Here is a 55,903-nt window from a genome sequence, read left to right on the forward strand (position 1 = left end):
CTCCCGCGCCCCTCCTCGGTTCTGCTGAACGTTCCACCCCGTGGCGCATGCACGTCGACGTGCACGCGCGTTCACGCCGTTCGTTTCACCCGACCTGATTCACGCGTTCACCCGCCAGCCCGCATCGCGCGGGCGACGCCGCCCTGCGCATCGTCCGCGCAACGTGCCGCGCCGCCTGCCGCGGTGCGGCCTGCACGCGGGTGCGACGCACGTTGACGGCCGCCGGCCCGCGCCGGTCCCGCCGCTCGACGCATACGAGGAGTTCATACCATGTCGACCACCGTCGATCGGGCCATCTCGCCCGCCCGTTCCGCCAGCGCCGGTTACCGGACGCTCTGGCGCTGGCACTTCTACGCCGGCCTGTTCGTGATGCCGTTCCTCGTGATTCTCGCGATCACGGGCACGCTGTACTGCTTCCAGCCGCAGATCGAGCCGCTGCTGTATCCGCACCGGCTGGTCGTCGAACCGCGCGCGACGCCGCGGCTCGATGCCGACACGCTGCTCGCCCGCGCCCGCACCGCAATGCCGGCCGATGCGACGCCGGTATCCGTGCAGGTCGCCACCGCGCCGGACCGCAGCGCCGAGTATGTTTTTCGGCTGCGCGACGGCAGTCGCGAGAGCGTGTACGTGAACCCGTACGACGGCCGCGTGCTCGGCACGCTGAGCGTCGAGAACCGCTTCATGCAGGTCGACCGGATGCTGCATCGCAAGCTGCTGCTCGGCAAGACCGGCGAGTGGCTGATGGAGCTCGCCGCTTGCTGGACCTTCGTGATGATCGGCACCGGCATCGCGCTGTGGTGGCCGCGCGGCGCGGCACGCGTCGGGCGCGCGCTGCGGCCCGACCTGTCGCTGCGCGGCCGGCCGCTGTGGAAGAGCCTTCATGCGACGGCCGGCATCTGGCTTGCGGCCGGCACGGTCGCGTTCATCCTGACCGGGCTGCCGTGGTCGGGCTCGTGGGGCAAGAACTTCAAGGCGCTCGCCGCGACCGTGAACCTCGGCGCGCCGGAAGGCGCATGGGGCGGCGCGTCGGTACGCTCGACGCGCCCCGGTGCCGCCGCGACGGCCGGGCAGGCGCCTGCGCAGGCCACCGCGCCGTCCGGCCATCACCACGATTCCGGCGAATCGATGCCGGGGATGGTGATGGACGACCTGCCGTTGCCGCAAACGCCGTGGGCGGTCGGCAACGTGCCCGTGCCGCATTCGCCGTCCGCGCCGACGCCCGCGCCGCTGCCGCTGGCCCGCGCGATCGCGATCGTCGCCGGGCTCGGCGTGACGAGCGGCTACACGCTCGCGCTGCCGTCCGGCGCGGACGGCGTGTTCACCGCGTCGTACTTCCCGGCCGACCCGAAGGCCGAACGGACGATCTACGTCGACCAGTACAGCGGCGCGGTCCTGAAGGACATCCGCTATGGCGACTACGGCGCGGTATCGAAAGCGGTGTCGTACGGCACGTCGCTGCACATGGGCCGCTATTTCGGCCTCGCGAACCAGATCATTTGCGCGGTGCTGTCGCTCGGGCTGGCCGCGATGGCCGTCACGGGCACCGTGATGTGGTGGAAGCGCCGCCCGGCCGGGACGCTGGGCGCACCGTCGCGCGAACGCGGCACGCCGCCGATGCGCGGCTGGATCGCCGGGCTCGTGCTGCTCGGCATCGTGTTCCCGTTGATGGGACTGACGATCGTCGCGGTCTGGTTGCTCGACCGGCTGCTGTTCGGCCGCGCCGCGCGCGCCGCGGCGTGATCGACGCAAGCGCTTCCCCCATTCGAAGGAAACCGAAACAATGAATTTCAAATCGATGCTGCCCGCCGCCGTGCTCGCGGCGCTCTCGCCGGCCGGGCAGGCCCACGCACAGGAACGCGGCGTCGACGGTGCCGGCGCCACGCTCGCGCCGATTCGCGTCGACGCGCAGAAGGCGCCCGCCCTGACGCAACCGCTCGACACCGGCAGCCATCTCGGGCTGTCGCCGCTCGAAACGCCCGCGAGCGTCGAGCAGATCAACCGCGCGACGCTGGACACGCGCGGCGACAACTCGATCATCGACGCCGTGAGCCGCGCCGCCGGCATCAGCGCGTCGCCGCATCCCGGCAACGGCAACTCGGAGCTCGCCGCGCGCGGCTTCGTCGGTGCATCGTCGGTCACGCAGCTCTACGACGGCGTGCGCCCGTACGGCGCGATCGGCGTCACGTTCCCGTTCGACACGTGGTCGGTCGACCACATCGACGTGTTGCGCGGCCCCGCTTCGGTGATCTACGGCGAAGGCGCGATCGGCGGCGTGGTCAACATCGTCCCGAAAAAGCCGACGCGCACGCCGATCCGCAACGAGCTGCAGGTCGGCGGCGGCACCGAAGGCACGGCGCGCGCCGCGTTCGGCAGCGGCGGCGCGATCAACGACAAGCTGTCGTACCGCTTCGACGTCAGCGGCAACCGCTCGTCGAACTGGGTCGATCGTGGCGACTCGCGCAACCTGTCGGTGTCCGGCGCGCTGCGCTACGACGTGACGCCCGACCTGTACGTGACGGCGTCGTATGCGCAGGGCTTCATGCATCCGATGCAGTATTTCGGTGTGCCGCTCGTCGACGGCGCGCGCGATCGCGCGCTCGACAAGAAGAGCTACAACGTCGGCGACGCCGACATCGCGTTCCGCGACAGCTGGGCCACCGTCTCGGCGAACTGGCAGCCGAGCGACGCGCTGAACGTGACGAGCACGCTGTACCGGATGAAGAGCAACCGTCACTGGAAGGACGCCGAGTACTACACGTACCTGCCGTCGAGCGCGCAGGTGCGGCGCAGCAGCTACACGGAGATCTTTCACGACCAGGAACAATACGGCAACGTGACGACGGCCACCGTCGGCAGCGCGCTGTTCGGGATGCGCAACACGTTTTCGGCGGGCGTCGAGTTCAACCACACGACGTTCCAGCACGACAACAATTCGCCGTATGCGGGCACGTCGACGGTCGATCCGTTCAACGTCGATCCGGGCAGTTTCATCAATACGGCCGGCACGTTTCCGAAGTACCGCAGCCAGTCGAACCAGTACGCACTGTTCGCGGAGAACCGGCTCGAGATCACGCCGCGCTGGTCGGTGATCGGCGGGCTGCGCTACGACCATGCGAGCGTGAACCGCGACGATCTCGTGAACGGCGGCGCATTCACGAAGGTATTCGCGAACACGGGCTGGCGCATCGGCACCGTGTACGACGTGCGGCCCGGCCTCGCCGTGTACGGCCAGTATTCGGTCGCGGCCGATCCGGTCAGCTCGCTGCTGTCGCTGAATGCGTCGAAGGCCAACTTCACGCTCGCGACCGGCCGGCAGATCGAGATCGGCGTGAAGCAGTCGTTCCTCGACGGCAAGGCCGAATGGACGCTCGCCGCGTACCGGATCGTGAAGCGTAACCTCCTGACGGCCGACCCGGTGAATCCGAACCAGTCGATCCAGGTCGGCCAGCAGTCGTCGCGCGGGCTGGAGGCGACGGTCGGCGCGGAGATCGCGAAGGACTGGCGCGTCGATGCGAACGTGTCGATCCTGCGCGCGAAATACGACGATTTCCAGCAGTCGTCCGGCGGCGCGACGGTGTCGCGCGCGGGTAACGTGCCGGTGTCGGTGCCGCAACGGCTCGCGAACCTGTGGGTGAGCTGGCGCTTCGCGCCGGACTGGACCGGCATCGCGGGCGTCAAGTACGTGGGCAAGCGGTTCGCCGACACCGCGAACCAGCTCGTGATGCCGTCGTACACGACCATCGACCTCGGCCTCGCGTGGAAGCCGCGCAAGGACACGACGATCACCGCCCGCGCGTACAACGTCTTCAATCGTCGCTACGTGCAGTCCGCGTATTACAACGAGACGCAGTATCTGCTCGGCAACGACCGGCGGTTCGAGCTGCTGGCGAACTACCGGTTCTGATGCGGCGCGCCGCCGCGCAACGCGTCCGCCGATGCGTGCGCGGCGGCGGGTCGGTCAGCTTCCGGTCTCGCCGCTGCCCGCCCGAAACGGCCCGTCACGCGCGCGGGCCCGCCATCCACTTCCGGTAGCGCCGCGTCTGGCACTGCGCGGCCAGTTGCTGGCGCACCAGCGCGCGCAGCGGCGACACCCGAGGATGCGTGCGACGCCCTTCGCTGAGCCGCGTGAGCTGGAACTTGACGACGGCCATGTTCGCCAGCGCGCCCAGCGCCTTGTTCTTCCAGCGGATCGGCTGCAGCACCGGCGCGCTGTCCTTGCCCGCGCGCCAGTCGCGCGGCAGGTTCGGGTCGATCGACAGCGCGGTCGCGATGCCGACCATCGCGACACCGCTGTTCACTACCTGCTCGGCCACCGCACGGCGCCGGATGCCGCCCGTGACCATCAGCGGCATCCGCGCGACGGCCGTGATGTCGCGCGCGAATTCGAGGAAGTACGCTTCGCGCGCGAGCGTGCGCCCGTCGCGCGCCTCGCCCTGCATCGCCGGCACTTCATAGCTGCCGCCCGACAGTTCGACGAGATCGACGCCGAGCGGATTCAGCAGTTCGACCACCCGCTTCGCGTCGTCCGCGCTGAAGCCGCCGCGCTGGAAATCGGCCGAGTTCAGCTTCACCGCGACGACGAAGGCCGGCGACACCGTCGCGCGCACCGCCTTCACGATATCGAGCAGCAGGCGCGCGCGATTCTCGATGCTGCCGCCCCACTGATCCTGGCGGCGATTGGTCAGCGGCGACAGGAACTGGCTCAGCAGATAGCCGTGCGCCGCGTGCACCTGCACGCCGGTGAAGCCGCTTTGCTCCGCGAGCTGCGCGGCGCGCACGAAGCGCTGCTGCACGTCGGCGATGTCGGCCGCCGTCATCTCCTTCGGCACCGGAAACTGCTTCGACAGCGCGCCGAGCGCGAGCGGCACGGCCGACGGCGCGAGCGTCGTCTGGCCCAGCGCCGCCTGCATCTGGCGCCCCGGGTGATTGATCTGCATCCATACGTGCGCGCCGCCCGAGCGCGCGATCTGCGCCCAGCGGCGGAACCGGTCGAGATGCGCGTCGCTTTCGAGCACGACGCCGTTCGGCCCCGTCATCGCGCGGCCGTCCACCATCACGTTGCCGGTCAGGATCAGGCCGACCTGACCGTCGGCCCACGCCTGGTACAGGCGCAGCAACGCGTCGGACGGCGCGTGGTCCGCATCGGCCATGTTTTCTTCCATCGCGGCCTTGGCCAGACGGTTCGGAATCACCGCCCCGTTGGGCAGTGTGAGCGGCGCAAACAGATTCATGGTGGACACCCTCGATTGACGATGCCCAACGATAACTTTAAAGTCAACTTTAAGGTCAAGCCCTTTTGGAGCCCATCATGAAAATCGGCGAACTGGCGAAGGCGAGCGGCCTCGCGGCGTCGCGCATCCGCTTCTACGAAGCGAGCGGCCTGCTCGAACCGGCCCGCCGCCAGGCGAACGGCTATCGGGAATACGGGCCGGAAGCGTTGACGCGGCTCGCGATCATCGATCGCGCGCAGCGCGCGGGCTTCTCGCTCGACGAGATCCGCGCGGTGCTGCCGCCCGATCTCGGCGCATGGCCGCACGACGAACTGCTGGTCGCGCTGCGGCACAAGGTCGACGAAATCGCGCTGCTCGAACGGCGTCTCGCGCAGAACCGGCAGCACCTCGAGACGCTGATCGACGAAATCGAGAACAAGCCCGAAGGCGAGGATTGCGCGGGCGCCGCGCAGCGGATGCTCGACCGGCTCTGCGAGCAGGCCAGCCAGCCGCTGGAGTCCGCCCCTGTGGTGCGGCCGGCGCGCAAGCGCGCGTGACCGGCTACACTGCGTCACCCATCGATCAACCGGCGCTGCGGCGACACGCGTCGCCGCATGCGCACCGTCTTCCGCCGAGCACCCTCACGACCGTATCCGCATGACGATCCCCCGTATCAAAGGATTTTTCATCGCCGTACTGCTGACGTTCGGCATCGGCAGTGCCTTCGCGTCGACGTGCGACGACACGCATTCGTCGATCCGTTGCCCGGACACCTCCGATCTGCCGGCCGACATCGTCGCGCAACTGCCCGCCGGTTACGAAGCGCTGGATGCCGCATCGGGGCGCCTGACCGACGGCACGCGCAACGGTTACGTCGTCGTCGCGCATCAGCCCGGCGATTCGATGCAGACGCCGTCGCTGCGTCCGCTGCTGATCTTCCTGCAGGGTCCGAACGGACGCTACCGGCTGGCGGCCCGCAACGACACCGTGATCATGAAAGCCGACGAAGGCGGCATGGGCGACCCGTATCTCGATGGCGTCGCCGAGAACGCACTCACGATCGAGCCTCGCATGTTCACCGTCGAACAGGGCGTATTCGCAGGCCATAACCACTGGCGCGACCGCGTGACGTTTCGCTATGACGTCGCGCATCGCACGTGGCTGTTCCATCGCGAAGTGTTCCGGAACTGGCGATTCAACTACGAGCAGGACGGCGATGCGCTGAAGGCCGACCCGGTACGCGTCACGCGTGCGAATGCGGCAAAGGCCGTTTCGTTCGAAGCGTGGCGGCCGAGTTACTGGTGCGATTCCGCCGAGCGGCGCAACAACGATCCGGCTTGCCGCAAGCATTGACGGCGGCCGGCCGGCGGCGAGGCGGGCGCGGCTGCGAGGATTTGCTTACGTCGCAGGTAATCGACGCGCGCCGTCCGCGCCGCGATCATGGCTCCATCGACTCTCGAACCGCATCACGCCAAGGAGCCCGCCATGACCGCCTACGCCATCGCCCACCTGCATGACGTCGACATGTGCGACGACATCGTCGAATACCTCGAACGGATCGACGGCACCCTCGCGCCGTACGACGGCCATTTCGTGATTCACGGCGCACGCCCGGAAGTGCGCGAAGGCGAATGGCGCGGCGACCTGATCGCGATCGCGTTTCCCGATCTCGGCACGGCGCGCGCATGGTACGAATCGGATGCGTACCGGCAGATCCAGCCGCTGCGCGCGCGACACGCGAGCGGCCCGCTGATCCTGATCGACGGTGTCGACGAACGGCACAAGGCGACCGACATCCTGCGCTGAATCATGACGCCGGCGATGCCGACACCGCTTACGACGCCTTCCGCTCCATCGGCTCGCCGACGACGAATCCACCGCCCTGGAACCGCTGTGCGGGATCGTCGTACTCGGCGGTCGGCGCCGTCACCGGGAACAACCCGGCGAACTGTTCGGAGCTGTCGCGCGGACGGAAGCCGAGGAAACCGACCTTCGTGTTGTCCCACCACTTCACCGGGTTGTCCGACGCGCCATAGACGATCGCGTGCCCGACGCGGTTCGTCAGCAGCGAGCAGCGCACGAGCTCGATGAAATCGCGATAGCTGAGGAACGTGACGAGCATCCGCGGATTCTTCGGCACCTCGAACGACGAGCCGATCCGCAGACATACGGTTTCGATCCCGAAGCGGTCGAAGTAATACCGCGACAGCGATTCGCCGAAGCACTTCGTCACGCCGTACAGGCTGTCGGGGCGCAGCGGCGCATCGGCGTCGAGCACTTCCGTGACCGGATGGAAACCGATCGCATGGTTCGAGCTCGCGAACACGACGCGCTTCACGCCGTGCTTGCGCGCGGCTTCGTACAGGTTGTACGTGCCGGTGATGTTCGCGCCGACCAGATCGTCGAACGGCGCATCGACCGAAATGCCGCCGAGGTGGACGATCGCGTCCACGCCGTCGACGAGCTGCATCACGGCCGGCCGGTCGGCCAGGTCGACCACGCGGATTTCTTCATGCGCGGCCGCGTCGTCCAGCGCCGCGATGTCGCTGACGCGCACGACGTCGGCCCAGTCGGCGAGCGCGCCGCGCAACTGGCGGCCGAGGTTGCCGGCCGCGCCCGTCAGCAGCAGGCGGCCGAACGGTTTGCGCGCGGCGGTGGATGAGGCGTTCATCGAATCTCCTTGGATCTGGCCTGAAGCGGAAAACGTTTTCCAACTATACGCGGACGCGCCGTCGAACGTCAATGGTCGAACCCGTTCGCAGCCATCCGCACTTTCCCGATATCGACGGCTGGCCGCGCGCCGGCTTTTTCTGCCACAATCCGGCGTTATCGAACGAAAACGTTACCCTTCCGATGAAAAAAGTTTCCCCGACGATCCGCGACGTGGCCGCGGAAGCCGGCGTGTCGGTCGCGACGGTATCGAAGTACGTGAACGGCACGCAGCGCTTCTCGCCGACCGTCGAGGCCCGGCTCAAGGAAGCCATCGAGCGGCTCGGCTACCGTTCGAACCCGCTCGCGCGTTCGATGATCACCGGCCGCACGCGCACGATCGGCCTCGTGATCCTCGACATCAGCAACCCGCACTTCACGAACGTGGTGAAAGGCGCGAACCGCGTCGCGCTGCAGCACGACTACACGCTGCTGCTCGTCGATACCGAGGAGAGCCAGGCGCGCGAACGCTCGCTGATCGAGGCGCTCGCGCAGCGCGTCGACGGGCTGATCGTCAGCACGCGGATGCCCGACGAGGAAGCCGGCTGGATGCTCGACCTCAACAAGCCGCTCGTGCTGCTGCGTCGCAGCCCGGGCCTGCCGATTCCGAGCGTCGGCATCGACAACCGGCTGTCGACGTACATGCTCGCGCGCCATCTGCTCAACCTCGGCCACACGCGCATCGCGTATCTCGGCTTCGGCACCGCACGCGTGAACGACGAACGGATCCAGGGCGCGCGCGACTGCCTCGCCGAAGCGGGGCTCACGCTGGACGTGCACGACGCGCATGCGCCGACCGCCGAAGCCGGCGAGCGCGCGTGCTCGCGCGTGATGCTCGGGCCGCAGCGCCCGCAGGCCGTGATCTGCTACAACGACCTGATCGCGCTCGGCTTCATGAAGGAAGCCGCGTCGCTCGGCTTCCGGCTGCCGCAGGACGTGTCCGTCGCCGGCGTCGACAACGTGCCGTATGGCGAATACGCGGCGCCCGCGCTGACGACCGTCGACATCCAGAGCGAGAACATGGGCGAGCTCGCGATGCAGAAGCTGATCGACGCGCTCGCGGGGCGCACCGACGCGAGCTATTCGACGTTCGAGCCGCGGCTGATCATGCGCGCGTCGACGGCCCCGGCCGGCTGACGCGTTCGCGGCACCCGGCTTCCCCGCCCACAAAAAACGCCGCCCGAGGGCGGCGTTTTCGCTTGCCGATACGCGATCACGCGTCGAGCTTCGCGGGCTTCATCTTCGGCGTGAGCCCGTGCATCACGGCCAGCGCGATCAGGTAGGCCGATGCGCCGATCGCGAACAGCACCCAGTAGTGGCCGGTGCGCTGCAGCACCTGGCCGATCACTTCCGAGAACAGCACGCCGCCGATCGAGCCGGCCATCCCGCCGATGCCGACCACCGACGCGACCGCGCGGCGCGGGAACAGGTCGGACGCCGTCGTGAACAGGTTCGCCGACCAGCCCTGGTGCGCGGCGGCGGCAAGGCCGACGATCAGCACCGCGACCCACAGGCTCTGCACCTGCGACACGAACGCGATCGGCAGCACGCAGCATGCGCAGATCAGCATCGCCGTCTTGCGCGCACGGTTCACGCTCCAGCCGGCGCGCAGCAGCGTCGACGACAGCCAGCCGCCGCCGATGCTGCCGACCGTCGTCAGCGCATAGATGCAGACGAGCGGCAAGCCGATGTGCTGCATGTCCATCCCGCGCGACTCGTTGAGCCATTTCGGCAGCCAGAACAGGTAGAACCACCACACCGGATCGGTCAGGAACTTGCCGATCAGGAAGGCCCACGTCTCGCGCTTGCGGATCAGTTCGCCCCAGCGCGGCGCGCCGGCGTTCGCGTTCGCCGCGTCGAGCGCTTCGGCTTCGTCGCGCGGCTCGTCGTATTCCGCGGCGAGCGCACGCGTGTCGGCCGTGCGATACATCACCAGCCATACCGCGAGCCACACGATGCCGATCGCGCCGATGATCACGAACGCCGCGCGCCAGCCGTAGGCCACCGCGATCGCCGGGATGATCGCCGGCGCGAACACCGCGCCGATGTTCGCGCCCGAGTTGAAGATGCCCGTGGCGAGCGCGCGTTCGCGACGCGGAAACCATTCGGCCGTGGTCTTGATCGCGGCCGGGAAGTTGCCGCCCTCGCCGATGCCGAGCAGCGCGCGCACGAATGCGAAGCCCGTCACCGAGCCGACCGCCGCATGCAGCATCGCGGCGATGCTCCATACCAGCATCGCCACCGCGTACGACACGCGCGTGCCGAGCCAGTCGACGATGCGCCCGAAGCCGAGCAGGCCCAGCGCATAGAACGCCGAAAACGCCATCACGATGCGGCCGTACTGCACCTGGCTCCAGCCGATGTCGTGCTGGAGCATCGGCGCGAGCAGGCCGAGGATCTGCCGATCCATATAGTTGATCACGGTCGCGAAAAACAGCAGCGCACAGACGGTCCAGCGATAACGGCTGGCGGCCGCGCGCACGGCGCCGACGACGGCAGAGGGCATGAATGTCTCCGATGCACGGTCGCGCCCGTCGCGCCGCACGAAGTTCGTTGACCGGCGACCGGCGCCGGGGCGAACGGCGGTGCGCTGCGGCGCACGGCCCGTTTCGCCGCTCCATCTGGAAAACGTTTTTCAAAGGATAGGACGGGTGCCGGCGCCGTGTCAGTCGGGGATTTCGATGAGTCATCTCAAATTCGTCACGGCAAAAGAGACGACTGTTTCGCAGATTGGTATTAACCGTTTTTCCTCTGATTTTCCCGCTGCGGACCAACGGGCGCGCGGCCGCCAGGACACATGTCCGATTCCAGCCAGAATCGACCGCGAGGATGGTTTACAGTCGCCCCATGCGCCTCGATCCCGACACCTGCTACGACGCCCTGCTTTCGCGGAACCGCCGCTTCGACGGCTGGTTCTTCGTCGGCGTCGCGACGACCGGCGTGTACTGTCGCCCGGTCTGCCCGGTGAAGCCGCCGAAAGCGCAAAACTGCAGCTACTACCCGACCGCCGCGGCCGCCGAGAAAGCCGGCTTCCGGCCCTGCATGCGCTGCCGCCCCGAGCTCGCGCCCGGCCACGGGCTGCTCGACCTGTCCGGCAATCTCGCCGACGCGGCCGCGACGCTGATCGACGACGGTTTCCTGAACGCACAATCCGTCGCGGCGCTCGCACGGCGCGTCGGCGTGACCGAACGCCATCTGCGGCGGATCTTCGGCGCACAATTCGGCGTGTCGCCGGTCGAGTTCGCGCAGACGCAGCGGCTGCTGATGGCCAAGCGACTGCTGACCGATACCGCGCTGCCGGTGGCCGTCGTCGCGTCGACGGCCGGGTTCGGCAGCGTACGGCGCTTCAACGACCTGTTCCGTCAGCGCTACGGCCTCAATCCGCTGCGGCTGCGCAAAGGAGCCGGCGCGTCGGCCGACGGCGACATGACGTTCCCGCTGCCGTACCGGCCCCCGTTCGCGTGGGCCGACCTGATGCGCTTTCTCGCACAGCGGCAGATCGACGGCGTCGAGCGGATCGACGCGCACGGTTATGCACGCATCGTCGAACTGCCGAACCGGAACGACGGCGGGCTCGTGGCCGGCTGGCTGTCCATCGCGCACGTGCCGCAGCGCTTCGCGCTCGCCGTCACCGTGTCGCCCGCGCTGACGCCGGTCGTGCCGGCCGTGCTCGCGCGCGTACGCCGGCTGTTCGATCTCGACAGCCGCCCCGACGTGATCGATGCGCATCTCGGCGATCTCGCGAACGGTTCGCCGGGCCTGCGCGTGCCCGGCGCGTTCGATGGCCTCGAGATGGCGATCCGTGCCATCGCGGGCGAGCAGCTTGCGGCGGCGCAGGCCGATACGCCGCTGCTCGCACGGATCGCGGCACGCTTCGGCAATCCGGTCGATGGCGCGCCGCCGGGCCTCGCGCATGCGCTGCCGTGCGCCGCGACGCTGGCCGCGCTACCGCCTTCGGTCCTCGAAACGATCGGCATCGAGCGCGACACGGCGCACGCGATCGTGTCGCTCGCCCGCGCGGTCGACGACGGCACGCTCGCGCTCGAACCGATGGCGCCGCTCGACGCAACGCTCGCCGCGCTGCGCGCGCTGCCCGGCTTCGACGAACGCGCGGTGCAGTACGTCGCGATGCGCGCGATGGCGTGGCCGAATGCGTTCCCCGCCGACGACGCGTGGCTGCCCGGCCGCACCGAGCGCACGCGCGTATCATCATCGGCGCCGCATGCGGCACGCTGGGCGCCGTGGCGCGCGTATGCCGCGCTGCACGTGTGGCGCCTTCATGGAGAGAGGTTGCGATGACGCCCGCTCATCTGATTCCGAGCCCGCTGGGCGACATCGCCGTGCGCATCGAGGACGATGCGCTGACCGGCCTGTACTTCGTCGGCCAGAAATACTTCCCGTCGCTGGCGATCGTGCGCGAAGCGGATGCGCTCGCCACATCGCCCATCGCACGCCAGGTCGCGGAAGAAATCGCCGAATACTTCACCGGCGCGCGCGACACGTTCTCGGTGCCGATCCACCTGCGCGGCACCGCGTTTCAGCGACGCGTATGGCAGGAACTGCTGGCGATTCCGTTCGGCGAACTCGTGTCGTACGGCGACATCACCGAGCGCGTCGGGCTGCCGATGAGCGGCGCGCGCGCCGTGGGCGGTGCGGTCGGCCGCAATCCGGTGTCGATCATCGTGCCGTGTCACCGCGTGGTCGGCGCATCGGGCAGCCTGACCGGCTATGCAGGCGGCATCGACCGCAAACGCGCGCTGCTGTCGCTCGAACGCGCAGAACTTTCACGCGATGTGCATCATCCGATGCAGCACGCGCTCGCGTTCTGATCGGCGGAACGCATCACGCGCTCAACACCGGCCGGCGCGCTTCACGCTTCGCATACGCGCCGGGCGTCACACGGAATTTCGCGTGGAACAGCGCGATGAACGACGACGTCGAGTCGTAACCCAGTTGCGCGGCCACCGTGCCGATCGGCGCGCCCGCATCGAGCAGCGGCAGCGATGCGAGCAGCCGCACGGCCTGCCGCCATTCGGTAAACGACAGCCCCGTGTCCTGCCGGAACAGCCGCGACAACGTGCGCCGCGTCGCGCCGACCTGATGCCCCCATTCGTCGAGACTGCGCGTATCGCCCGGCGCCGCGTGCAACGCGCGCGCGATTTTCAGCAGGCGCGGATCGCGCGGCAGCGGCACCGTGAGCGGCGCCGGCTGCATGCGCGCGATCCGGTCCGCGATCAGGCACACGAGCGCACCGTCCGGCCCCGCCTCGTCGTAATTCACCGGCAACTCGCCGGTCGCGATCATCAGTTCGCGCAGCAGCGGCGTCATGCAGAGGATCGTGCAATCGTCGTTCACGTCGCGGCGCGCGATGGCTTCGTCGAGATACAGGCTGTGAAACGCGACGCAATCGCGCGTCGACACCGCGTGCGGCACGTGCGGCGGAATCCACATCGCGTAGTGCGGCGGCAGCAGTTGCCGGCCCGACGGCGTCGTCACCTCGAGCACGCCGCTCGTCGCATACATCAGCTGGGCCCACGGATGACTGTGCGCATCGACGCTCGCGTTGCCGGGAATGCCGAACGCCCGCACGTACAGCGGCCGCGGCAGGCGCGCCATCGGCGGCACCGCGTAAGGGTCGCCGGGTTGTCCCGCCAGCAACATAAGACGTCCTCCGAAGGTCATTGCACGAACGAGCGCGATGCTACCGTGGCGGCTCCTTTTTCACACGGCTTCCGCTCATGAGCGCTCATACCCGCATCACCCGCAAGACCGTCACCGCGATCCGCTCGACCAAAGGCATCGGCAGCCTCGTGTCGCTGACCGCGTATTCCGCGCCGATGGCGAAACTCGTCGACGACGTGGCCGACGTGATCATCGTCGGCGACTCCGTCGGCATGGTGCTGTACGGGATGCCCGATACGCTGCGCGTCACGCTCGACATGATGATTGCACACGGGGCCGCCGTCGTGCGCGGCGCCGCGCAGGCGTGCGTCGTCGTCGACCTGCCGTTCTCCACGTTCCAGGAATCGCCCGCGCAGGCGTATCGCTCCGCCGCGCGGCTGCTCGCCGAAACCGGCGCGCAGGCCGTAAAGCTCGAAGGCGGCTGCGAGATGACCGACACGATCCGCTTCCTGACCGATCGCGGCATTCCGGTGATGGCGCATGTCGGCCTCATGCCGCAGCAGGCCAACGCGACGGGCGGCTTCCGTGCGCAGGGCATGGACCCGCGTTCGGCCGCGCTGGTGTTCGACGCCGCGTGCGCGGCCGAGCGGGCCGGCGCGTTCGGCGTCGTCATCGAAGGCACCGCCGAAGCGCTCGCGCGCCACCTGACCGAAACGCTGACGATCCCGACGATCGGCATCGGCGCATCGCCCGCGTGCGACGGGCAGGTGCTCGTGACCGAGGACATGATCGGCGCGTTCGACGCGTACACGCCGCGCTTCGTGAAGCGTTACGCGGATGCGAACGCGGTGATGCGCGACGCGATCCGCCAGTACGCGCACGACGTGCGGCAGCGCGTGTTTCCCGAGCCCGCGCATTGCTTCGGATACGGCAAGCCGCTGCAACTGGCGGGCGCGGCCCCGGCCGCGTGAGGCGGGACGAACGACGCGGTTACCGCACGCTAGGTGCGCTGGCGCATCGCATGCGCGACCCGCGCGTTCGCTTCGAATTTCGCGCGATGCGTCGAGAAAAACGTCCGCACGTTGCGGACGTTCGATGCGCCGGTGAACAGCCGCCGCGCGAATTCGTCGTATTCGGCGACGTCGGCCAGATCGGCGATCACGACGAAATCGGGCCCCGGCGACACGCGGTAGCACTGCGTGACGGCCGGCTCCGCGCATACGTACGCTTCGAACGCGTCGTAGTCCTCGGCTGTCTGCCGGTCGAGGCTGATCTCGATCAACGCGGTGACGGCCGTGCCGATCGCGACCGGGTCGAGCACCGCGACCTGCCGGCGGATCACGCCGGCCTCCGTCAGCCGCCGCACGCGACGCATGCAGGTGGGCGGCGACGACAGCGCGCGCTCGGCGAGTTGCAGGTTCGATACCGATGCATCGTCCTGCAGGATCGCGAGGATGCGCAGGTCGAGATCGTCGAGGGTGATGCCGGCCATCGGCCACTCCTTCCCGGTTAGCGAGTGAAATTTAATTTCAACATGATAGGCGATCATCCGTCTGTTTCATATTTGTTTGTTTTTTGAAATTTAATTCCATCTCACCGGCTCTACCATCGCTCTCACTGATCCAGACAGGACATTTACGGAGCGCGATATGTGTGGAATTGTCGGGGCGGTTGCCCAGCGGGACATCCTGCCGAACCTCGTCGACGGCCTGAAGCGGCTCGAATACCGCGGCTACGATTCGTGCGGCGTCGTGGTCTACCGCGACCGGGCGCTGGCGCGCGCCCGCAGCGTCGATCGCGTCGCGAACCTGCAGCGCGAGATCGCCGAGCTGGCGTTGTCCGGTTACACGGGCATCGCGCATACGCGCTGGGCCACGCATGGCGCGCCCGTCACGCTCAACGCGCATCCGCACTTCTCGCCGAGCGACGCGAATGCGCGCATCGCGCTGTCGCACAACGGGATCATCGAAAACTGCGATCAACTGCGCGCGGAATTGCAGGCGCACGGCTATGTGTTCGCGAGCCAGACCGACAGCGAGGCGATCGCGCACCTGATCGACCACCTGTACGACGGCGACCTGTTCGACGCGGTACGGCGCGCGGTCGCGCGACTGCGCGGCAGCTATGCGATCGCGGTGATGTGCCGCGACGAGCCGCACCGGATCGTCGGCGCGCGCGACGGGATGCCGCTCGTCGTCGGGGTCGGCGAAGGCGAGAATTTTCTGGCGTCCGACGCGATTGCGCTGTCGGGCATCACCGATCGCATTGCCTACCTGGAGAACGGCGACGTCGCCGATATCCAACTGCATCGCTACTGGATCGTCGATGCGAACGGTCAGCGCGTCGAGCGCGCGGTGCAACGCGTCGCCGCGCATAGCGGCGCGGCCGATCTCGGATCGTATCGCTACTACATGCAGAAGGAGATCTTCGAGCAGCCGCAGGCCGTGGCCGATACGCTGCTCGACGTTTCGTCGATCATGCCCGAGCTGTTCGGCGACGGCGCGTGGCGTGTGTTCAATGACGTCGATTCGGTGCTGCTGCTCGCGTGCGGCGGCAGCTATCACGCGGCGCTGACCGCGAAGTACTGGATCGAAAGCATCGCGAAGCTGCCGGCGAGCGTCGAGATTGCCAGCGAGTTTCGTTATCGCGACAGCGTGCCGAATCCGCGCACGCTGGTGGTTGCGGTGTCGCAGAGCGGCGAGACGGCCGATGTGCTCGGCGCGGTGCATGTCGCGAAACGCAGCGGGATGATGCATACGCTCGCGATCTGCAACGTGGCGACGAGTGCGCTGATGCGCGAATGCGCGCTGCAGTTCGTGACGCGTGCGGGGGTGGAGATCGGTGTGGCTTCGACGAAGGCGTTTACGACGCAGCTCGTTGCGCTGTTCCTGCTGACGTTGTCACTGGCGCAGGTGCGCGGGCGGTTGAGCGACGATGCGGAAAAGGAGCATCTGCGGGCGCTGCGGCATCTGCCCGATGCGATGTCGAAGGTGCTCGCGCTGGAGCCGCAGATCATGGCGTGGTCGGAGTTGCTCGCGCGGCGCGACAACATGCTGTTTCTCGGGCGCGGGATGCATTACCCGATCGCGCTGGAAGGCGCGCTGAAGATGAAGGAGATTTCCTATATTCATGCGGAGGCTTATCCGGCGGGGGAGCTGAAGCATGGGCCGCTGGCGCTCGTGAGTAATGAAATGCCGGTGATCGCGGTTGCGCCGAATGACGTGCTGCTTGAAAAGCTCAGGTCGAACATGCATGAGGTCAGTGCGCGGAATGGGCGGCTTTTTGTGTTTGCGGATGTGGACTGTGGGTTGGTGCCGAGTGAAGGGATCGAGGTGATTCGGCTGAACGAGTATTACGGGCCGTTGTCGCCGATCTTGCATACGGTGCCGATGCAACTGCTCGCGTATCACGCTGCGCTGGCGCGGGGGACGGATATTGATAAGCCGAGGAATTTGGCGAAGTCGGTGACGGTGGAGTGAGGGGGCGAGTTCTCCCCCTCGTCGGCTGATACAGCGACGATGCGCATGCGTCGCCTAGTGGCTGCTCTCCGGCGTGCTTCCGGCCGCCGCCGCCCTCACGAAATGGTGCTCCACCCGAGTCCGGAGCACCCCCTCCAGCGCGGCAAGCCGCTCACGCAGCCGAACCGCTTGCCCTTCCGTCATTTCGCCGAGCACGATCTTCTGTTCGAGAACGTCACCACAGCGGGTGATGGCCCACCGATCGACCGTAGCCGTTTCCCCTTCGAGCACGGCCGCCGCGGTCGAGACGATGCCCGGGTTCCGTCTCGAAACGAGATGAACCGTATGCGTCAACGTGAAACCGGGAAGGAAGTGCGACCAGTCTTCACAGACGGTCGGGCGGGAAGCGGAGGAAACTTGGCTCATGGTAGCTCCGGATGAATGGTTATCGAACCGGTGCCAGCCATGCTGCTCCCGTTTCGTTGCCGTCAATCGGCCGCATCGCCTCGAGGGCGTCCACCTTGCCCGGGAGGGCAGGTTGGCGTCGGGAAACCCGACTCTGGATGCTTGAACTCTCACGTTCGACATTCCGAACGTTGATTCATTATATCGAAAATCCGGAAGCTGACAAGCTGTCCAGTAAAAGCCACATTCCGGCTGGAGTGCCTGCATCGATCCGGCCCTCATACGAGAGGGAGCGTACGTCGACGTTCAAGTTCGCGGACGATCAGCCGAGGCTGCCGGACCGGGAGAGCGACAGGGGAATACGCCGGATGGCTCGGCTCGGCTCGGCGCGACGCGACGCGACGCGAGGCGAGGCGAGGCGAAGCGACGCAGCGCGAACCCATCCTCCTCCCGTTCTCACGCGATGTCCTTGTTCTTGATCCGAATATCGCGCCCCTGAAACGGCCCGTATCGTGACCGTGCACATGCACGATCACCTGCGTCGGATCGAACAGTCTCGATACCTCACGAAAATCGTGATTCACGCGTTTCATACCCTCGAACATCTCGGCATGCAGTACTGCGTCCTCAAGCGGTATCGGCGCACTGGTCGACGCCCGTTCGAGATGAACGTGCAGGAAGCTCGTCAGGTACGCATCTTCGTTGGTGGCGACCTGGAAGGTGCTGATTGCGTCGTGCAGCATCGGGGAAGCGGACAGAACCTGCTCGATATCGGACAGGAAGACCTTCGCACCGTAAAACGGCACGCTCGAATCGTTGCGGCCGTAGACAAACGGGAACGGGAAATGGCTGGTCCGCGATGCGAAGTCCGTCAGGCGTATGCCATGTGCGGACATTCACCTGGAACGAGGCCCGACATTTGCAATGTCATCGAAGAGCTTCTCCAGCTTGTCGACATGGTGAAGTATTGCCGCGAGGTCACGATTCGGCTCAATTTTGTTGAGCACCTCAACATCGATTTCGAGAATTTTTGCAATTTCCTTTGCGAGCGCGGCGGAAATCGGCCGATGCCCTTTCTTCCCTTTGGGAGTCAGTATGTGACTTACGCGAGACATGGAACGCCACCCAAGCTGCAAAGCCAGATTCTTTTTAGTGCCGACCGGCATTTTTTCCAACTGCGCGATCAGATTTCTCCGCCTCCGCTCCTCGGGAGGCAGTTGAAAATCCTCGATAGGCCCGCCTGTGTCGAATGCGGAATTTTGTCGAACCCTCGCAGCTTCGTCCTTTGCCGCCTGTTCCTGTAACGACTCGCGCTTTCGCGCTTCAATTCTGGAGTTCAACCCGGCAAGGCCACGTTGACGATTTCGCCGGGCCGCTCGGACATCGGCACCGAGCTTGACGAGCGCGGAAATATCGCCGTTTTGTGCCGCCTTTACACACTCCAGTACATGCGCCTCGAGAAGTACCTGATATTTCTCGAGCCACACTGCTCGCTCGGCCCTTTGAGCACGACCGAATTCGTCGATCCCGCGCTGTAACGATGCCGACAACCCGGATTCAAAGCGCTCCCCGAGAAGACGGGCGAGTTCCTGGCCTACGCCCACTCCCCGCGCTTGCGCCGAGGCGACCAGATTCCGCTTCAGACTCGCCGGGATACGAGCAAACAGGGGCTCGGTGCGCGCTTTCAGTTTATCAACCATGCAATCACTTTAGCATGACTGCCCGAACACGACGCCATGGCCTAAAGTCGCTCCAGTCACACTTCGTGGCCAACCTTCTCTAGAAAAAGAGGCAAATATGAGCAAACTCGGCATCGCGGAAGGCATTAAATTGCGCGGAAATGTCAATCGCATTACCGAAATCATGACGCAAGGCACACTGGAGGACGCCGTCGCCTGTTTCGCCCTGGGCGGAATGACGCTGCAGGCGAGCGGCGGCGACGTCCCTCTCCTGCGCAATCTGTCGGAACTGACCCGCACGGCCTTGCCGAAACGGGTGGTCAAGGACTACTTCGGCGCAAGTAACGGCGTCGTCATGAGTCTCGCGTAAGCGAGTATGGCAATCGCAAACGCCGTAAAAGTGGAAAAGAAAACGGGCCGCCTGGCCCGTTTTCCGTTTGATCCGTCCAACGACAGGCGTCGCATACGCGACGCACCACGACGCATCTGAAGCGCGGCACCGCCGCCCCGTCAAAACACCGTATGCACCCCCACCCGCGCCACCGCCTGACTCGCGGAACTCGCCGCCCCGTTCGGATCCAGCACGCCGTTCACCTGCGCATTCGCGCCGCTATTCGCGCGCTGATAATCCGCCGACACATACACCATCGTCCGCTTCGACAACAGGTATTGAAGCGCGACGCTGACCTGATGCGCATGGTCGTCGTTCAACGCTTCATTGCCCTTCATGTACATGTATTTCGCGCCCAGCACGACGTCCGGCCTGATTCGCCACAAGCCGCCGGCCTCGGCCATCCACACACCCGCATCGTTGAACGAATTGCGCACGGTGGTCATCAGCGCCTTCGCGGTCACGACACCGAAGTCGTAGTGCATCCCGACACCCCAGTTGCGCACGCTGGTCGATGGCACACCCGGCGCCGGACCGTATTTCTCGTTCGTATAGGCCGCGCCCACGCCGAGGGCCCCGAGCTCGTAGTTCACGCCGGCGCTGACGGCGTTGTCCGCGCCGATCGAACCCGCGACGCCGCCGAACGCATACATCACGCCACCGGACAAACCCGCAACGGTCGGCGAGCTGTACTTGACCGAATTCGCGATCGGCTTGCTGCCTGCGGTGCGGTCCCAGTCGAATGCGCCGGTCGGATTGCCCGGCAGCGCGAGACGCTGGAACGGGCCGTTCCGAAAGCCGTACAGCCCGGAAATGTCCCGCGAAATCGCGTTGCCCTTTGAAAACAATGCATCGACCATGAAGTCGTACTGATTGCCCAGCGTGATGCTGCCGAAGCGGTCGCTCTCGATCCCCACGTAGGCATTGCGCCCGAAAATCCCGGTCCCGATGATGCTGCCGTTCGCCATCGAGAACTGGTTCACGAGCGCGAAGGTAGCGCGATACCCGCCGCCGAGATCCTCGATGCCGCGCAGGCCGAACAGGTTGGGCGCGAATATGCCGTCGTCGAACTTGACGTTCTTTCCGCCGCCCTCGTTGCTGACATACGTGATGCCGGAATCGATCAGCCCGAACATCGTCACGCTGCTTTGCGCCCATGCGCCCTGCGCCACGGCAAGCACCGCCAATACACCAAACCTGAGTTTCATGTCGTCTCCGTCTTTTTTATGAAAATGCGAGTCCGTCACCCGCTGCGAGGCGGGTGTTCGCTCATTGCTTCGTGGAAAATCGCGTTGATTCAGGCAGTCACATCAACACCGGAAATGCGTTTTACCGATCGATCAATTCAGAACAATTCCCGGTGAACCCGCATCGACGCGCACGCATTCAACATGCGCCAAGTCAAGCGCCCCGAAAGACGATCCATGCGGATGCGTCCACCTCGACGGCCACGGTTTCCAGCCCGGCCCCCGTGCAGGGTCCGTCGATACACACGCCATCATCGAACCGGAACAACGCACTGTGATGCGCGCACATCAACACCTGCGACCGGTAGCACGACACATTGCCCGGCACGAAATCGAGCGGCACCGAAAAGTGCGGGCAACGATTCACGTACGCCCACACCTGCTCGCCACGCCGCACGACGATGACGGGACGCCCGATGCAGGCTTCGTCGACGACCCGCGCGCCGCCGTCGGGCACATCGGCCACGCGACACAGCTGTTTCGCTTCCATCGCTCACACCCTGTGCTCGGGGTTGCCGAGGCTCCAGTCCCACGGGCGCACCTCGACGCGCGAGAACAGGCCCTCCTTCACATACGGATCGTTGCCGATGAACTGCATCACCGCATGGATGTCGTCCGCCTCGACAACGAGCAGCGTGCCGTTCATCGCATCGTCCTGCGGGTCCAGCGTCGGGCCGCCGAGCCGCACATACACGCCATGCTCGGCCGCCGAGCGCAGATATGTCCGGTGAATCGGCCGCATGCGGTCGCGCACGTCACGCATGCCCGGCTGGTCGGTGGCAAACACCGCAAAAAAACGCGCCATGGCGATCAGCTCCGATCGAGGACGAAGCCGAACATCGCTTCGCGGTGCAAGCCGTGCAGGCCGGTCTGGTCATTCATCACGTCGTTCTCCGTTCGCCTGTCCGGCGTTCAATGCGGCGCGCGTCCTTCCCATGCGTGCTGAAGCAACGCGCGAATCGCCGCGCGTTCGATCGGCCGCGGGTTCGCATACGGGTTCCTGCATGCGAGGTCGGCCGCTTCGTCGAGCCCCTGCTCCGGCATCCCGATATCGGTGAGCGCCGGCGCGATGCCGAGTTGCGCGTTCAGCCTGAACAGCAGCGGCCCGGCGTCAGCCGCGTCGCTCCCGCCCAGCGCCCGCGCGACGCGACGCAGCGCGTCGGGCGCGGCGGCGTGGTTGTAATGCGCGGTATGCGGCAACATCGCCGCGTGCGTCTGCGCGTGCGGCAGGTTGAACGTGCCGCCGAGCGTGTGACAAAGCTTGTGATGCAACGCCATGCCGACCGCGCCGAGGCAGGTGCCGGCGAGCCACGCGCCATACAGCGCGCGGCTGCGCATTGCGCGATCTTGCGGATCGCGCACCACGACGGGCAATGCTTCGCCGAGCGCACGAATCGATTCCTCGGCCATCAAGCTGATGACCGGGTTCGCGTCTTCCGCGTAGAGCGCCTCGACCGCATGCGCCATCGCATTGACACCGGACGCCGCCGAAATACCCGGCGGCAGCGACACCGTCAGCGACGGGTCGTAAATCACGGTCCGCGGCAGCACGCGTGCGTCGCGCCCGGTGCGCTTCAACCGGCCCTCGGTGAGCCCGTAGATCGGCGTCATCTCCGAGCCGGCGTAGGTCGTCGGCACGGCGAGGATCGGCAGCGACGATTCGAGCGCGATGGCCTTGCCGAGCCCGATCGTCGAACCGCCGCCGATCGCGATGCAGCAATCCGCGCCCAGTTCGGCGGCCGTCTCGCGTGCCGCGCGGGCGACCTCGACCGGCACGTGCATGACGGCCTCGGCGCACACGCCGGCCGCACGTTCGCCCAGCACGTCCTTCACGCGATCGGCGAGCGGCTGCTGTTCGGGCGTGGAAAGGATGAGCGCGCGGCGGGCGCCGAGCGCCGACAGCTCGTCCGGCAGCCTGTCGAGCGCGCCCCATTCGAAGACCACGCGCGACGGGGTGCCCTGATAGACGAAGCGCTCCATACGGGCCTCAGCGCTTGAAATGCGGCGGCACGTTGCCGTCGACGTTGACCCACACCGAGCGCGCTTCCGTGTAGTCGTGCATCGCCTCGAAGCCCATCTCGCGGCCGTAGCCCGACTTGCCGACGCCGCCGAACGGGCTGCCCGGATTCACGCGCTTGTAGCAGTTGATCCAGCACATGCCCGCGTCGATCCGCGCCGCCATCCGGTGGGCGCGCGACAGGTCGTTGGTCCACAGGCCGCTGCCGAGCCCGTATTCCGTCGCGTTGGCGATGGCCAGCGCTTCGTCGTCGCTGCCGAAGCGCAGCACGGTGACGAACGGGCCGAACACTTCTTCCTGCGCGACGCGGTCGGTCGCATGCTTCGCCTCGACGATCGTCGGGCGCACGTAATAGCCATTGGCGAGCGCCGGGTCCTGCGGCGCGCTGCCGCCCGTCAGCACGCGGCCGCCCTGCTCGCGCGCGACGTCGACATACGACAGCACGCGATCGAGGTGCTGCTTCGACGTGAGCGGCCCCATTTCGGTATTCGGGTCGAGCGGATTGCCGATCCGGATCGACGACGCGAGCGCGACGAAGCGTTCGAGAAACGCGTCCGCGATGCGTTCGTGCAGCACCAGACGCGACCCCGCGATACACGCCTGCCCCTGGTTGTGGAAGATTGCCCACGCGGCGCCGTTGATGGCCGCGTCGAGGTTGGCATCGTCGAACACGATGTTGGCGCCCTTGCCGCCCAGTTCCAGTTGCACGCGCTTCAGGTTGCCCTGCGATGCTTCGACGATTCGCCGGCCGGTCGCCGTCGAGCCGGTGAACGCGATCTTGCCGACGCCCGGATGTTCGGCGAGCCGCTGGCCGGCCGTATGGCCGTAGCCGGGCACGATGTTGACGACGCCGGCAGGAAACCCGACCTCGGCCATCAGCTCGACGATGCGCAACGTCGACAGCGGCGTGATTTCCGACGGCTTGAGCACCACCGTGTTGCCGGCCGCCAGCGCCGGGCCCATCTTCCAGCTCGTGAACATCAGCGGAAAATTCCACGGCACGATCTGGCCGACCACGCCGATCGGCGCGCGCTGCACGTAGTTCAGGAAGCCGGTGTCGACCGGTATCACCGAGCCTTGCAGCTTGTCGGCCATGCCGCCGAAATAGCGGAAGCAGGCCGCCGTGCGCGGCACGTCGAGCGCACGCGAATCGCGAATCGGGTGGCCGGTGTCCAGCGATTCGAGCTGCGCCAGCGCTTCCGTGTTCGCTTCGATCGCATCGGCCAGGCGCAGCAGCAGGCGGCCGCGCTCGGCGGCCGGCATCGCCGACCAGGCCGGGAAGGCGCGCGTCGCGGCGTCGACGGCCAGATCGACGTCCGCCGCGGTGGCAGCCGCGATCTTCGTGATGACGGAGCCGTCGTGCGGGTTCAGCACGTCGATCGTGCCGCGATCGACGGCGTCAACGAAGCGCCCGTCGATGAAGAGTTGGGTTTGCATGAATCGTCCTCGGTGTAATGCGGAAGCGGAAGCAGACACTGACGCGCGGCCTAGAACGCGATCGGGTACGGCGCGAGCTCGCCGCTCTCGTAGCGTTGCGGCAGATCCGGCGTCGCGTTTTCCCAGACCAGCAGCATCGAGCGCTTCGTCGAATATCCCTGGTGCCGGATATCGGCCGGCATCGCGCAGATGTCACCGGCCCGCATCGTGATGCGGGCGCGCGGCGCGCCGGTGTTCTTGTCGCCGATATCCCACACGATTTCGTCGGACAGTTGCAGGAACCATTCGACGCGGTCGTTGCCGTGGAAGACCGGCAGGATGAATTCCTCGGTGGTCGGGCAGAACAGGCTGCGCCCGCACACCGACGTGACCGACGGATTCCACGTCACGTCCGAGCGCGACAGGTACTTGAACAGGTTGAACGCGTGCAGCTCGCCCTCGAAGCCCGGCTCGACGTGCACTTCCGGCTCGTCCTGCGCGACGTCGAGAAACGCGCGGTTGACCGGCAGTTCGTCGCGCAGCGGCGAGTCGCCTTCGAGCCCCGGCATGCGGCGCGTCGCGATCCGCGTGCGCTCGATCGCCGCGCCGTTGTCGCCGTGCTTGCGGCCGAACGCCGTGCCCGTTTCCTCGGGCGCCGCGAACGGGTCGAAGCCTTCGTTGGTCCAGTCGTGCAGCATCGCCTTGAAGGTCGCCATGATCGTCGGCGTGTCGAAGGTCTCGGTGTAGTCGACGCCGGCGTCCTTCAGAATGCCGTTGAAGGTGCCCGCATACATGTCGACCTTGCCGTAGTGATTGCGCGTGCCGAATACGTGGTCGAAATTCACCCAGCCGTAGAAGAAGCCCCACGCGACGTCGCGCATCATCGCGCGCAGGAATGCGTCGGCCGGCATCGCATGCGTGCGGGTCTGGCCTTTCGCGGGCCAGCTGATCTTCACGAAATATTCGTCGCGCTGGAATGCGAATTCGCCGAGCTGAAAGCGGCGGTAGCCGGTGACGGCATCGGCTTCGGTCGATCGCACCAGATCGGCGGCGAAGCCCGTGGAAAGGTCGAGGGTCTCGAGGGTGGCCATAACGTGTCTCCTGGAATAGTCGAATGCGGTCGGACGGTCAGTGCAGGCAGATCTCGGCCCACTTCTCGACGGACAGTTCGCCGAGCACGGTCTGGACGAGCGCGACGCCCGGCCGGCTCGCGGTGAAGCGATACGCACAGCCGGCCGGCAACAGCGCCTGATGCCCGTTGCGCAACACGACGTACCCCATGTTTCGGCCGGCCGGATGCGCGCCTGCGCTCACGGTGCCGCGGCCCGCTTGCGGCGGGTGGTCGAGCTTGATGAAGTCGATCCGGACTTCGCCGTCCATCTGGATCGTGAACTCGTCGTGCGCGCACGCGAACCACGGCGACTGGCCGTCGGTCCGCAGCACTTCGATCACGTATTCGAGGTTCTTGCCGGCGACGACCTTTTCGTAAGGGGCCGACTTCGACGCCACCTCGAAGACGTTCGAGAAGGCGTAGTGCTGCGCGCTGCCGCTGGTGATTTCGATCTCGCCCTTCCGGTAACCGTCGAGCGAACCGAAGACGGTGTGGAATGCCGTGCTGGTCATGTCTGTCTCCTGAGTTGAACCGCTTGTTGGATTCCACTCTAGGGGCAACGCACACCAGCAACAAGGCAACGGATGGCGATTACGGCATTTGCGTTTCGCGAATAATCCGCGCGGGTCAGCGTACCCAGCCGCGCGCCAGCAGCGGCCGGTCCCACGGCGATTCGTCGCCGATGTATTCCGCGAGGAACTCGACCAAGGCCTTCACCTTCAACGCCTGTCGCTGCGTGGCGGGATAGACGGCGGCGAAGCTCAGCGGCGCGAGCTGGTAGTCGGTCAGGATCGGCACCAGGCGGCCCGCGACGAGCGCGTCGCTGGCCACGAGCGTGGGCAGGCAGACGACCCCGCCGCCGGTCAGCGCGTATTCGCGCAACAGATGAACGGAGTTCGAGCGAATCATGCCCGGCAACTCCATCTCGACGACCTCGTCGCCGCGCGTCATCGTCCAGCGGTTGCGCGACGGGTAGCCCGAATACAGCGCCGTCGTGTGTTGCAGCAGATCGCGTGGATGTTGTGGTGCACCATGCGCGTCGACATACGCGGGCGCGGCACAGAAGAGGCGCCGGACCGTGAACAGCCGTCGCTCGATCAGCGACTCGGAAATCGGCGGGAAGATCTGGAACGCGATGTCGAACCCTTCTTCGACGGGGTCGACGACGCGATCGTTGACGATGATGTCGAGCTGGATGCCCGGATAGCGCTGGTTGAACGCGGCGAGCGGCTTGCCGAAGTGATCGAGCGCGAAGCCGGGCAGCATCTGGATGCGCAGCCGCCCGGTCGGTGTCGCACGCAGCTCGCGCATCTGGTCGGTCAGCTCGTTGACGCGGCCCACCACCTCGGCGCACTCGCGGTAAAACGTTTCGCCGACTTCGGACAGCCGCACGTGGCGCGTGCTGCGGTGAAACAACGGCGCGTTGACGAACTTCTCCAGTTGCTGGATGCGGTTCGTCACGACCGAACTCGTCACACCCAGCTGCCGCGCCGCCTCGGCGAAGCTGCTCGCCTCCGCGACCCTCACGAATGCCTCGATGCTCAGAAACCGGTCCATACCGCGCCCTTTTTCGACAGCGAAACCGGCAGTCTACCTGTGCGGATACAGGGCGGTGTCATGCGAAAGGCGTCACTGTGTCGCAAAATCGATGTCAATCGCCCGACCCATCGACACCGGCATTACCGCGCTTGCTCTCCGGCGGCCAGCTCCGGCTGCACGATCGCGCGGCGCTGCAGCACGGCCGGCGCGGTTTCCTTCAGCAGCAGGCTGACCACGATGCCGAGCAGCACCGACGCCATCGGCAGCCACAGGATGTTCTGGATGCCAAAGTGTGCGGCCACGTAGCCGCCCATCGCCGGCGCGATGCCGCCGCCGAAGATCTCGCCGACGCCGACCACCACGCCGATGGACGTCGACACGAGGCCGACCGGCGCGGCCTCGGTCGCGACCGGGCCGGACAGCAGCGACACCAGCCCGAGCGTGAAGAACGACGCGACGAACAGCACGCCGAACAGCGCGAGCGGCTGCGGGCCGAGGCCGCGGAACACGTAGAGCATCACGGCCGTGCCCGCGAAGCCGACGATGCTGGCGATGCGGCGGCCGACCAGATCGGACAGGCCGGGCAGGCCGAACTGGCCGAGAAAGCCGCCGAAGCCGATCGCGGATACGACGAGGCCCATCTTCTGCGTGCCGAGCGACAGGTAATCGGTCAGGTACAGCGGCAGCAGCGCGCCGAGCACGAAGACGCCGGTCATCGCGCAGCACAGCGCGGCCATCGCCACGAGGATGTTGCGGCGCTTGAGCACGTGGCCGAGCGACGCGGGCGCATGCTCCGACGCGACGTCCTGCGCGACCTTCGGCTCGCGAATCACGAACACCATGATCGCGCCGAGGACCAGGCCGGGCACGGCCACGAGCGCGAAGACCCAGCGCCACGACACGAAACCGAGCAACTGCGTGGCGATGATCGGCGACAGCGCGAGCCCGAACAGCGCGAAGCCGCTTTGCTGCAGGCCGAGGTTCAGGCCGCGCCGCCGCGGATGCGACGCATCGGCCGTCGCGGCAAAACTCGTCGGACAGAACGAGCCTTCCGCGACGCCCATCAGCCCGCGAATCGCCATCAGGCCGAGCAACCCGCCCGCGAGCCCCGAGAAGCCCGACAGCAGCGAGAACGCGATGATGGCCGGAATCAGCACCTTCCGGCGACCGATCTTGTCCGAGATGCCGCCCATCAGCGCGGCGAAGATGCCCCACGACAGGCCGAGCACGCCGATGCAGTTGCCGACGTCCTGCGCGTTCAGGTTCAGGTCCTTCATGATCGAAGGAAACAGCGGCGCGATGAGCCAGCGGTCGAGGCCGACCAGCCCGAAACCGAGCGCCAGCAGCGTGACCGCCTTCCACTCGTATGAGGTATCCCACTCGTTTGCTTTCATGTCCGTCTCCGTGGACGCCGGTTCGCCCGCGCGCGCCGCAGCGCCTGCGCATGGTTCGTGTCCGATGGTTTTTGTGTGCGACGCGAATCGCGAGGAAGTGCCGGCCGGCGTCCCGATTCGACGCATCGAACGGACTCGGCCGACGCCACCACGATAGGTGCGCGGACGCCGATCGGGTATGGAACAACCGGCGAACGCGCCATTCGCGAAACGCAAACAATCGGGCGCGGCGGACCGGGAGGCGCTACCGGAACGCGCGGAGCGAACGGATACCGCGTTGAACGGGCGCGTGGCCACGTATGACGGGGGAATCCCTCATGGACATCGGGATATCGGTGGACGGCCCCCGAGCAGTTGTCGATTCAACCGCCACCGCCCGGCCCCCGCGCACTGCCCCGCCCCTTCCTGCCTGACAACGCCGCCAGCGCATGCCGGTCGGCCTCCAGCTGGATCCGCATGTGCTGGAGAAACACGCGCGCGTTCTCCGACATCGGCGTACCCGGACGAAACACCAGCACGCCGGCAAACGCGACATCGACGTCGAACGGCCGGACCACGAGCCCGCGCTGTGCGAAGTCGAGCGCCACCAGCGGATGCGCGAAACCGACGCCCACGCCTGCCAGCGCGAGTTCGCACACGGTATGCGAATAAGGCGTTTCGACCAGCGGCTTCAGCACGACGCCGAGCCCGCGCAACTGCGTTTCGAGCCGCAACCGCGTGCTGTCCTCCGGGTTCAGCGCGATGAACGGCGCCTGCGACAGATCGTCGGCCTTGATCACGCTTTTTGCCGCCAGCGGGTGCGCGGCATTCATCACCGCGACACCGGGCATGCTGACGAACGACGAGTGCTCGAGCCACGTCACGCACGAAGTGCGCTTCGCGCAGGACGTCGCCGATCGCGTGGTGTTCATGGAGAACGGCGTGGTGGTGCAGGACACGACGCCCGATGCGTTCTTTACCGCGAGCACGCACCCGCGCGTGCGGCAGTTTCTCAATCTCATCGAGACTTGATGCGCGCGTGACCCGACGTGCCGCCGGGCACCGGCAGGCTCGAACTCGGAGACACGATGGCCAACTGCCATGCCGGCCCGCGGCGCTTCTCCGCGCGACCCGGCCGACCGCGGCAGGCCAACCCGCCGGTCAAGCCGGTGCCCCCGCGCACAATTGGCCCACCGAGAAACAAATTCCCCAATTTAATAAATAGAGAAAACGTTATTCCACATCGAGCTGAATCACCAGCCAACTTTGGATCCTTTTTCCCTTCTGTCCCCCGTATCATTTCTCTTACTACGCAATGAGCAAGAGACGGACATGAGCGAACCCACCCCGCTGCACTACCTCGACTACGCAGCCACCACCCCGGCCGATCCGCGCGTGATCGAAGCGATGACGGCCTGCCTCGGCTTCGACGGCATCTTCGGCAACCCCGCTTCCAGTTCGCACGCCGCCGGCCGGCTCGCGAAAGACAAGGTCGAGCACGCCCGCGCGCAGGTCGCCGCCCTGATCGGCGCGGATGCCGACGAAATCGTCTGGACGTCCGGCGCCACCGAATCGAACAACCTCGCGCTGAAGGGCTATGCGGAAAACGCGACCGGCAAGCGCCACCTGATCACGAGCCGCCTCGAGCACAAGGCCATTCTCGACACGATGGCGAACCTGTCGAAGCACGGCACGCAGGTCACCTTCCTGACGCCCGACGCGCACGGCGAAATCACCGCCGACGCGGTCGCGGCCGCGATCGGCCCCGACACGGGCCTCGTGTCGCTGATGCTCGTGAACAACGAGATCGGCACGCTGACCGACATCGGCGCGATCGCCGGCATCGTGCACGCCGCCGGCGCGCTGCTCCACGTCGACGCCGCGCAGGCGCTCGGCAAGACGCCGATCGACGTGCGCGCGCTCGGCATCGACATGATGTCGATGTCCGCCCACAAGGTGTACGGCCCGAAAGGCATCGGCGCCCTGTTCGTCCGCCGCGAGATCGCCAGCCGGATCGCACCGCAGATTCACGGCGGCGGCCACGAGCGCGGGTTGCGTTCGGGCACGCTCGCGACGCATCAGATCGTCGGTATGGGCGTCGCGTGCGCACTCGCCGCGGAAAAACTCGACGGCGAGACCGCGCGAATCGCGGCGCTCGGCGCACGGCTGACCGACGCGCTGTTCGCGCTCGGCGACGTCACGCAGAACGCGGCCTCCGCCCGCCGCATCCCGCACACGTTGAGCCTGACGGTGCATGCGCCGGGCTTCTTCCCGTTCATGCTCGGCGATGCGCTCGCCGTGTCGTCGACCTCCGCGTGCAATTCGACCAGCGGCGCGCCGTCCCACGTGCTGACCGCGATCGGCCTCGATGCGGAAACGGCCGGTCGCACCGTGCGCATCAGTTTCGGGCGGTTCACGACGGAGCAGGACGTCGACTTCGCGATCGGCTGTTTCGCGCGAGCGATCGAGCAATGTCGCGCGGCCGCGGCAACCGGTTTCACCGCGTCGCGGCAGATCACGCCGGCCGACCTGAAGGCGATCCGCAATGCCGGCTTCCGTGCGGTGATCTGCAACCGGCCGGATGGCGAAGGCGACGACCAGCCGGCGTTCGAGGAAATCGCCGCGGCCGCGCGCGAACTGGGAATGGACGCGCGCTACCTGCCGGTCGAACGCGATCGCATCGGCGACGCGGAAGTCGACGCGTTCGGCGCACTGGTCGACACGCTGCCCAAGCCGGTGCTCGCGTATTGCCGCAGCGGCAGCCGCTCCGGCATGCTGTGGAACCGGCTGTCTGCACGACGGACGGCCTGAACGTCCCCGACGGCAGCCGTGACGCTGATGACCGGGCGCGTTCGCGGCGGGTCGCTCGACCTCGGGCATTTCGACGTGAGGGTCTTCGCGCTCGACGTCGCGAACGGCGCAGTCGCGCATGCGGCGGAACACGGCGGGCCGTTCAGGATGACGGTGATCGCGCCTTGGCGTTCGCGCGCGCGGCACGCGAGCCGCCATCACGCCGCGCCGGGGCTGGCGCCGGGTAGCGGCACGTCGAGGCACGGCAGCTTCATGTCGATCTCCTGGCGAACGTCGCGGCGGCCGGCGAAATCCGCCACAATGGCCGCCATGTTCATCCGCTGGACGCCGAATGCCCCGCCCGTCACATGCCCGCGCGCGGCAGCGCGCCGACGCTGACGCACCTTCCGCCCACGGCCCGTGCCACTGGCGGCGCGCCGGCCGCGCCGCCGCGCTGCTGCTGGCCGCGAGCGTCGCCGCATGCGACGCGACGCCGGTGCCGGACCGGCTCTCCGACCTCGACGCGACCTACGCGATGCAGGAGCGGTTCGGCCTCGGCGACGTCATGGTGTTTCTCGGGTCCTGCATCGGTGCCAAGAACCCGACGTACCCCGGACAGGCTGCCTGCACCATGGCCATCCGCTCGAACGGCCACGGATCGGAAACGCAGGCCGATTTCCACTGGAACGGCGAGAAATGGGTGGCCGAGCCCACCGCGTCGCAGGATCTCCTGCCCTATCCCGATCCGCGGCTCGCGGAATGGGTGAAGTGAGCGCGGCGGGCGCTACTCCGGATACTCCAGTTGCAACGCGACCCAACCGGATGTGGCGTCGCCATAGCGCGCTGCGATATCCGCGAGCACACCGGCAAGCGTCGATTCGCCCCGCCAGCCGGCCGACGTCGTCACGCGCGCGTGCCGGCCATGGGCCGGCTGCGCCAGCAACCGCAGCCCGTACCTCGACTCGACCACGCCCGCATCGGCCGTCGCGACGACGTCACTGCGCCAGGTCCGTGCCCACGCGTCGGCGCTCAACGCGACCGGCAGCTCGTCAAACCCGCTTTCGACCGGAAGATCGAACGTCTCGTGCCGCCAGAACGCGACGCGGTTCATCAATGCGATCGCCACCGCGCGCGCGGTCACCCCGAAGCGGCTGCCGTCGTGCGCATCGCCCCATGCCTGCACGCCGAGGCCGCGCGCCGTGTCGCGCGCGGCGGTCGGCCCGGCCAGCGCGCTCAACAACGCCAGCGAAGCGGGAATCGATGCGGACACGCCGGTCGTCGTCATCACGTTGCCGTCCATCACGTAGCGACGATCGTCGACCCATTTCGTCTCGGTGAAGCGGCGACGCAGGCGCTCGCGCGAATACCAGTGCGACGTCGCGGTGCGATGCCGCAGCAGGCCGGTGTTCGCGAGCACCTCGGCGCCATCGCAGATCGCCACCATCGTCGCGCCGGCAGCGGCCTGCTTGCGGAGCCAGGCCAGCACGGCCGGCCGGTCCGCGCGATGCATCGCGGGAACGATCACGACATCCGCCCCCGCGGGCACCGTCGCGTCGAACCGGTCGAACGTGGTATCGGCGAGCACGCGCAGAGCGGGCATCAGTTCGACCGCGCCTTCGTCGGCCGACACGGCGACGACATCGACCGCACCGGAGCGCTTCAGAATCGCGTACGGCACGATGAAATCGGTCGTCTCCGTTCCGGCGTTGTCCGCGACGATCGCAACGAGCGGCCGCGGGCGGCCCGCCTTCGGCATGCCGATCGTCAGCGTCCGGGCCGCCGCCGGCGGGTCCTCCGCCATCGCCCGCGCCGGCCACCCCCATGCCCACGCACCCAGCAGCCCGCATACGAGCAGCACCGCGCCGCCTGTCTTCCGTTCCCGCATCGCCCACCCGTGTCGATCGATTGCATGTCCGGAAAATTACAAGGATCATGCTCGCGGTCACAAGGACAACTCCACCGCACTTTCCGCCATGCCTCAGTCAACCCGTTCCGCACGCAACGTCGTCGTCGTCGGCTTCGCAGGTGTCCAGTCGCTCGACATCACGGGGCCGATGGAAGTGTTCGCGGTCGCGAACCGTCATCTTCCGGATCACGCCGTTCCGTACCGGCTCACGCTCGCGTCGCAACACGGGGACGATATCGTCACGCACGCGGGCCTGCGGCTCGCCGGCGCGGCCGCCCTCGCGGCACTGCCGGAACGAATCGACACGATCATCGTCGCGGGCGGCGATGAAGCGGCGCTGCGGCACGCCGCGTCGGAAGCCGGCGTGCTGCCGTGGCTCCGTACCCGGATCGCGAGCACGCGGCGCATCGCGAGCATCTGCACCGGCGCGTTCGTGCTCGCCGCCGGCGGCTGGCTGGACGGCAAGCGCGCGACCACGCACTGGAACCAGTGCTCGGCGCTACAGGCGCTCTGTCCCGACGCGCGGATCGAGCCGGACGCGATCTACGTGAGCGATCCGCCGTTCCATACGTCGGCCGGCGTGACGGCCGGTATCGATCTGTGCCTGGCGCTCGTCGAGGCGGACTGCGGTGCGCCGACCGCGCTCGCGATCGCACGCGAACTCGTGCTGTTCATGCATCGTCCCGGCGGACAGGCGCAGTTCAGCGTCGGGCTCGACATCCAGGCCGGGGCGACGCCGCGCATGCGGTCGCTGCTCGCCGACATCGCCGACGATCCGGCCGCCGACCTCGGCGTCGCCGCGCTGGCCGCCCGCATGCACATGAGCGAACGGACGTTCGCGCGCCATTTCGTCAAGGAGACCGGACTATCGCCCGCGCAGTACGTGCTGGCAGCGCGCGTCGAGCGCGCGAAGGCGCTGCTGGAGCGGGCCGACTGGCCGCTCGAACGGATCGCGGAACGCTCGGGATTCGGCAGCGTGGACGCGCTGCAGCGTGCGTTCTCGACACGCGTCGGCATCTCGCCGCGCGACTATCGCGCGCGCTTCGGACCGCGACGCGAGAAGTCGCGCACAGGATAGGACGTCCCCGACTCCTCGGGCATGCGGGATGAAAACATGCAACGGAAGCCGGGCGACCCCGCCCCCGCGCAGCCGAATAGGCGGCGGCCGGTGCGATCGCCATCGCGCCGGCCGCCGCCCTGCCCGACTACGTCACTCGTCCTGCTGTTCCTGCTGCGCCTGCACCTGCCGCTGCCGGATGAACTGCCGTACATCGCTCATCGTCACGCGGCCGGTGTGCTTCGCATCGATCTCGTCGAAGTGCTTCGACACGAAGCCAAGCCCGCTGCTCTGCGCCTGCGCCTTCGTCACGGCCGCGCCGTTGCTCAGCACGGTATTCGCGCCGAGCCGCGCATCGACGCGCTGCTGCGCCTGCTGCTGCAACGCCGCGCCGGTCGACGGCAACACCGGCGCCGCGCGCGTGGCCGGAAAGAACGGACCGTCGACACCGCGCCCGCCGTGCGGCAGCTTCACCGGCGCCACCGCCTGCGGCGGCAACGCGTAGGCACTGCTCATCGCGGCACCGAGCACGATCAACGGAGACATACGCCGCATCAATTGGATTAGGGACATGATCGCTCGCATTCAATGAATGAAGAGTGGGTTCCTTTGACAAGGACGCCGTCGCTCAAGGGGCTGCCGCCAGCGTCGTCGCGGCCGTCGCGCCCGGGACGCTGCCGGTCGGGACGCTCGGCGGGTTTTCATCCGGCCACGGCGGCGGCAGCGTGTGCAGCGTCAGCGCCGTCGGAATCCGCGCGCCCTTGTAGAACGTCTGCAGGTCCCGCTTCATCAGCGGACGGGCGACGTCGTCCAGGTAAGTCATGTGGCCGCCCTGGAAGAAGTTCACCTGCAGTTTCGGATTCAGGCCCTTCACCGTCTGCAGCCGCGCGAGTTGCTTCTCGGTGTTGAAGAACGGCGTCGCGAGATCGTGGTAGCCGTTCTCCGCGAGCACGCGAAGCTTCGGGTTGAGCTGCAGCGCGCCGAGCAGATCGGGGATCGTGTCCGGCATCGGCTGGCCGTCGTGCGAGAAGTCCCAGACGCCGATGATGTTGTCGTTCAGCGGCAGGTACGTCGCGTTCGGGGCCGTATAGCCGAGGTAGTCCGGCATCTGCGTCGCGAGCGCGTTCGTGAACGGCTGCGAGATCAGGATGTCGGACGGATCGCCGTCGGTCTGCAGCCGCGGGTCCGAGTTCGGCAACGACACGCGCCCGTCGTAGCGGCCGATCGTCGTGCCGGGCAGCAGGCTCGTGCCGAACGGATTCGCGTTGAAGTAGCCGCGCAGCGCCTGCTGCGTGAGGCTCGACGGGATCGACCACAGCCTGAGCGTCGCATCGCTCGGGAACACCGGCGTGCCGAGCGCATCCGGAATGCCGAGCTGGCTCAACACCCACGATTGCGAGTACTTCTGCAGCTGGCTATAGATCAGCGTCGTGAACAGTTCCGTCTGGAATGCGTACAGATCCTGGTTCACCGGCGCCGGCGACACCTGGTTGAAGTACGCGGCGACCGCCGCGTAGCCGGGCAGGTAGCCGGCCACCGTATCGGTATCGAGCAGCAGCCCTTCGGTCGACTGCGTGATCGCCACCGCTTCCACCGCATCCGCGAAGTAGTTCAGGATCGACGACTGCAGCACGATGCCCGTCAGGTGCACGCCGGCCGATTCGAGCGCGAGCGCGAGCATGTCGGTCCGCGGCGTGCCGTACGATTCGCCGTACAGGTAGATCGGCGACGTGCCGCGACTGTTGACGTTCAGGTAGCGCTGGATGAAGTCGCGCATGATGTTCACGTCCACGTCGGAGCCCCAGTACTTCTGGTTGGTGTTCGGCAACACGGCTTCCGACAGCCCGGTGCCGGGCGGGTCGATGAACACGAGGTCGGTGGTGTCGATCAGGCTCTCCGCATTGTCGACGAGCGGGTAGTTCGGCCAGTTGTTGCCGAACAGCGGATCGGGCGTGGCCACGCGGGTCGGCGCGAACGAGCCGAGCCGCAGCCAGATCGACGACGAGCCGGGCCCGCCGTTGTAGACGAACGTGACCGGGCGCGGCTTGCCGTTCGTGCTGGGCGCGGTGTACGCGACATACGACATCGACGCTTCCGCATTGCCGTTCGCGTCCTGCGCGGTCAGGTGGCCGGTGGTCGTCGTGTAGTTGATCGTCTTGCCGCCGCCGGTCCACTGGTAATGCATGACGGCCGCCTTCTCGGACACCTGCGACGGCGCGAGGCCGTCGGTCGCGTTCATCGAGTACGCGACCGGGTCGACGTACGGCTGGTTGGCCGCCGGCGCCTGGGTGCCGGCCGCCTGCGCGCTCGCCTGCTGGCTCGCCGTGGCCTGCGCGAGACTCGACGCGCCGACCGACGACGAATCGTCGCCGCCGCACGCCGCGAGCGCCAGCGTCATGGCCGACAATGCACCGAGCCCGGCCAGCCGGCCGCGACGAACACGGCGGCTGCCGGTACTGCTCCTGTCTGGTTTCATCTCTTTCCTTGGCTTCGGATACCGCGTCACAAAGGCCGCCAACGCCTGCGACACGCGCAGGCCGACCCGCCACTCGCGTTGCACGGTCGGCAGTCGGCGGTTGGGGATTGGACTTCTCAGAGACTGAACTTGATACAGACACAGCAAACTGCTGGCGAGAATGGTGCTCGGACGCGCCCCCTGCAGTTTGGCCAACTTTTATATGACTAAATTTACGACACCACAAAAATAGGCGGTGCTGCGCCGCGTTGTCAAAGATCATTCGGATATTAAAAATCCCGCAATGATGCAAAGGGCGGACAGTGTCTGGAATCTGAAAGAAAGCGGGATTATTCGGGCAGCGTGTGCTTCATCGGTAATGCCGCGCAGAATATTTTGCTTTTCCGGCATAACGCGGAAGCCTATCCCGTCTTGGACAAGCGCATTCAAAGCCTTCAAATCGACAGGATTATTCTTTCATTTTTATTATCACCGATCGATTAATGCAATGCCGCGGCGTGCGCGCGTCATTCGATGATTCGATTCGCTTCAATCACGCTTCAATCGCAGCATCGCCGTGCGCTGCGTCATCCATAAAATACCGATTCGATTAATTCTTCACGGCATTATTTACCCGGCATTCAAACGGTGTTCCCGGACAAGCGACGACGTACGGTATTGCCTGCCGCACGTCGTCCGTCGTCAAGACTCGAACCGCGATTACTTCCCGCCGCCCGGCAGCGCGATATCGATCAGCACCGGATCGTGATCCGACGAACGATATGCATCGGCCGCGTAGAACGTCTTCTGCTGCTCCGCCGACTTGTACGCGAGCGTGTACTGCAGCGCGAGCGGCTCGTCCGCGTTGATGTGCCATTCGTGCATGGCCTTCACGTGCGATGCGAGCGGCAGCGTCGCCAGCGCGTGGTCGAGATAGCCGGCTTCGCCGTTGTACACGTAGCTGTACGCATTCGCGCCGATCCAGCGCGCGACGAGGTTGCGGTAGCCGCGCGATTCGAGCGCGCGGATCGGGTCTTCGTACGTGTAGCTGTTGAAATCGCCGATCAGCAGCACGCCTTGGCTCTTGACGCCCGTCGGGTTGCCGGCCAGCCAGTCGGCCACCTTCGCCGCCGCGCGCGTGCGCGTCGGGTTCCAGCAGCCCTGGCCATCGCCCTGGTCGAGATCGTCGTTCGCCGCATCCGGGCAGTTCTTCGACTTCAGGTGATTCACGGCCACCGTCAGCGCCTGCTTGTTGCCGTTGACCAGCCGGAACGACTGCGCGAGCGGCTGACGGTTCTTGTCGTCGATCGCGAGCGTCGCCGCGCGGCCGACCGGTTCGACCTTGCGGCTGTCGTAGATCAGCGCGACCGCGATCGCGTCGCCGCCCAGCCGCGACGTGCCGGGATCGACCACGCGCCAGTGGTTGCCGAGCTTCGCCGCGAGCTGGCGCACCGCGCTCAGTTCGCCGTAGCCGTTGTTCTGGATTTCCATCAGGCCGATCACGTCGGCGTCGATCGCCTTCAGCGCGCTGACGATCTTCGCTTCCTGACGCTGGAATTCCTGGAAGGTCTTCGCGCCGCGGTTGTTCGGATCGTCGAAGCCGCCGCCGAGACCGTTGCCGTTGAAATAGTTCAGCACGTTGAACGACGCGACGCGCAGGTTCGATTTCGGATCGCGCGCCGGTGCTTGGGTGCGCGGGTTCGAACGCGCGTCGAACGCCGGCGCGGCCGCGCCGGGCAGCGGCTGCACGCGCCAGGCGCCGTAACGCACTTCGAGCACGCCTTCGACGTCGCGCACCGTGTAGCCCGCGCGCAGCGTGTTCGCGGCCGACAGGCCCGGCGCCGGATACGGCACGGTTGCCGGGTTCTGCTTGTTCGAGCCGTCGTCGAGGATCAGGCGGTTGCGCGCGTTCGCGTCGATCTGCGTCTGCGCCTGCGCGGGCGGCACGACGCTCGTCGGCGTCCGCAAGCGGCCGTTGCTGAGCATCACGCTGCCGTAGCGGCCGAGTTCGTAGTTGTCGGTGACGGTCAGCGTCTGCGGCAGGCGCACGAGCATCCCTTCGTATGCGGCGAACGCGCTCGGGCTGTCGACCGGCAGCGTGAGCGTCGCGGGCGTGACCGTCTGGCCGTTCGCGCACACCGCGATCGCGCCCGACAGCGTGAGCTGCGTCTGCCCGTATTTCTCCTCGACCTTGCCCGTCACGTGCACGAGATCGCCGGCCTTCGCGCGCGCTTTCGGCGCATAGACGAACAGCCCTTCGGACACGCCCGGCTGGTTGCGGCGCTGCGCGTCGGCCTGCTGGACGAAGAAGCCGCCGAAGCCGTCCGTGCCGCCGAAATCGGCGGTGACGACCGCTTCGATCGATGCATTCTGCCCCGCGAGCGGCGACGGCGCGCCCGGCCCCTGGATATCGGCGATCGGCGTCGTGCTGCCGCCGCAATTCGGGCTGACGGGTGCGGCGGTGGCGGCGCACACCGGCGCGGCGAGCGTCGGGAGCAGCAATAGCGGGGCAAACAGGCGGATTGTCGAGCGCATGGCGGGAATCCCGGTTGTGAGGGTGGCGAAAGCTTAGCGGCGCTCGGTGACAGTTTTTGGTAATCGCGAGACAGGCCGATGTAATGGTCATAATCACGCCGCGATTGCCCTGTGTCGTCCGGTCAAGCCCCGACCATGCACTCCATCTTCCGGCGCCGAAGCCCCGCCGCTAGACCGTCCCCGGCAACGCGTTCGACACGAGCACGGCCGCCGCCATCAGCACGCCGCCGAGCACGACCGCCTCGACTCGCAGCACGGTGCAGAACCGCTTCAACGCGTGTGCCGGCATCGCGGCGGCCGGGTCCTTCAACGCGCGCAGCAGCGTCGGCATTCCGAAGAAGCGGTTGTGTGCGCCGAGCATCGCGGCAAGCAGCACGAGCGCGAGCTTCAGCAGCAGGATCTGCCCGTACGTCGACGCGAACAGGTTGGCCGGCGTCTCGACGCCGCGCCAGCCGTTGTACGCGCCGGTCGCGAACAGCACGATCAACGCGTAGGTCGACGCATCGGACAGCGACTGCACGAACGCCGCGCCCGTCATGCGTTCGCTCGCCGGCATGCGGGCGAGCCGCGGCATCACGCCGAACGCCGTCACGAGCACGAGTCCGATCCACACGCTGATCGCCAGCAGATGCAGCCAGTCGATCCACACCGGCACGCTGAACGGCCCGGCGTCGACCGGATGGCCGCCATTGCTGCGCGCCAGCGCGACACCGGCAAGCGCGGCCGCCATCGCGAACGGAAACCGCGTGTCGTTGGCACGTCCGGCGAACGACAGCAGCACGACGACGAGCATGAACACCGTGCCGGCCAGCCACGCATGACCGAAGCCGGTGCCCGCGAGCATCGAACACACCGCCGGGCCCGCGTCGAGCAGCGACACTTCGCTCATCAGCGCGCAGTGCGCCCAGAACGCGGTGACGCTCGCGAGCAGCGATACGACGGACGCGATGCGCAGCGTCGCGACGAGCCGCCGTCCGACACCGTGCTGCCATGCGGACGCGCCGCGCGCGAGCCAGCGGCGCCCCAGCAGCGCACCGACGACGACCGCGAACCCGGCGTTCTGGATCGTCACCGCACCAAGCCGCAGCAGGCCGACGACGCCGTCGTTCATCCCTTCACCCGGAACGTATAAGTGCCCTTCGTGCGATGCGCGTCGGCCGTCATCGCCGCCCATTGCACGGTGTACGCGCCCGCCGCGAGCGTCGGGATCGCGACGGTCATCACACGCGGGTTCGACGCGTCGACCTTCGCCTTGTCCTGCGTGATGGCGTTGCCGCTCGCATCCGACACCTTCACCGTGCTGAACGCCGGTTCGAGAGCTTCGTTGAACGTGAGCCGCACCATGTCGGGCGCCGCGTCGATCGTGCTGCCGGCCGCCGGGACCGCGCTTTCCAGCTTGCCGTGCGCCGACGCCGCGACCGGTGCAATCGCGAAGAGCGCGGCAGCGGCGGTGAAGCCGGCCAGCCGCTTGCGTGTGGAAATCGTCATGTTCGCGCTCCGCGTCACGGCTTCTTCAGTTCGACGACGGTCAGCGTGCCGTCCACGTCCTCGGCGACGAAGTCGATCGTATCGCCCGCCTTCACCTGCGACAGCATCGCCGGGTCTTTCACCTTGAATACCATCGTCATCGCGTCCATCCCGAGGTTCTCCAGCGGGCCGTGCTTGATTGTCAGCTTGCCGGCCGCCGTGTCGACCTTGCGGATCTCGCCGTGCGACATGCTCGACGCCGCGGCGCCCTGCTTCGCATCCGCGCTCATGTCCATGCCGGCCGTGCCGCCGGCCATGTCGCCGGTCATGTCGCCGGCCGCGTGCGACGCGGCCGACAACGCCAGCGCCCACCCCGTCGCCATCAAAACCAGTCCCTTCTTCATCGTGTCGACTCCCGTGTCAGTGAATGGAAACCGGCGGCCGCCTCGGTGCGGCCGCCGCATGCTGCTTCAGCTATCCGGCAATTCGCCGGTGTATTCGTATGCGACGGTGCCCTTCGGATGCCGGAACCAGCCCGGATCGCGATAGTCATTGCGCCCGAGCCCCTGCCGCACCTTGAGCACCGTGAACATGCCGCCCATTTCCAGCGGCCCGAACGGGCCCGTGCCGGTCATCATCGGCAGCGTGTTGTCGGGCAGCGGCATCTCCATGCCGCCCATCGCGCCGCCCGTGCTGCCCATCGCCATGTAGTCGGGCACGAGCTTGCCGATCCGCTTCGCGAGATCCTTCTGCGGCACGCCGATCAGGTTCGGCACCTGGTGGCCCATCGCATTCATCGTGTGATGCGACTTGTGGCAATGAAACGCCCAGTCGCCAGCGCGATCGGCGGTGAACTCGATCGCGCGCATCTGGCCCACCGCGACATCGGCCGTCACTTCCGGCCAGCGCGCGGCCGGCGGAATCCAGCCGCCGTCGGTGCCCGCGACCTCGAAGCGGTAGCCGTGCAGATGGATCGGGTGATTCGTCATCGTCAGGTTGCCGAAACGAATCCGCACGCGGTCGCCGGCGCGCACCGGCAGCGGATCGATGCCCGGGAACACGCGCGAGTTGAAGGTCCACATGTTGAAGTCGGTCATCTCGTTCACGCGCGGCGTGTAGCTGCCCGGATCGATGTCGTACGCGGCGAGCAGGAACACGAAATCGCGATCGACCGGCATCGTGCCGCGATCCTTCGGATGCACGATGAACATGCCCATCATCCCCATCGCCATCTGCACCATCTCGTCGGCGTGCGGGTGATACATGAACGTGCCGTGCGCTTCGAGCTGGAACTCGTAGACGAAGGTCTTGCCGGGCGGGATATGCGGCTGCGTGAGGCCGCCGACGCCGTCCATCCCGTTCGGCAGCCGCAGCCCGTGCCAGTGGATCGTCGTGTGCTCGGGCAGCCGGTTGGTCACGAAGATTCGGACCTTGTCGCCTTCGACGGCCTCGATCGTCGGGCCGGGCGACTGGCCGTTGTAACCCCACAGGTTCGCGTTCATGCCGGGCGCCATCTCGCGCACGACGGGCTCGGCCGTCAGGTGGAATTCCTTCCAGCCGTTCTTCATCCGCCACGGCAGCGACCAGCCGTTCAGCGTCGCGACGGGCGTGTACGGGCGGCCGTTGGGCGGCACGAGCGGCGGCTGCGTGCCGGTTTTCGCCATCGTCGGCGCGTCGGGCAGCGACGCGGCGCCGGCCCGGCTGACCATCGCCGCGCCAAGCAGCGCAGCGCCCGAGCCGCTGAGAAATTGTCGACGGGACACCATGTCAATGACCTTCCGGATGCGGTTGCGTGGCGGGCGCCGATGGCGCCGCGGGGGTGGAAGCCGGCTGCGGCGCAGCGTCGGCGTCGGGTGTGGATGCGGGTGCCGATTCGGCGTCATGCGGCGCGCGCGGCGCAGCGCCCGACGACGGCAACCGGCCGCCGACGGCCATCTGCAGATCGGTTTCGGCGAGCCAGTAGTCCTTCAGCGCGTCGATGTAGCCGTTGACCGCGCCGACCTGTTCGCGCGCATCGGTCAGCAGCTCGAACACGCTCGCGAGCATCCCGTTGTAGCGCAGCAGCAGTTCGTCGGAAATCGTCTTGCGCAGCGGCACGACTTCGTCGCGATAGTGCGTCGCGACGTCGTAGCTCGTCACGTACGCCGCGTACGATTCGCGTACTTCGGAGCGGGCATCGATGGCCGTTTTCGCGAGCCGGTTCGCCGATTGCATGTAGACGGCCTCGGCGCGCGCGACCTTCGCGCCGCCCCAGTCGAACAGCGGAATCTCGACGCTGATCTCGTAGCCGTGCTCGTGGCCCTTGCCGGTCTCGTAGTCGTTCACGTAACCGAGCTCGACCGCGTTGACGAAACGCGTGGCCTTGCTCAGGCCGAGCGACGACGCGACGCCCTGCGTCCGCAGCTTCGCCGCCTGGATGTCGAGGCGGTTGCGCATCGCGAAGCGTTCGAGATCGGGCAGATCCGGGCGCGCCTTCGGCAAATCCGGCAGGCGTTCGGGTAGCACGTACCGCGTGCGTTCGCCCCACAGCCCCATCGCACGCGTGAGCTTCTCGCGTGCGGCGACGGCCTGCTGGCGCGCCTTCGCGTGCTGCGCGACCGCGTCGGCATGAAACGCCTGTTCGCGCGCGTAGTCGAGCCGGCTGAAGTTGCCGGCCTGCCGCATGCGCAGCGCCAGTTCGGCGGCCGCGCTGGCGGCGCCGCGCACCTGCTGCGCATAGTTCGCGGCCTGCTCGGCGGCGACCGCTTCCACATAGGCCCGGCGCGCATCGGCCGCGACCTTCAGCATCGCATCGGCCGTTTCCAGCCTGGTCTGCTCGAAACGGCGGCGCTCGATCTTCGTCGCAAGCGGCATCGTCAGCAGCGCGAACACGTTCGCCGAGAACGTGCGGCCGAGCGTCAGCTCGCCGTCGCCTGCACGCGTGCGGCTGAATGCGAAGCGCGGGTTCGGCAGCCGGCCGGCCTGCACGAGGTCGGCCTCCGACAGCCCCAGCTCCGCGTACGACGCCTGCAGCCCGCGGTTGTTCAGCAGCGCGACCTGCACCGCGTCGTCCATCGACAGCGGCTTGCCGAGCAGTTCCTTCGTCCGCCGGTCGACGGCTTCGCGGTCGGCGTCGGTCCTGACCACCACCGCGTCCTTGCCGATGCGCGCCGATGCGGCGGACGACACGGCGTCGAACCCGCCGTCCTTCGAAAACGTCGTGCAGCCCGCGAGGAACGCCAGCGCGAGCACGGCCGCGCCGATCCTCGGCGATATCGCGAACGTCGTCATCGCGCGGCCCCTCCGTGCATCGAATGGGCCGCGCCGTTGCCGGCCGCGCCGCCGGTCGTACGCCCTTTCGCGGGCCGCTCCGTCACGTCCCGGTTCAGTTGCTTCCAGCCCGGGCCTGCATCGTCCCGATACGGCCGGTAGCCGTCGAACGCGGAGGTCACGGTGACGTCCGGCACCGACGCGGCGGCGTCCGCCGGATCGGGCAACAGGGTTTGCGCGGGCGCGAGCGACGGCACGAGGGCCGCCGCGCCCATTAGCGCCGCAATGATCAATCGCATGAACATGTCTCGTCGTAAGTCGGCCGGCGCGCCTGAGGCGGCCGCCGGAGTAGAGGGCGGATTGCGGCCGGTCGGCCACGGGCAGGGACTAGGCGGGCATCCGGCGCGGCGGCCGGTCGATGCCGCCGGTCAGGAACGACACGTCCGCAGCCGAAGGCGGCGGCGCGACGATCGTGACGCCGCCGCTCGCCGCGGCCGGCACCGCAGGCGCCCCCGACATGCCCGTGCCGAAGCAGCACGACACGCACGCGACACACGACGACGCATGCCGCGCGTGGTCGCCGTGATCGGCATGACCATCCTGCGCGGCCGGCATCGCGTGCGACGCCTTCTCCTCATGCGGCGCGGCGACGCTCGCGCACTGCATCGAAACAGCCGCGGACGACTGGATCGGCAGGCTCAGCGCGAGCAACACGACGACGAGGAATGTGCGCCAGTACGACATGGATGCGAAATCGGGCAGACAGCGATCGTTCGGGCCATCGCGGCGCCGCGACGGCGCGCTCCGGGGACAAGACGGTCGCAGCTTATCGCCGCCGCGGTGACGACGGCATGGCCGAAACATGACCGGCTTTTCATGACAATTCCGTCATCCGCCGGTCATCCTGCGCGCACGCGCGACACCGTACGCTCCGGCGTTACACTGACCGGCTGGAATCACGGACAGCCTGCCTCACCATGCGGATACTGATAGTCGAAGACGAACCCAAGATGGCGTCCTACCTGCGGAAGGGCCTGACGGAGGCGAGCTACACGGTCGACGTCGCGGAAAACGGCAAGGACGGGCTGTTCCTCGCATTGCACGAGGATTTCGACCTGGTCGTGCTCGACGTGATGCTGCCGGAGCTCGACGGCTTCGAGGTGCTCAGGCGGCTGCGCGCGCAGAAGCAGACGCCCGTGCTGCTGCTCACGGCCCGCGACGCGATCGAGGACAAGGTCGCCGGGCTCGAACTCGGCGCCGACGATTACCTGCTCAAGCCGTTCGCGTATGCCGAATTCCTCGCCCGTATCCGCTCGCTGCTGCGGCGCGCGCCGCGCAACGTGCGCGACATCCTGCACGTCGCCGATCTGGAAATCGACCTGCTCAAGCGCCGCGTGCGGCGCGCCGACGCCCGCATCGACCTGACCGCACAGGAATTCGCGCTGCTGCAGCTGCTCGCGGAACGCGAAGGCGAGGTGCTGACGCGCACCTTCATCACGTCGCAGATCTGGGACATGAATTTCGACAGCGACACGAACGTCGTCGATGCGGCGATCAAGCGCCTGCGCGCGAAGATCGACAACGCTTACGAGAAGAAGCTGATCCACACGATCCGCGGCATGGGCTACGTGCTCGAGGATCGTTCGTGACCGCGCGCCCCGCGTCGTATTCGCTGCTGCGGCGCCTGACGCTCGCGTTCGCCGCCGTCGCGGCGCTCGTGTTCGCGCTGACCGGCGCGTATCTCTATCGTTCGCTGTCCGCCGAACTGACGCGGCGCGACGACATCGAGATCTCCGCCAAGCTCAACCAGTTCCTGCAACTGGCACGCGCCAGCGGCTCGACGGCCGCGCTGCGCGCCGACCCGGCCGTGTTCCATGACGTGCTGCTGTCGCATCCGGGCGTCTATCTCGGCATCTACGATGCGCGACACCAGCCGCTCGTCGAGCATTCCGACGAAGCCGGCAACACGCTCGCATCGGTGATCTCGGCGCCGCATCCGGCTGGCAGCGCCGATGGGCCGTTCACGTGCGCGCCGCCCGGCATCGGCACGTCGCGCTGCGTGTACGCGCGCGAAACGCTGCCGTCCGGCGAAGCGATCGAGGTCGCGCTCGCGCGCACCGCGACCGATCGGCAGTCGCTGCTCGAAAGCTATCGCGTCGACATCTGGCTCGCGGCGGCCGTCGGCGCGCTGCTGGTCGGCGCGCTCGGCTACGCGGTCGCGTCGCGCGGCCTGCGCCCGGTCGAAAGCCTCGGCCGGCAGACGTCGCGCATCGAGGCGCACAACCTGAACGCACGCCTCGACGCGCGCGGCGGCCCGGTCGAATTGCGCGAGTTCGCCACGTCGGTGAACCGGATGCTCGACCGCCTCGAACGCGCGTTCGTGCGGCTGTCGCAGTTCTCGTCCGATCTCGCGCACGACATGCGCACGCCGCTCGCGAACGTGATCAGCTCGTCGCAGATCACGCTGTCGCGCGCCCGCACCGCCGACGAATACGAAGCGCTGATCGAATCGAACATCGAGGAATGCGAACGGCTGCAGCGGATGATCGAGAACATGCTGTTTCTCGCGCGCACCGACAATGCGCGGCAGCACCTGAAGACCGCCGAACTGGACGCGGGCAGCGAACTGCGCCGGCTCGCGTCGTATTTCCAGGCGTTGGCCGACGAGGCCGGCGTGCGCATCGACGTGCATGGCGAAGCGCCGGTCGTCGCCGACGCAACGCTGTTCCGGCGCGCGGTCAGCAACCTCGCGTCGAATGCGCTCGAACACGCGGACGCCGCGTCGGCGATCGAGCTGGCCGTGTCCGTACAACGCGGCTACGCGGTCGTCGAAGTCACGAACCGCGGCGCCGCGATTCCGCCCGAACAGGTCGAGCGAATCTTCGAGCGCTTCTACCGGATCGATTCGTCGCGGCACGGCGCGGCGCGCAACGCGGGGCTCGGGCTCGCGATCGTGAAGTCGATCATGGAGCTGCATCGCGGCAAGGTGGAAATCGCGAGCCGCGACGGGCGCACGACGTTCGCGCTTTATTTTCCGCGCGGCGCCGATCGTTAGCGCGTGCGCCGCCGCGTCGTGCGGCTAGCGATCCTGCACCGTGCCGAACGACGTGCGAACGCACACGAGCAGCGCGATGGTCGCCGCGCTGAACACCGCCCCCGCGTAGAACGTGGCAGCAGCACCGGCCCGGTCCCACAGGAAGCCCGCGACGACGCTCGATACGAGCGTCACGATGCCGCTGACCAGGTTGAACACGCCGAACGCCGTCCCTCTCAATTCGGCCGGCGCGGCATGCGCGACCATCGTCGCGAGCAGCCCTTGCGTCATGCCCATATGGAGCCCCCACAGCGCGACGCCGACGAGCACGGCCGGCCAGTGCGCGCCGTGCGCCAACACGATATCGGCGGCGATCAGCATGACGAGCCCGACCACCATCAATGTCGTGTGGCTCGTCGTATCGGCGAGCTTGCCGAACGGGTAAGCGGACAACGCATACACGACGTTCATCGCGACCATCACGAGCGGCACGAGCGCGACGGGCACGCCGCTGCCCATCGCGCGCAGCACCAGGAACGCCTCGCTGAAACGCGCGAGCGCGAACACGCCGCCGACGGCCACGACCCACCAGTAGCGGGCGCCGAGTTGCGCGACGACCTCGCGGCGGATCGGATTGACGCGCGGCTCGCCCGGCGCACGCGCCGGTTCGTCGATGCCGAACGCGAGCAGCGCCACGGCGAGCACGCCCGGGATCACGGCCAGCCAGAACGCGAGGCGGAAATCGTCGCGCCACACCAGCATGATGACGACGGCCAGCAGCGGCCCGAGGAACGCGCCGACCGTATCGAGCGACTGGCGCAACCCGTACGCGGCGCCGCGCAGGTGAACGGGCGTGACGTCGGCGACGAGCGCATCGCGCGGCGCGCCGCGAATCCCCTTGCCGACGCGGTCGACGATGCGTGCGGTCACCACGACGCCGATCGTCGGCGCGATCGCGAACAGGGGCTTGCTGAGCGCGCCGAGCGCGTAGCCGGTCACCGCGAGCCATTTGCGATTGCGCAGATAGTCGCTCAATGTGCCGGAGAACACCTTGACGACCGGCGACGTCGCCTCGGCGATCCCCTCGATCAGGCCGATCGTCGTCGCGCTCGCGCCGAGCCCCGCCATCAGGAACATCGGCAACAGGCTGTGGATGATTTCGGACGACACGTCCATCAGCAGGCTGACACAGCCGAGCACCCACACGCTGCGTGGAATCTGCCGAAGAATGCCGGTCGATGAGTCGGTCTGCATGGGTCGCTCCGGTTCAGGAATCCAGATGTCGAATGCCTGTGATGCTACTGCAGTCCCGTGACACGACCGCACGCCGTGCGTGCGCGCCCGCTATTCCGCCGTATCGCGCCGAAGTTTCGCCTGCCGGCGCGTGCGGTCGTTGAGGATCTGGTGCCGGCGATGGTCGGTCAGTTTCTTCCAGTCGCGCGCCTCGTCGCGGGTGCGCAGGCAGCCGACGCAAAAGCCCGTGCGGCCGTCGAACGCGCACAGCTCGATACACAGCGATTTCACGGCCACGATCAGGCCGCCTTCGCGGGCGTCAGCACTTCGACGGTCACGTGCGACACGCCGTCGAAGCCCGCGACCAGCGCATGGTAGAAACGTGCATCGCGCGCGGTGTCGGCCGATTCGACCGACACGATCGCGCTCATGTGCCCGGGGCCCACGCGCCACACATGGAGATCGTTGACCGTGTCGCCGAGCGCCTCGATCGCACGGCGAACGTTGTCCGTCAGCTTGCGATCGACGTTGACGTCGAGCAGGATCCTGCCCGTATCGCGCATCAGCCCGTACGCCCAGTTGGCGATCACCAGCGCGCCGACGATGCCCGCGAGCGGGTCCATCCAGACCCATCCGAACGCGCGCGCGAGCAGCAGGCCGACGATCGCCAGCACCGATACGGCCGCGTCGGCGATCACGTGAACGTAGGCCGACCGGATGTTGTGGTCGTGATGCGCGGCCGAGTGCGAACCGCGAGCATGATGCGCGTGGTGCGCGTGGTGCGCGTCGTCGTAGTCATGATCATGGTCATCGTGGCGGTCGTGCCCGTGCGCATGGTGATGGCCGTGACCATGCCCGTGATGGTGGTCGCCGCTGAGCAGCCACACGCTCGCGAGGTTCACGGCAAGCCCCAGCACCGCAATCGGAATCGCTTCGCCGAAGTGAATCGGCACCGGCGCCAGCAGGCGCGCGATCGCCTCATAGCCGATCAGCACCGCGATCATCGCCAGCACGATCGCGCTCGTGAAACCGGCGAGGTCGCCGAGCTTGCCGGTGCCGAACACGAAACGCGGATCGTCGGCATGCCGGCGCGCATAGGTATAGGCCAGCGCGGCGATCAGCATCGCGCCCGCGTGCGTCGACATGTGCAGCCCGTCGGCGACCAGCGCGAGCGAGCCGAACAGCGTGCCGCCGACGATCTCGGCGATCATCATCGCCGTACACAAGCCGATGACCATCCACGTCTTCCGCTCGTTGCGCGCATGTGCGGCGCCCAGAAATGCGTGGCTGTGCGCGCCGCCCGCCGCCGCGCCGTCGAATTCGTTCATGTTTGCATCCGGTTACTTGAAATAGCTGTGCACGACCTCGATCAGCTGCTCGGTCGCGCTGCCCTCGTGCGCATCGGGCGTGTCCGCATCGACGAGATGCGACCGGATGTGGTCTTCCAGCACGACGGCCAGCAGGCCGTTCATCGCGCCGCGGCAGCTCGTGATCAGTTGCAGCACGTCGTTGCAGCCGCGCTCTTCTTCCAGCGCCCGCTCGATCGCTTCCACCTGTCCCTTGATACGGCGCACGCGGTTCAGCAGCTTCTGTTTCTCGCGGACGGTATGACTCATCGATGGCTCCTGTATAGGGTAGGGGAGTATATCTCCGGAAGGCTGCCCCTATAGGGTGGAGGGGTATATTTTTTTCGAGACGAAGGCTTGTCGAAAGAAAACCGCTCGGCTAGACTGCTCTCCGTCTTTGGGGAGTAGCCTGCTTTCCGCCCCCGGAAAGCGAACGCGTCAACACACTCGGCCTGCGGCCGTGGCGCGTTCGGCCTGATCGGCTTGGCGAGACCATCGGCACATCGCGTCGTTCCTGGTCGGACGTCGGCGGATGTGTCATGGTTCGTCAGCGTCCGACCACGGAGTCCCCATGTTCCTCCCTGCTCGCCTTGCCCACGCCACCGCTGCCTGCGGAGGTGCCGCATGACCTTCATGTTTGTCGAACTGGCGTTCATGCTGGTCGTGATCCTCGTCGCGGCCGAAGTCTTCACCAATGCGCTCGAACATCTCGGCGAACGCCTGAAGATTTCCGAAGGCGTGACCGGCTCGCTGTTCGCGGCCGTCGGCACCGCGCTGCCCGAAACGATGGTGCCGCTGCTCGCGCTGGCCGGCGGCACGTCGAACCAGGCCGTGAACGAGGAGATCGGCGTCGGCGCGATTCTCGGCGCGCCGCTGATGCTCGCGACGCTCACCACGTTCCTGATGACGCTCGCCGTGATCCGCACGCGCGGGCTGCGCGGCACGATCACGCCGGAACGCACCGGCTTCGTGCGCGACATGAACACGTTCCTCGCCGCGTTCTCGCTGGCGACCGTCGCGATGTTCGTTCCGCATCACAACTGGGCCATGCGCGCGCTGCTCGCCGCGATGCTGGTCGGGCTCTACGTGATGTACGTCGTGATGACGTTCCGTGCATCGACCGGGCTCGTCGATGCCGGGCACGGCACGGAGGCGCCGCACGCGATGTTCCTGTCGCGCATCGGCCTGCCGACCAACCTGGCGACGATCGTGCTGCAACTGCTGATCGGCGTCGCGCTGCTGGTGGGCGGGGCGAAGGGCTTCATTCACGGCGTGGAAGGCGTGTCGCACGTGCTCGGCGTGTCGGCGCTGCTGCTGTCGCTGATCATCGTGCCGATCGCGACGGAACTGCCGGAGAAGGTCAACAGCGTGCTGTGGATCCGCCGCCGGAAGGACACGCTCGCGTTCGGCAACATCACCGGCGCGATGGTGTTCCAGGGCACGCTGCTGCCGGCGATCGGCATCATGCTGACGCCGTGGGAGCCGCGCCCCGAAGTGCTGACCGGCGTGATCATCACGCTCGCGGCAGCGGCCTGGCTGCGCATCAATGCGCGCACGCGCGGGCTCGCGATCTGGGCGTTGCTCGCGAACGGCGCGGGTTATGTGGGGTATCTGGCGGTGACGCTGGCGCGCTAAACGCCGGTCGGGCGCGCCGGCCGACCAACACGTCGGCGCGGCGCGCTTCACGGCGCCGGATGCGGGCGGCGGCTGCGACGCCCGCATCCCGCCGATCAGGAACCCTTGACGAGTTTGACGATCGTCAACGTGCCGTCGACCTTCTCGATCCGCACCTTGACCTGGTCGCCCGCATGCGCTTGCGCGAGCATCGCCGCATCCTTCGCCTTGAACGCCATCGTCATCGGCGGCATCCCGACGTTCTGCAGCGCGCCGTGCTTCAACGTGATCTTGCCGCTCGCGGCATCGACCTTCTTCACTTCGGCGTCGGTCAGCGCGGCGTTCGATTCCGCCGCGCCGTCCGACGACATCTTCATGCCGGACATGTCCATGTTCGACATCTCGCCGGCGGCAAGCGCCGGTACCGCGAAAGCACTCAGCGCGACGACAGCGGTTGCAGCAGCGATCAATTGATTCATCTTCATCGTGATTCTCCGGTGGGAAGGGATGGCACGTTCGTGCCGGAAGGAACTGCCTCGGAATGCCGCGCTCGGCCCGCGCTTCGCGCACGACGGCGCTGCAGCAGAAGCCACGCGGCGGGAATGACGAACATCGACAGCAGCGGCGCCGTGACCATGCCGCCGACCATCGGCGCGGCGATGCGCTGCATGACTTCGGAACCGGCGCCGTGGCCGATCATGATCGGCACGAGGCCGGCGAGCACGACGGCGACCGTCATCGCCTTCGGCCGCACGCGCAGCACCGCGCCTTCGCGAATCGCGTCGAGCAGCAACGCATCGGTCAGCGGTTCGCCGGCATCGAGCCGGCGCTGCAGCGCGCCCTTCAGGTACAGCAGCATCACCACGCCGAATTCGGCCGCCACGCCCGCCAGTGCGATGAACCCGACCGACGTCGCGACGGACACCGCATGGCCGAGCGCCCATACGAGCCAGAATCCGCCGACCAGCGCGAACGGCACCGTCGACATCAGCAGCAACGCGTCGGCCGCCGAATCGAACGTGACGAACAGCAGCACGAAGATCACGACGAGCGTGACGGGCACGACGGTACGCAACGTCGCCGCCGCGCGTTCGAGATACTCGAACTGTCCCGACCACGCGATCGAATAGCCGGGCGGCAACGCGACCTGCCGCGCGACGGCCTGCTGCATCGCACGAACCGCCGTGCTGAGGTCGACACCGCGGAGATCGACGTACACGTAGCCGGACAGCCGTGCGTTCTCGCTGCGGATCATCGGCGGCCCGTCGGCGATCGCGACACGCGCGACGTCGCCGAGGCGAATCTGCGCGCCGCGCGCGGTGACGACCGGCAGTTGCCGCAAGTTGTCGAGCGAATCGCGGATCTCGCGTGGATAGCGGATGTTGATCGGGAAACGCTCGCGCCCGGCGATCACTTCGCCGACGTCCTCGCCGCCGATCGCCGACGACACGACCGACTGGATATCCGCCACCGACAGCCCGTAACGCGCGGCGGCGAGCCGATCGATGTCGACGTCGACGTAGCGGCCGCCGTTCAGCCGCTCCGCGAGCGCGGACGTCACGCCCGGCACGCGCTTCACGGCGGCCTCGACCTGCGTCGCGATCGCGTCGATTCCCGTCAGGTCCGGCCCGGAAATCTTCACGCCGACCGGCGTCTTGATCCCGGTGGACAGCATGTCGAGCCGGTTGCGGATCGGCGGCACCCATACGTTCGACAGGCCCGGCACCCTCACCGTCCGGTCGAGTTCGTCGACGAGCTTCTCCGGCGTCATGCCCGGCCGCCATGTACTGCGCGGCTTGAAGCGGATCGTCGTCTCGAACATCTCGAGCGGCGCGGGGTCGGTCGCGGTATCGGCGCGACCCGACTTGCCGAACACCGTGTCGACCTCGGGCACGGTCTTGATCAGCCGGTCGGTCTGCTGCAGCAGTTCGCTCGCCTTGTCCGCCGAGATGCCCGGCAGCGCGGTCGGCATGTACAGCAAGTCGCCTTCGTCGAGCGGCGGCATGAATTCGCCACCGAGCCGCGACAACGGCACGGCCGTCAGCACGAGCGCGACGACTGCCACGCCGATCGCGGCCCACGGGCGCCGCAACGTCGCTTCGAGCAGCGGCCGGTACAGGCGGATCAGCACGCGATTGATCGGGTTCGCGTGCTCGTGCGGAATGCGGCCGCGCACCAGATAGCCCATCAGCACCGGCACCAGCGTCACCGACAACCCGGCGGCGGCCGCGATCGTATAGGTCTTCGTGAACGCCAGCGGCGCGAACAGCTTGCCCTCCTGCCCTTCCAGCGAAAACACCGGAACGAACGACAGCGTGATGATCAGCAGCGAGAAGAACAGCGCGGGCCCGACTTCCGCCGCCGATGCCGCGACGAGCTCCCAGCGACGCGCGGCGGTGATCGGCTCGCCCGGATGCGCGTGGTCGTACGCTTCCAGATGCTTGTGCGCGTTCTCGATCATTACGATCGCCGCGTCGATCATCGCGCCGATCGCGATCGCGATCCCCCCGAGCGACATCAGGTTCGCATTCACGCCCTGGTAGCGCATCACGATGAACGCGACCAATACGCCGAGCGGCAGCGACAGGATCGCGACCAGCGCGCTGCGCAGATGGAACAGGAATACCGCGCAGACGACACCGACGATGACGAATTCCTCGATCAGCTTGTCCGTCAGGTTGTCGACCGCGCGCGCGATCAGTTGCGATCGGTCGTAGGTCGTGACGATCTCGACGCCGGCAGGCAGCGAACGCTTGAGGTCGGCGAGCTTCGCCTTCACCGCGTCGATCGTCGTCAACGCGTTCTTGCCCGAGCGCATCACGACGACGCCGCCCGTCACTTCGCCCTGCCCGTTCAGTTCCGCGATACCGCGCCGCATCGCCGGGCCGACCTGGATGCGTGCGACGTCGCCGAGCAAGACCGGCGTGCCGGTGTCGTCGGTGCGCAGCACGACGTGACGGAAATCGTCGAGCGTGCGCAGGTAGCCGGACGACCGCACCATGTACTCCGACTCGGCCAGCTCGACGACCGAGCCGCCGGAGGCCTGGTTGGCCTTGCCGAGCGCCTCCGCGACCGCCGCCTGCGTGATGCCGTATGCACGCAGCTTGTCCGGGTCCAGCACGACCTGGTACTGGCGCACCATGCCGCCGATACTCGCGACTTCGGAGACGTCCGGCACGGCCTTCAGTTCGAACTTCAGGAACCAGTCGTTGAGCGCGCGCAACTGGCCGAGATCGTGACGGCCGGTGCGATCGACGAGCGCGTACTCGTATACCCAGCCGACACCGGTCGCATCGGGCCCAAGCGACACGGTCGCGCCCGCCGGCAGGCGGCTCTGCACCTGGCTCAGGTATTCGAGCACGCGCGAGCGCGCCCAGTACGGATCGGTGCGGTCGTCGAACAGCACGTAGACGAACGCGTCGCCGAACGACGAGTACGCACGCACGGTTTTCGCGCCGGGCACGCCGAGCAGCGTCGTCGTCAGCGGATAGGTCACCTGATCCTCGACAACCTGCGGCGCCTTGCCCGGATACGACGCCTTCACGATCACCTGCGTGTCCGACAGGTCGGGCAATGCGTCGAGCGGTGTCTGCCGCAGCGAATGCACGCCCCATGCCGCGAGCAGCACGGTGGCCAGCAGCACCAGAAACCGGTGATGGACGGACCAGTGAATGATGCGCGCGATCATCGCTCACCTCCCTGCGGCTCGACCTTCGTCAGCCGGTAGCCGTCGTCGGTCTGCGTGAACGCGAAACGCACGGTCTGCCCCGGCTTCACGTCCGGAAACGCGCGCACCGACGGCTTGCCGAACGCCATCGTCATCGCGCCCCAGCCGAGCGCCGGCACCGGCTGATGCGAGAACGTGATGTCGTCGGCGGTGACCTTCTCCACCTTGCCGGTGGTTTCGTACACCGGCGCGCTTGCCGTCGCGGACGATGCGGCCGAGCTTGCGCCTGCCGCCCGCTCCAGCCGCGGCAGCACGCTTTTCAGGCTGGCTTCCGAATCGATCAGGAACTGCCCCGATGCGACAACCGTATCGCCTTCGTTCAGCCCGCCGAGCACTTCCGTGTCGCCGCCGACGTCGTTGCCGACCGTCACCGACACCGGCTGGAGCCGGCCGTCGCCGAGCTTCACGATGACGATCGTGCGCTGGCCGGTCGCGATCACGGCCTCGGACGGCACGAGCAGGCGCGACACCGTCTCCCTCGCGGCGACCCGCACGCGCATCAGCATGCCGGGCGTGAGCTTCAGCGATGCGTTGTCGATCTCCACGCGCGCCTGCAGCGTGCGGCTGCCCGTGCTGATGCCGGGCAGCACTTCGCGGATGCGTCCGCTGAAATGCCGGGCCGGATCGCCCGCGAACGTCGCGTCGACCGACATTCCCGGCCGCACGTTCAAAGCGAGCGCTTCCGGCACCTCGACGATCAGCCACAGCGTCGCCAGCCCGGCGATCTTCGCGAGCGTCTGGCCGGGCGCGACCATCGCGCCGTCGCGCACGTTCAGCTCACTGACGACGCCCGTCTCCGGCGCGCTCAGCACGACGTGCGTCTGGGCGCGGCCGGTGCGATCGAGAGTCGCGATCATCCCGTCCGGAATCGACAGCGCGCGCATTCGTGCGCGCGCCGCATCGAGCAGGTTGCCGTCCATGCCGCCGCGCTTCAGCGCGAGATATTCCTCCTGCGGCGCGAGCCAGTCGGGTACGAACAGCGATGCGACCGGCGCACCCTTCGCGATGCGCTGCATCGGCGCGCGTGCATACAGATGGTCGATGTAGCCCGTGACGCGCGACTGCACGACCTCCACGCGCGCTTCGTCGAACTGCGTGGTGCCCACCGCGTCGAAGCCGGCCGCCGTCTGCTGCCGACGCACGGTCGCATAGCGGATGCCGAGGTTCTGCTGCAGGCCCGGATCGATCCGGATGCCTGTCGCGCCACCGCCTTCGTCCGCATAGACCGGCTGCAACTGCATGTCCATGAACGGCGATTTGCCCGGCTTGTCGAAGTGCTGGTTCGGCACCATCGGGTCGTGCCAGTACAGCAC

General features: G+C 67.3%; 55 protein-coding genes and 2 riboswitches (1 of these 57 cut by a window edge). Of the genes, 19 read left to right on the forward strand and 36 right to left on the reverse strand.

The window, feature by feature from the left end; all coding sequences use genetic code 11:
• The first annotated feature begins 270 nt into the window (after positions 1-270).
• Positions 271-1,740 carry a PepSY-associated TM helix domain-containing protein gene (locus H0X91_RS25980; RefSeq protein WP_060267460.1) on the forward strand — a complete coding sequence of 490 codons (1,470 nt, stop codon included), beginning with the start codon at positions 271-273 and terminating at the stop codon, positions 1,738-1,740.
• Positions 1,741-1,780: 40 nt separating this feature from the next.
• Positions 1,781-3,904 (forward strand): TonB-dependent receptor, encoded by a 2,124-nt coding sequence (locus H0X91_RS25985; protein WP_196433477.1) that lies wholly within the window; start codon positions 1,781-1,783, stop codon positions 3,902-3,904.
• 94 nt (positions 3,905-3,998) lie between these two features.
• On the opposite strand, the gene H0X91_RS25990 is transcribed toward H0X91_RS25985, so the two are convergent.
• Positions 3,999-5,231, reverse strand: coding sequence for an NADH:flavin oxidoreductase/NADH oxidase family protein (locus H0X91_RS25990; protein ID WP_006484563.1), 1,233 nt, complete (start codon positions 5,229-5,231; stop codon positions 3,999-4,001).
• A gap of 77 nt (positions 5,232-5,308) precedes the next feature.
• On the opposite strand from H0X91_RS25990, the gene H0X91_RS25995 reads away from it, so the two are divergent.
• From H0X91_RS25995 to H0X91_RS26005, 3 genes are all read left to right on the forward strand, one after another.
• Positions 5,309-5,767: a MerR family transcriptional regulator gene (locus H0X91_RS25995; protein WP_006484623.1), complete on the forward strand. Its 459-nt coding sequence runs from the start codon at positions 5,309-5,311 to the stop codon at positions 5,765-5,767.
• 100 nt (positions 5,768-5,867) lie between these two features.
• A complete protein-coding gene (locus tag H0X91_RS26000) occupies positions 5,868-6,563 on the forward strand; it encodes a hypothetical protein (RefSeq protein ID WP_059722324.1) in 696 nt (231 codons plus the stop codon).
• Between the two features lie 132 nt (positions 6,564-6,695).
• Complete coding sequence (locus H0X91_RS26005) at positions 6,696-7,016, forward strand: DUF1330 domain-containing protein (RefSeq protein ID WP_059722322.1); 321 nt, start codon at positions 6,696-6,698, stop codon at positions 7,014-7,016.
• Positions 7,017-7,044: 28 nt separating this feature from the next.
• Here the strand turns inward: H0X91_RS26005 and H0X91_RS26010 are convergent, their stop codons facing one another.
• Positions 7,045-7,881 carry an NAD-dependent epimerase/dehydratase family protein gene (locus H0X91_RS26010; RefSeq protein ID WP_006484602.1) on the reverse strand — a complete coding sequence of 279 codons (837 nt, stop codon included), beginning with the start codon at positions 7,879-7,881 and terminating at the stop codon, positions 7,045-7,047.
• Between the two features lie 71 nt (positions 7,882-7,952).
• On the opposite strand from H0X91_RS26010, the gene H0X91_RS26015 reads away from it, so the two are divergent.
• Positions 7,953-9,056: a LacI family DNA-binding transcriptional regulator gene (locus H0X91_RS26015; protein WP_006484546.1), complete on the forward strand. Its 1,104-nt coding sequence runs from the start codon at positions 7,953-7,955 to the stop codon at positions 9,054-9,056.
• A gap of 76 nt (positions 9,057-9,132) precedes the next feature.
• Here H0X91_RS26015 and H0X91_RS26020 read toward each other — a convergent pair whose 3' ends face one another.
• Complete coding sequence (locus H0X91_RS26020; RefSeq protein ID WP_062911379.1) at positions 9,133-10,425, reverse strand: MFS transporter; 1,293 nt, start codon at positions 10,423-10,425, stop codon at positions 9,133-9,135.
• A 323-nt stretch (positions 10,426-10,748) separates the two neighbouring features.
• Between H0X91_RS26020 and H0X91_RS26025 the strand changes: the two genes are divergently transcribed.
• On the forward strand, positions 10,749-12,218 hold the full coding sequence (locus H0X91_RS26025) for a DNA-3-methyladenine glycosylase 2 family protein (protein WP_062910086.1): 1,470 nt from the start codon (positions 10,749-10,751) through the stop codon (positions 12,216-12,218).
• Entirely contained in the window at positions 12,215-12,748 is a 534-nt protein-coding gene (locus H0X91_RS26030) for a methylated-DNA--[protein]-cysteine S-methyltransferase (protein ID WP_034202819.1), read from the forward strand. The genes H0X91_RS26025 and H0X91_RS26030 overlap by 4 nt, the downstream gene beginning before the upstream one ends.
• A gap of 13 nt (positions 12,749-12,761) precedes the next feature.
• On the opposite strand, the gene H0X91_RS26035 is transcribed toward H0X91_RS26030, so the two are convergent.
• Complete coding sequence (locus H0X91_RS26035; RefSeq protein WP_006495780.1) at positions 12,762-13,580, reverse strand: AraC family transcriptional regulator; 819 nt, start codon at positions 13,578-13,580, stop codon at positions 12,762-12,764.
• A gap of 77 nt (positions 13,581-13,657) precedes the next feature.
• Between H0X91_RS26035 and panB the strand changes: the two genes are divergently transcribed.
• Complete coding sequence (gene panB, locus H0X91_RS26040; protein ID WP_062910087.1) at positions 13,658-14,512, forward strand: 3-methyl-2-oxobutanoate hydroxymethyltransferase; 855 nt, start codon at positions 13,658-13,660, stop codon at positions 14,510-14,512.
• A gap of 29 nt (positions 14,513-14,541) precedes the next feature.
• Here panB and H0X91_RS26045 read toward each other — a convergent pair whose 3' ends face one another.
• Positions 14,542-15,033: an Lrp/AsnC family transcriptional regulator gene (locus H0X91_RS26045; RefSeq protein ID WP_006495781.1), complete on the reverse strand. Its 492-nt coding sequence runs from the start codon at positions 15,031-15,033 to the stop codon at positions 14,542-14,544.
• Between the two features lie 157 nt (positions 15,034-15,190).
• Here H0X91_RS26045 and glmS point away from each other — a divergent pair, with 157 nt between their 5' ends.
• A complete protein-coding gene (gene glmS / locus H0X91_RS26050; protein ID WP_062910088.1) occupies positions 15,191-17,020 on the forward strand; it encodes a glutamine--fructose-6-phosphate transaminase (isomerizing) in 1,830 nt (609 codons plus the stop codon).
• 54 nt (positions 17,021-17,074) lie between these two features.
• On the opposite strand, the gene H0X91_RS26055 is transcribed toward glmS, so the two are convergent.
• The 3 genes from H0X91_RS26055 to H0X91_RS35040 form a co-directional block, all read right to left on the reverse strand.
• A complete protein-coding gene (locus tag H0X91_RS26055; RefSeq protein ID WP_012493106.1) occupies positions 17,075-17,425 on the reverse strand; it encodes a hypothetical protein in 351 nt (116 codons plus the stop codon).
• A 42-nt stretch (positions 17,426-17,467) separates the two neighbouring features.
• Positions 17,468-17,571: riboswitch (SAM-I-IV-variant riboswitch) on the reverse strand.
• A gap of 111 nt (positions 17,572-17,682) precedes the next feature.
• Positions 17,683-18,300 (reverse strand): hypothetical protein, encoded by a 618-nt coding sequence (locus H0X91_RS26060; RefSeq protein WP_230878026.1) that lies wholly within the window; start codon positions 18,298-18,300, stop codon positions 17,683-17,685.
• Positions 18,301-19,104 carry a hypothetical protein gene (locus H0X91_RS35040; RefSeq protein ID WP_012493105.1) on the reverse strand — a complete coding sequence of 268 codons (804 nt, stop codon included), beginning with the start codon at positions 19,102-19,104 and terminating at the stop codon, positions 18,301-18,303.
• A 97-nt stretch (positions 19,105-19,201) separates the two neighbouring features.
• Between H0X91_RS35040 and H0X91_RS26070 the strand changes: the two genes are divergently transcribed.
• Positions 19,202-19,453 (forward strand): hypothetical protein, encoded by a 252-nt coding sequence (locus tag H0X91_RS26070; RefSeq protein ID WP_048984259.1) that lies wholly within the window; start codon positions 19,202-19,204, stop codon positions 19,451-19,453.
• Between the two features lie 140 nt (positions 19,454-19,593).
• Here H0X91_RS26070 and H0X91_RS26075 read toward each other — a convergent pair whose 3' ends face one another.
• The 10 genes from H0X91_RS26075 to H0X91_RS26120 all read right to left on the reverse strand — a co-directional run bounded on the left by H0X91_RS26075 (position 19,594) and on the right by H0X91_RS26120 (position 29,010).
• Complete coding sequence (locus tag H0X91_RS26075; protein WP_196433478.1) at positions 19,594-20,682, reverse strand: porin; 1,089 nt, start codon at positions 20,680-20,682, stop codon at positions 19,594-19,596.
• Between the two features lie 193 nt (positions 20,683-20,875).
• A complete protein-coding gene (locus H0X91_RS26080) occupies positions 20,876-21,211 on the reverse strand; it encodes a Rieske (2Fe-2S) protein (protein WP_006484583.1) in 336 nt (111 codons plus the stop codon).
• A 3-nt stretch (positions 21,212-21,214) separates the two neighbouring features.
• Positions 21,215-21,526: a YciI family protein gene (locus H0X91_RS26085; protein ID WP_006484614.1), complete on the reverse strand. Its 312-nt coding sequence runs from the start codon at positions 21,524-21,526 to the stop codon at positions 21,215-21,217.
• Between the two features lie 107 nt (positions 21,527-21,633).
• Complete coding sequence (locus H0X91_RS26090) at positions 21,634-22,701, reverse strand: maleylacetate reductase (RefSeq protein ID WP_060212882.1); 1,068 nt, start codon at positions 22,699-22,701, stop codon at positions 21,634-21,636.
• Positions 22,702-22,708: 7 nt separating this feature from the next.
• A complete protein-coding gene (locus tag H0X91_RS26095) occupies positions 22,709-24,175 on the reverse strand; it encodes an aldehyde dehydrogenase family protein (protein ID WP_006484608.1) in 1,467 nt (488 codons plus the stop codon).
• Between the two features lie 50 nt (positions 24,176-24,225).
• A complete protein-coding gene (locus H0X91_RS26100; RefSeq protein ID WP_006495785.1) occupies positions 24,226-25,245 on the reverse strand; it encodes a hypothetical protein in 1,020 nt (339 codons plus the stop codon).
• A gap of 37 nt (positions 25,246-25,282) precedes the next feature.
• Positions 25,283-25,777 (reverse strand): hypothetical protein, encoded by a 495-nt coding sequence (locus H0X91_RS26105; protein ID WP_006484626.1) that lies wholly within the window; start codon positions 25,775-25,777, stop codon positions 25,283-25,285.
• Between the two features lie 115 nt (positions 25,778-25,892).
• Entirely contained in the window at positions 25,893-26,822 is a 930-nt protein-coding gene (locus H0X91_RS26110; protein WP_006484594.1) for a LysR family transcriptional regulator, read from the reverse strand.
• 122 nt (positions 26,823-26,944) lie between these two features.
• On the reverse strand, positions 26,945-28,198 hold the full coding sequence (locus tag H0X91_RS26115) for an MFS transporter (RefSeq protein ID WP_006484557.1): 1,254 nt from the start codon (positions 28,196-28,198) through the stop codon (positions 26,945-26,947).
• A gap of 362 nt (positions 28,199-28,560) precedes the next feature.
• The gene (locus tag H0X91_RS26120) at positions 28,561-29,010 is read right to left on the reverse strand and encodes a LysR substrate-binding domain-containing protein (RefSeq protein WP_230205740.1); all 450 of its coding nucleotides are present in this window, start codon (positions 29,008-29,010) and stop codon (positions 28,561-28,563) included.
• Positions 29,011-29,026: 16 nt separating this feature from the next.
• Here H0X91_RS26120 and H0X91_RS26125 point away from each other — a divergent pair, with 16 nt between their 5' ends.
• The 4 genes from H0X91_RS26125 (at position 29,027) to H0X91_RS26140 (ending at position 31,739) form a co-directional block, all read left to right on the forward strand.
• Positions 29,027-29,209 (forward strand): hypothetical protein, encoded by a 183-nt coding sequence (locus H0X91_RS26125; protein WP_006495787.1) that lies wholly within the window; start codon positions 29,027-29,029, stop codon positions 29,207-29,209.
• 300 nt (positions 29,210-29,509) lie between these two features.
• Entirely contained in the window at positions 29,510-30,988 is a 1,479-nt protein-coding gene (locus H0X91_RS26130; RefSeq protein WP_059722310.1) for an aminotransferase class V-fold PLP-dependent enzyme, read from the forward strand.
• A 27-nt stretch (positions 30,989-31,015) separates the two neighbouring features.
• The gene (locus H0X91_RS26135; RefSeq protein WP_077021851.1) at positions 31,016-31,366 is read left to right on the forward strand and encodes a hypothetical protein; all 351 of its coding nucleotides are present in this window, start codon (positions 31,016-31,018) and stop codon (positions 31,364-31,366) included.
• A complete protein-coding gene (locus tag H0X91_RS26140; RefSeq protein ID WP_006495792.1) occupies positions 31,320-31,739 on the forward strand; it encodes a hypothetical protein in 420 nt (139 codons plus the stop codon). Before H0X91_RS26135 ends, H0X91_RS26140 begins: the two co-directional genes overlap by 47 nt.
• 12 nt (positions 31,740-31,751) lie before the next feature.
• On the opposite strand, the gene H0X91_RS26145 is transcribed toward H0X91_RS26140, so the two are convergent.
• Entirely contained in the window at positions 31,752-32,852 is a 1,101-nt protein-coding gene (locus H0X91_RS26145; RefSeq protein WP_012493102.1) for a DJ-1/PfpI family protein, read from the reverse strand.
• 88 nt (positions 32,853-32,940) lie between these two features.
• On the opposite strand from H0X91_RS26145, the gene H0X91_RS26150 reads away from it, so the two are divergent.
• On the forward strand, positions 32,941-33,951 hold the full coding sequence (locus H0X91_RS26150; RefSeq protein ID WP_062910091.1) for a GlxA family transcriptional regulator: 1,011 nt from the start codon (positions 32,941-32,943) through the stop codon (positions 33,949-33,951).
• Between the two features lie 132 nt (positions 33,952-34,083).
• Here the strand turns inward: H0X91_RS26150 and H0X91_RS26155 are convergent, their stop codons facing one another.
• The 10 genes from H0X91_RS26155 to H0X91_RS26200 all read right to left on the reverse strand — a co-directional run bounded on the left by H0X91_RS26155 (position 34,084) and on the right by H0X91_RS26200 (position 44,380).
• The gene (locus tag H0X91_RS26155) at positions 34,084-34,476 is read right to left on the reverse strand and encodes a hypothetical protein (RefSeq protein WP_006484518.1); all 393 of its coding nucleotides are present in this window, start codon (positions 34,474-34,476) and stop codon (positions 34,084-34,086) included.
• Between the two features lie 82 nt (positions 34,477-34,558).
• Positions 34,559-36,406 carry a S10 family serine carboxypeptidase-like protein gene (locus H0X91_RS26160; protein ID WP_006484566.1) on the reverse strand — a complete coding sequence of 616 codons (1,848 nt, stop codon included), beginning with the start codon at positions 36,404-36,406 and terminating at the stop codon, positions 34,559-34,561.
• 699 nt (positions 36,407-37,105) lie between these two features.
• Complete coding sequence (locus H0X91_RS26165; protein WP_062910092.1) at positions 37,106-38,920, reverse strand: ExeM/NucH family extracellular endonuclease; 1,815 nt, start codon at positions 38,918-38,920, stop codon at positions 37,106-37,108.
• Between the two features lie 169 nt (positions 38,921-39,089).
• Positions 39,090-40,031: a CopD family protein gene (locus tag H0X91_RS26170; RefSeq protein ID WP_196433479.1), complete on the reverse strand. Its 942-nt coding sequence runs from the start codon at positions 40,029-40,031 to the stop codon at positions 39,090-39,092.
• The gene (copC, locus tag H0X91_RS26175) at positions 40,028-40,408 is read right to left on the reverse strand and encodes a copper homeostasis periplasmic binding protein CopC (RefSeq protein WP_006484606.1); all 381 of its coding nucleotides are present in this window, start codon (positions 40,406-40,408) and stop codon (positions 40,028-40,030) included. The genes H0X91_RS26170 and copC overlap by 4 nt, the downstream gene beginning before the upstream one ends.
• Before the next feature lie 14 nt (positions 40,409-40,422).
• The gene (locus H0X91_RS26180; RefSeq protein WP_077021675.1) at positions 40,423-40,791 is read right to left on the reverse strand and encodes a copper-binding protein; all 369 of its coding nucleotides are present in this window, start codon (positions 40,789-40,791) and stop codon (positions 40,423-40,425) included.
• A gap of 66 nt (positions 40,792-40,857) precedes the next feature.
• Positions 40,858-42,153: a multicopper oxidase family protein gene (locus H0X91_RS26185; RefSeq protein WP_196433480.1), complete on the reverse strand. Its 1,296-nt coding sequence runs from the start codon at positions 42,151-42,153 to the stop codon at positions 40,858-40,860.
• A 1-nt stretch (position 42,154) separates the two neighbouring features.
• Complete coding sequence (locus H0X91_RS26190) at positions 42,155-43,657, reverse strand: TolC family protein (protein WP_196433481.1); 1,503 nt, start codon at positions 43,655-43,657, stop codon at positions 42,155-42,157.
• Positions 43,654-43,935 (reverse strand): hypothetical protein, encoded by a 282-nt coding sequence (locus H0X91_RS26195; RefSeq protein ID WP_196433482.1) that lies wholly within the window; start codon positions 43,933-43,935, stop codon positions 43,654-43,656. Before H0X91_RS26195 ends, H0X91_RS26190 begins: the two co-directional genes overlap by 4 nt.
• An 88-nt stretch (positions 43,936-44,023) precedes the next feature.
• Positions 44,024-44,380: a hypothetical protein gene (locus tag H0X91_RS26200; protein ID WP_058902686.1), complete on the reverse strand. Its 357-nt coding sequence runs from the start codon at positions 44,378-44,380 to the stop codon at positions 44,024-44,026.
• A gap of 233 nt (positions 44,381-44,613) precedes the next feature.
• On the opposite strand from H0X91_RS26200, the gene H0X91_RS26205 reads away from it, so the two are divergent.
• Together H0X91_RS26205 and H0X91_RS26210 are read left to right on the forward strand one after the other, a co-directional pair.
• Positions 44,614-45,285 carry a heavy metal response regulator transcription factor gene (locus H0X91_RS26205; protein ID WP_060212903.1) on the forward strand — a complete coding sequence of 224 codons (672 nt, stop codon included), beginning with the start codon at positions 44,614-44,616 and terminating at the stop codon, positions 45,283-45,285.
• Positions 45,282-46,691 carry a heavy metal sensor histidine kinase gene (locus tag H0X91_RS26210; protein ID WP_196433483.1) on the forward strand — a complete coding sequence of 470 codons (1,410 nt, stop codon included), beginning with the start codon at positions 45,282-45,284 and terminating at the stop codon, positions 46,689-46,691. Before H0X91_RS26205 ends, H0X91_RS26210 begins: the two co-directional genes overlap by 4 nt.
• A 24-nt stretch (positions 46,692-46,715) precedes the next feature.
• On the opposite strand, the gene H0X91_RS26215 is transcribed toward H0X91_RS26210, so the two are convergent.
• The 4 genes from H0X91_RS26215 to H0X91_RS26230 form a co-directional block, all read right to left on the reverse strand.
• The gene (locus tag H0X91_RS26215) at positions 46,716-47,924 is read right to left on the reverse strand and encodes an MFS transporter (RefSeq protein WP_006484587.1); all 1,209 of its coding nucleotides are present in this window, start codon (positions 47,922-47,924) and stop codon (positions 46,716-46,718) included.
• A 90-nt stretch (positions 47,925-48,014) separates the two neighbouring features.
• The gene (locus H0X91_RS26220) at positions 48,015-48,200 is read right to left on the reverse strand and encodes a DUF1289 domain-containing protein (protein WP_196433484.1); all 186 of its coding nucleotides are present in this window, start codon (positions 48,198-48,200) and stop codon (positions 48,015-48,017) included.
• Between the two features lie 2 nt (positions 48,201-48,202).
• Positions 48,203-49,231 carry a CDF family Co(II)/Ni(II) efflux transporter DmeF gene (gene dmeF / locus H0X91_RS26225; RefSeq protein WP_077056678.1) on the reverse strand — a complete coding sequence of 343 codons (1,029 nt, stop codon included), beginning with the start codon at positions 49,229-49,231 and terminating at the stop codon, positions 48,203-48,205.
• Positions 49,232-49,243: 12 nt separating this feature from the next.
• Entirely contained in the window at positions 49,244-49,519 is a 276-nt protein-coding gene (locus H0X91_RS26230) for a metal/formaldehyde-sensitive transcriptional repressor (protein ID WP_006479857.1), read from the reverse strand.
• Positions 49,520-49,636: 117 nt separating this feature from the next.
• Positions 49,637-49,805, forward strand: a riboswitch (yybP-ykoY riboswitch).
• A gap of 68 nt (positions 49,806-49,873) precedes the next feature.
• Here H0X91_RS26230 and H0X91_RS26235 point away from each other — a divergent pair.
• Positions 49,874-50,884 carry a sodium:calcium antiporter gene (locus H0X91_RS26235; protein WP_058902684.1) on the forward strand — a complete coding sequence of 337 codons (1,011 nt, stop codon included), beginning with the start codon at positions 49,874-49,876 and terminating at the stop codon, positions 50,882-50,884.
• Positions 50,885-50,979: 95 nt separating this feature from the next.
• On the opposite strand, the gene H0X91_RS26240 is transcribed toward H0X91_RS26235, so the two are convergent.
• The 3 genes in view from H0X91_RS26240 to H0X91_RS26250 are tightly spaced (each overlapping or abutting the next) and all read right to left on the reverse strand, a layout consistent with a single transcriptional unit that may run on beyond the window.
• A complete protein-coding gene (locus H0X91_RS26240) occupies positions 50,980-51,348 on the reverse strand; it encodes a copper-binding protein (protein ID WP_058902683.1) in 369 nt (122 codons plus the stop codon).
• Entirely contained in the window at positions 51,345-54,551 is a 3,207-nt protein-coding gene (locus H0X91_RS26245; protein WP_060267412.1) for an efflux RND transporter permease subunit, read from the reverse strand. The genes H0X91_RS26240 and H0X91_RS26245 overlap by 4 nt, the downstream gene beginning before the upstream one ends.
• Positions 54,548-55,903, reverse strand: partial view of an efflux RND transporter periplasmic adaptor subunit gene (locus H0X91_RS26250; RefSeq protein WP_058902681.1) — the 3' portion only. It continues 180 nt past the right edge of the window; 1,356 of the gene's 1,536 nt are visible here — the last part of the coding sequence; its start codon lies off the right edge, out of view; it ends in the stop codon at positions 54,548-54,550. The genes H0X91_RS26245 and H0X91_RS26250 overlap by 4 nt, the downstream gene beginning before the upstream one ends.

Source organism: Burkholderia sp. 9777_1386, from assembly GCF_015712265.1.
GTDB lineage: Bacteria > Pseudomonadota > Gammaproteobacteria > Burkholderiales > Burkholderiaceae > Burkholderia > Burkholderia cenocepacia.

Bases quoted from the DNA above. Each gene is read 5' to 3' on its own strand.
- H0X91_RS26200 (WP_058902686.1), bottom strand. From the start codon at position 44,380: ATGTCGTACTGGCGCACATTCCTCGTCGTCGTGTTGCTCGCGCTGAGC.
- H0X91_RS26070 (WP_048984259.1), top strand. From the start codon at position 19,202: ATGAGCAAACTCGGCATCGCGGAAGGCATTAAATTGCGCGGAAATGTC.
- H0X91_RS25990 (WP_006484563.1), bottom strand. From the start codon at position 5,231: ATGAATCTGTTTGCGCCGCTCACACTGCCCAACGGGGCGGTGATTCCG.
- H0X91_RS26170 (WP_196433479.1), bottom strand. From the start codon at position 40,031: ATGAACGACGGCGTCGTCGGCCTGCTGCGGCTTGGTGCGGTGACGATC.
- H0X91_RS26025 (WP_062910086.1), top strand. From the start codon at position 10,749: ATGGTTTACAGTCGCCCCATGCGCCTCGATCCCGACACCTGCTACGAC.
- H0X91_RS26000 (WP_059722324.1), top strand. From the start codon at position 5,868: ATGACGATCCCCCGTATCAAAGGATTTTTCATCGCCGTACTGCTGACG.
- H0X91_RS26245 (WP_060267412.1), bottom strand. From the start codon at position 54,551: ATGATCGCGCGCATCATTCACTGGTCCGTCCATCACCGGTTTCTGGTG.
- H0X91_RS26075 (WP_196433478.1), bottom strand. From the start codon at position 20,682: ATGAAACTCAGGTTTGGTGTATTGGCGGTGCTTGCCGTGGCGCAGGGC.
- H0X91_RS26035 (WP_006495780.1), bottom strand. From the start codon at position 13,580: ATGTTGCTGGCGGGACAACCCGGCGACCCTTACGCGGTGCCGCCGATG.
- H0X91_RS26045 (WP_006495781.1), bottom strand. From the start codon at position 15,033: ATGGCCGGCATCACCCTCGACGATCTCGACCTGCGCATCCTCGCGATC.
- dmeF (WP_077056678.1), bottom strand. From the start codon at position 49,231: ATGAACGAATTCGACGGCGCGGCGGCGGGCGGCGCGCACAGCCACGCA.
- H0X91_RS26080 (WP_006484583.1), bottom strand. From the start codon at position 21,211: ATGGAAGCGAAACAGCTGTGTCGCGTGGCCGATGTGCCCGACGGCGGC.
- H0X91_RS26205 (WP_060212903.1), top strand. From the start codon at position 44,614: ATGCGGATACTGATAGTCGAAGACGAACCCAAGATGGCGTCCTACCTG.
- H0X91_RS26155 (WP_006484518.1), bottom strand. From the start codon at position 34,476: ATGTCTCCGTTGATCGTGCTCGGTGCCGCGATGAGCAGTGCCTACGCG.
- H0X91_RS26110 (WP_006484594.1), bottom strand. From the start codon at position 26,822: ATGGACCGGTTTCTGAGCATCGAGGCATTCGTGAGGGTCGCGGAGGCG.
- H0X91_RS26165 (WP_062910092.1), bottom strand. From the start codon at position 38,920: ATGCGCTCGACAATCCGCCTGTTTGCCCCGCTATTGCTGCTCCCGACG.
- H0X91_RS26215 (WP_006484587.1), bottom strand. From the start codon at position 47,924: ATGCAGACCGACTCATCGACCGGCATTCTTCGGCAGATTCCACGCAGC.
- H0X91_RS26030 (WP_034202819.1), top strand. From the start codon at position 12,215: ATGACGCCCGCTCATCTGATTCCGAGCCCGCTGGGCGACATCGCCGTG.
- H0X91_RS25980 (WP_060267460.1), top strand. From the start codon at position 271: ATGTCGACCACCGTCGATCGGGCCATCTCGCCCGCCCGTTCCGCCAGC.
- H0X91_RS26020 (WP_062911379.1), bottom strand. From the start codon at position 10,425: ATGCCCTCTGCCGTCGTCGGCGCCGTGCGCGCGGCCGCCAGCCGTTAT.
- H0X91_RS26240 (WP_058902683.1), bottom strand. From the start codon at position 51,348: ATGAAGATGAATCAATTGATCGCTGCTGCAACCGCTGTCGTCGCGCTG.
- H0X91_RS26135 (WP_077021851.1), top strand. From the start codon at position 31,016: ATGACCGGGCGCGTTCGCGGCGGGTCGCTCGACCTCGGGCATTTCGAC.
- H0X91_RS26010 (WP_006484602.1), bottom strand. From the start codon at position 7,881: ATGAACGCCTCATCCACCGCCGCGCGCAAACCGTTCGGCCGCCTGCTG.
- copC (WP_006484606.1), bottom strand. From the start codon at position 40,408: ATGACGATTTCCACACGCAAGCGGCTGGCCGGCTTCACCGCCGCTGCC.
- H0X91_RS26140 (WP_006495792.1), top strand. From the start codon at position 31,320: ATGCCCCGCCCGTCACATGCCCGCGCGCGGCAGCGCGCCGACGCTGAC.
- glmS (WP_062910088.1), top strand. From the start codon at position 15,191: ATGTGTGGAATTGTCGGGGCGGTTGCCCAGCGGGACATCCTGCCGAAC.
- H0X91_RS26015 (WP_006484546.1), top strand. From the start codon at position 7,953: ATGGTCGAACCCGTTCGCAGCCATCCGCACTTTCCCGATATCGACGGC.
- H0X91_RS26195 (WP_196433482.1), bottom strand. From the start codon at position 43,935: ATGCGATTGATCATTGCGGCGCTAATGGGCGCGGCGGCCCTCGTGCCG.
- H0X91_RS26120 (WP_230205740.1), bottom strand. From the start codon at position 29,010: ATGAATGCCGCGCACCCGCTGGCGGCAAAAAGCGTGATCAAGGCCGAC.
- H0X91_RS26230 (WP_006479857.1), bottom strand. From the start codon at position 49,519: ATGAGTCATACCGTCCGCGAGAAACAGAAGCTGCTGAACCGCGTGCGC.
- H0X91_RS25995 (WP_006484623.1), top strand. From the start codon at position 5,309: ATGAAAATCGGCGAACTGGCGAAGGCGAGCGGCCTCGCGGCGTCGCGC.
- H0X91_RS26085 (WP_006484614.1), bottom strand. From the start codon at position 21,526: ATGGCGCGTTTTTTTGCGGTGTTTGCCACCGACCAGCCGGGCATGCGT.
- panB (WP_062910087.1), top strand. From the start codon at position 13,658: ATGAGCGCTCATACCCGCATCACCCGCAAGACCGTCACCGCGATCCGC.
- H0X91_RS26180 (WP_077021675.1), bottom strand. From the start codon at position 40,791: ATGAAGAAGGGACTGGTTTTGATGGCGACGGGGTGGGCGCTGGCGTTG.
- H0X91_RS26060 (WP_230878026.1), bottom strand. From the start codon at position 18,300: ATGTCCGCACATGGCATACGCCTGACGGACTTCGCATCGCGGACCAGC.
- H0X91_RS26090 (WP_060212882.1), bottom strand. From the start codon at position 22,701: ATGGAGCGCTTCGTCTATCAGGGCACCCCGTCGCGCGTGGTCTTCGAA.
- H0X91_RS26055 (WP_012493106.1), bottom strand. From the start codon at position 17,425: ATGAGCCAAGTTTCCTCCGCTTCCCGCCCGACCGTCTGTGAAGACTGG.
- H0X91_RS26125 (WP_006495787.1), top strand. From the start codon at position 29,027: ATGCTGACGAACGACGAGTGCTCGAGCCACGTCACGCACGAAGTGCGC.
- H0X91_RS26130 (WP_059722310.1), top strand. From the start codon at position 29,510: ATGAGCGAACCCACCCCGCTGCACTACCTCGACTACGCAGCCACCACC.
- H0X91_RS26150 (WP_062910091.1), top strand. From the start codon at position 32,941: ATGCCTCAGTCAACCCGTTCCGCACGCAACGTCGTCGTCGTCGGCTTC.
- H0X91_RS35040 (WP_012493105.1), bottom strand. From the start codon at position 19,104: ATGGTTGATAAACTGAAAGCGCGCACCGAGCCCCTGTTTGCTCGTATC.
- H0X91_RS26160 (WP_006484566.1), bottom strand. From the start codon at position 36,406: ATGAAACCAGACAGGAGCAGTACCGGCAGCCGCCGTGTTCGTCGCGGC.
- H0X91_RS26185 (WP_196433480.1), bottom strand. From the start codon at position 42,153: ATGGTGTCCCGTCGACAATTTCTCAGCGGCTCGGGCGCTGCGCTGCTT.
- H0X91_RS26005 (WP_059722322.1), top strand. From the start codon at position 6,696: ATGACCGCCTACGCCATCGCCCACCTGCATGACGTCGACATGTGCGAC.
- H0X91_RS25985 (WP_196433477.1), top strand. From the start codon at position 1,781: ATGAATTTCAAATCGATGCTGCCCGCCGCCGTGCTCGCGGCGCTCTCG.
- H0X91_RS26115 (WP_006484557.1), bottom strand. From the start codon at position 28,198: ATGAAAGCAAACGAGTGGGATACCTCATACGAGTGGAAGGCGGTCACG.
- H0X91_RS26100 (WP_006495785.1), bottom strand. From the start codon at position 25,245: ATGGCCACCCTCGAGACCCTCGACCTTTCCACGGGCTTCGCCGCCGAT.
- H0X91_RS26095 (WP_006484608.1), bottom strand. From the start codon at position 24,175: ATGCAAACCCAACTCTTCATCGACGGGCGCTTCGTTGACGCCGTCGAT.
- H0X91_RS26190 (WP_196433481.1), bottom strand. From the start codon at position 43,657: ATGACGACGTTCGCGATATCGCCGAGGATCGGCGCGGCCGTGCTCGCG.
- H0X91_RS26145 (WP_012493102.1), bottom strand. From the start codon at position 32,852: ATGCGGGAACGGAAGACAGGCGGCGCGGTGCTGCTCGTATGCGGGCTG.
- H0X91_RS26105 (WP_006484626.1), bottom strand. From the start codon at position 25,777: ATGACCAGCACGGCATTCCACACCGTCTTCGGTTCGCTCGACGGTTAC.
- H0X91_RS26235 (WP_058902684.1), top strand. From the start codon at position 49,874: ATGACCTTCATGTTTGTCGAACTGGCGTTCATGCTGGTCGTGATCCTC.